This is a genomic window from Amycolatopsis sp. NPDC101161 (assembly GCF_044768185.1).
Lineage (GTDB): Bacteria > Actinomycetota > Actinomycetes > Mycobacteriales > Pseudonocardiaceae > Amycolatopsis.
In genome coordinates this window covers 113618-168371 of the sequence record NZ_JBIWPI010000004.1, presented here as the reverse complement: position 1 = coordinate 168371, position 54754 = coordinate 113618, and the positions used below count along the sequence as shown (strand labels likewise).

58 protein-coding genes (2 of these 58 cut by a window edge) are annotated in these 54754 nt (G+C 70.9%); 40 read left to right on the top strand and 18 right to left on the bottom strand.

Going from position 1 to position 54754, the window contains the following annotated elements; genetic code table 11:
• Together ACIRSS_RS28215 and ACIRSS_RS28210 are read right to left on the bottom strand one after the other, a co-directional pair.
• Nucleotides 1-22: the start of a DUF4190 domain-containing protein gene (locus ACIRSS_RS28215; RefSeq protein ID WP_400900068.1), read on the bottom strand. The gene continues 539 nt to the left of window position 1, outside the view; 22 of the gene's 561 nt are visible here — the first part of the coding sequence; its start codon is at nucleotides 20-22; its stop codon lies beyond the left edge, outside the window.
• 41 nt (nucleotides 23-63) lie between these two features.
• Nucleotides 64-459, bottom strand: a complete 396-nt coding sequence (locus tag ACIRSS_RS28210; RefSeq protein ID WP_400900066.1) for a DUF4190 domain-containing protein — start codon at nucleotides 457-459, stop codon at nucleotides 64-66.
• Nucleotides 460-592: 133 nt separating this feature from the next.
• Between ACIRSS_RS28210 and ACIRSS_RS28205 the strand changes: the two genes are divergently transcribed.
• The 6 genes from ACIRSS_RS28205 to ACIRSS_RS28180 all read left to right on the top strand — a co-directional run bounded on the left by ACIRSS_RS28205 (nucleotide 593) and on the right by ACIRSS_RS28180 (nucleotide 6987).
• Nucleotides 593-1789 (top strand): acyl-CoA dehydrogenase family protein, encoded by a 1197-nt coding sequence (locus ACIRSS_RS28205; protein WP_400900064.1) that lies wholly within the window; start codon nucleotides 593-595, stop codon nucleotides 1787-1789.
• Between the two features lie 122 nt (nucleotides 1790-1911).
• Complete coding sequence (locus ACIRSS_RS28200) at nucleotides 1912-2436, top strand: general stress protein (RefSeq protein WP_364459897.1); 525 nt, start codon at nucleotides 1912-1914, stop codon at nucleotides 2434-2436.
• 243 nt (nucleotides 2437-2679) lie between these two features.
• Complete coding sequence (locus tag ACIRSS_RS28195) at nucleotides 2680-4002, top strand: ABC transporter substrate-binding protein (protein ID WP_400900062.1); 1323 nt, start codon at nucleotides 2680-2682, stop codon at nucleotides 4000-4002.
• Nucleotides 3999-4964 (top strand): carbohydrate ABC transporter permease, encoded by a 966-nt coding sequence (locus ACIRSS_RS28190; protein ID WP_400900059.1) that lies wholly within the window; start codon nucleotides 3999-4001, stop codon nucleotides 4962-4964. Before ACIRSS_RS28195 ends, ACIRSS_RS28190 begins: the two co-directional genes overlap by 4 nt.
• Complete coding sequence (locus tag ACIRSS_RS28185; RefSeq protein ID WP_372672243.1) at nucleotides 4964-5803, top strand: carbohydrate ABC transporter permease; 840 nt, start codon at nucleotides 4964-4966, stop codon at nucleotides 5801-5803. Before ACIRSS_RS28190 ends, ACIRSS_RS28185 begins: the two co-directional genes overlap by 1 nt.
• Before the next feature lie 2 nt (nucleotides 5804-5805).
• The gene (locus tag ACIRSS_RS28180) at nucleotides 5806-6987 is read left to right on the top strand and encodes an ABC transporter ATP-binding protein (protein WP_400900057.1); all 1182 of its coding nucleotides are present in this window, start codon (nucleotides 5806-5808) and stop codon (nucleotides 6985-6987) included.
• Between the two features lie 59 nt (nucleotides 6988-7046).
• On the opposite strand, the gene ACIRSS_RS28175 is transcribed toward ACIRSS_RS28180, so the two are convergent.
• Nucleotides 7047-7616 carry a dihydrofolate reductase family protein gene (locus tag ACIRSS_RS28175; protein ID WP_400900055.1) on the bottom strand — a complete coding sequence of 190 codons (570 nt, stop codon included), beginning with the start codon at nucleotides 7614-7616 and terminating at the stop codon, nucleotides 7047-7049.
• An 83-nt stretch (nucleotides 7617-7699) separates the two neighbouring features.
• Nucleotides 7700-8563 carry a hypothetical protein gene (locus tag ACIRSS_RS28170; RefSeq protein WP_400901885.1) on the bottom strand — a complete coding sequence of 288 codons (864 nt, stop codon included), beginning with the start codon at nucleotides 8561-8563 and terminating at the stop codon, nucleotides 7700-7702.
• 285 nt (nucleotides 8564-8848) lie between these two features.
• Here ACIRSS_RS28170 and ACIRSS_RS28165 point away from each other — a divergent pair, with 285 nt between their 5' ends.
• Nucleotides 8849-9043 (top strand): PspC domain-containing protein, encoded by a 195-nt coding sequence (locus ACIRSS_RS28165; RefSeq protein ID WP_400900053.1) that lies wholly within the window; start codon nucleotides 8849-8851, stop codon nucleotides 9041-9043.
• A 40-nt stretch (nucleotides 9044-9083) separates the two neighbouring features.
• Nucleotides 9084-10895 (top strand): HEAT repeat domain-containing protein, encoded by a 1812-nt coding sequence (locus tag ACIRSS_RS28160; protein WP_400900051.1) that lies wholly within the window; start codon nucleotides 9084-9086, stop codon nucleotides 10893-10895.
• Here ACIRSS_RS28160 and ACIRSS_RS28155 read toward each other — a convergent pair.
• The 3 genes from ACIRSS_RS28155 to ACIRSS_RS28145 form a co-directional block, all read right to left on the bottom strand.
• Entirely contained in the window at nucleotides 10888-11052 is a 165-nt protein-coding gene (locus ACIRSS_RS28155; RefSeq protein ID WP_400901883.1) for a DUF397 domain-containing protein, read from the bottom strand. The genes ACIRSS_RS28160 and ACIRSS_RS28155 overlap by 8 nt on opposite strands.
• Before the next feature lie 18 nt (nucleotides 11053-11070).
• Entirely contained in the window at nucleotides 11071-11721 is a 651-nt protein-coding gene (locus ACIRSS_RS28150; RefSeq protein ID WP_400900049.1) for a Scr1 family TA system antitoxin-like transcriptional regulator, read from the bottom strand.
• Nucleotides 11722-11804: 83 nt separating this feature from the next.
• Nucleotides 11805-12470 carry a TetR/AcrR family transcriptional regulator gene (locus ACIRSS_RS28145; protein WP_400900047.1) on the bottom strand — a complete coding sequence of 222 codons (666 nt, stop codon included), beginning with the start codon at nucleotides 12468-12470 and terminating at the stop codon, nucleotides 11805-11807.
• A gap of 120 nt (nucleotides 12471-12590) precedes the next feature.
• Between ACIRSS_RS28145 and ACIRSS_RS28140 the strand changes: the two genes are divergently transcribed.
• From ACIRSS_RS28140 to ACIRSS_RS28125, 4 genes are read left to right on the top strand one after another with little or no spacing between them, the layout of a single operon-like run.
• Nucleotides 12591-14090, top strand: coding sequence for an MFS transporter (locus tag ACIRSS_RS28140; RefSeq protein ID WP_400900045.1), 1500 nt, complete (start codon nucleotides 12591-12593; stop codon nucleotides 14088-14090).
• 59 nt (nucleotides 14091-14149) lie between these two features.
• A complete protein-coding gene (locus ACIRSS_RS28135) occupies nucleotides 14150-14644 on the top strand; it encodes a SigE family RNA polymerase sigma factor (protein ID WP_400900043.1) in 495 nt (164 codons plus the stop codon).
• Nucleotides 14644-15384 (top strand): hypothetical protein, encoded by a 741-nt coding sequence (locus tag ACIRSS_RS28130; RefSeq protein WP_400900041.1) that lies wholly within the window; start codon nucleotides 14644-14646, stop codon nucleotides 15382-15384. Before ACIRSS_RS28135 ends, ACIRSS_RS28130 begins: the two co-directional genes overlap by 1 nt.
• 23 nt (nucleotides 15385-15407) lie before the next feature.
• Nucleotides 15408-16181: a hypothetical protein gene (locus ACIRSS_RS28125; RefSeq protein ID WP_400900039.1), complete on the top strand. Its 774-nt coding sequence runs from the start codon at nucleotides 15408-15410 to the stop codon at nucleotides 16179-16181.
• On the opposite strand, the gene ACIRSS_RS28120 is transcribed toward ACIRSS_RS28125, so the two are convergent.
• The 3 genes from ACIRSS_RS28120 to corA all read right to left on the bottom strand — a co-directional run bounded on the left by ACIRSS_RS28120 (nucleotide 16178) and on the right by corA (nucleotide 18918).
• A complete protein-coding gene (locus ACIRSS_RS28120) occupies nucleotides 16178-17017 on the bottom strand; it encodes a chromosome partitioning protein ParB (protein WP_400900037.1) in 840 nt (279 codons plus the stop codon). The genes ACIRSS_RS28125 and ACIRSS_RS28120 overlap by 4 nt on opposite strands.
• The gene (locus ACIRSS_RS28115; RefSeq protein ID WP_400900035.1) at nucleotides 17014-17664 is read right to left on the bottom strand and encodes a metallophosphoesterase; all 651 of its coding nucleotides are present in this window, start codon (nucleotides 17662-17664) and stop codon (nucleotides 17014-17016) included. Before ACIRSS_RS28115 ends, ACIRSS_RS28120 begins: the two co-directional genes overlap by 4 nt.
• Nucleotides 17665-17835: 171 nt before the next feature.
• The gene (gene corA, locus ACIRSS_RS28110; RefSeq protein WP_400900033.1) at nucleotides 17836-18918 is read right to left on the bottom strand and encodes a magnesium/cobalt transporter CorA; all 1083 of its coding nucleotides are present in this window, start codon (nucleotides 18916-18918) and stop codon (nucleotides 17836-17838) included.
• Nucleotides 18919-19247: 329 nt separating this feature from the next.
• On the opposite strand from corA, the gene ACIRSS_RS28105 reads away from it, so the two are divergent.
• Nucleotides 19248-19751, top strand: a complete 504-nt coding sequence (locus ACIRSS_RS28105) for a MaoC family dehydratase (RefSeq protein ID WP_372672231.1) — start codon at nucleotides 19248-19250, stop codon at nucleotides 19749-19751.
• Nucleotides 19752-19758: 7 nt separating this feature from the next.
• Entirely contained in the window at nucleotides 19759-20853 is a 1095-nt protein-coding gene (locus ACIRSS_RS28100; RefSeq protein WP_400900031.1) for a DUF2332 domain-containing protein, read from the top strand.
• 144 nt (nucleotides 20854-20997) lie between these two features.
• Here ACIRSS_RS28100 and ACIRSS_RS28095 read toward each other — a convergent pair whose 3' ends face one another.
• Nucleotides 20998-21411, bottom strand: a complete 414-nt coding sequence (locus ACIRSS_RS28095; RefSeq protein ID WP_400900029.1) for an NUDIX domain-containing protein — start codon at nucleotides 21409-21411, stop codon at nucleotides 20998-21000.
• Nucleotides 21412-21607: 196 nt separating this feature from the next.
• Between ACIRSS_RS28095 and ACIRSS_RS28090 the strand changes: the two genes are divergently transcribed.
• The 7 genes from ACIRSS_RS28090 (at nucleotide 21608) to ACIRSS_RS28060 (ending at nucleotide 28061) form a co-directional block, all read left to right on the top strand.
• Nucleotides 21608-21772: a hypothetical protein gene (locus tag ACIRSS_RS28090; RefSeq protein WP_162146229.1), complete on the top strand. Its 165-nt coding sequence runs from the start codon at nucleotides 21608-21610 to the stop codon at nucleotides 21770-21772.
• Between the two features lie 20 nt (nucleotides 21773-21792).
• Complete coding sequence (locus tag ACIRSS_RS28085) at nucleotides 21793-22353, top strand: PH domain-containing protein (RefSeq protein ID WP_285999764.1); 561 nt, start codon at nucleotides 21793-21795, stop codon at nucleotides 22351-22353.
• Nucleotides 22354-22400: 47 nt separating this feature from the next.
• Nucleotides 22401-23264, top strand: coding sequence for a PHP domain-containing protein (locus ACIRSS_RS28080; RefSeq protein ID WP_400900027.1), 864 nt, complete (start codon nucleotides 22401-22403; stop codon nucleotides 23262-23264).
• 1 nt (nucleotide 23265) lies between these two features.
• Complete coding sequence (locus ACIRSS_RS28075) at nucleotides 23266-23895, top strand: MarC family protein (protein WP_400900025.1); 630 nt, start codon at nucleotides 23266-23268, stop codon at nucleotides 23893-23895.
• A 125-nt stretch (nucleotides 23896-24020) separates the two neighbouring features.
• Nucleotides 24021-26480, top strand: a complete 2460-nt coding sequence (locus tag ACIRSS_RS28070; protein ID WP_400900023.1) for an alpha-L-rhamnosidase C-terminal domain-containing protein — start codon at nucleotides 24021-24023, stop codon at nucleotides 26478-26480.
• A gap of 82 nt (nucleotides 26481-26562) precedes the next feature.
• On the top strand, nucleotides 26563-27414 hold the full coding sequence (locus tag ACIRSS_RS28065; RefSeq protein ID WP_400901881.1) for a RecB family exonuclease: 852 nt from the start codon (nucleotides 26563-26565) through the stop codon (nucleotides 27412-27414).
• A gap of 17 nt (nucleotides 27415-27431) precedes the next feature.
• Nucleotides 27432-28061, top strand: a complete 630-nt coding sequence (locus ACIRSS_RS28060; RefSeq protein ID WP_400900021.1) for a hypothetical protein — start codon at nucleotides 27432-27434, stop codon at nucleotides 28059-28061.
• Here ACIRSS_RS28060 and ACIRSS_RS28055 read toward each other — a convergent pair.
• Entirely contained in the window at nucleotides 28054-29409 is a 1356-nt protein-coding gene (locus tag ACIRSS_RS28055; RefSeq protein WP_400900019.1) for a hypothetical protein, read from the bottom strand. The genes ACIRSS_RS28060 and ACIRSS_RS28055 overlap by 8 nt on opposite strands.
• Nucleotides 29410-29433: 24 nt before the next feature.
• Nucleotides 29434-30903 (bottom strand): DEAD/DEAH box helicase, encoded by a 1470-nt coding sequence (locus ACIRSS_RS28050; RefSeq protein WP_400900017.1) that lies wholly within the window; start codon nucleotides 30901-30903, stop codon nucleotides 29434-29436.
• 553 nt (nucleotides 30904-31456) lie between these two features.
• Here ACIRSS_RS28050 and ACIRSS_RS28045 point away from each other — a divergent pair.
• Nucleotides 31457-32110 carry a ferritin-like fold-containing protein gene (locus ACIRSS_RS28045; protein ID WP_372672222.1) on the top strand — a complete coding sequence of 218 codons (654 nt, stop codon included), beginning with the start codon at nucleotides 31457-31459 and terminating at the stop codon, nucleotides 32108-32110.
• Nucleotides 32111-32230: 120 nt separating this feature from the next.
• Nucleotides 32231-32461 carry a DUF3107 domain-containing protein gene (locus ACIRSS_RS28040; RefSeq protein ID WP_013223016.1) on the top strand — a complete coding sequence of 77 codons (231 nt, stop codon included), beginning with the start codon at nucleotides 32231-32233 and terminating at the stop codon, nucleotides 32459-32461.
• Between the two features lie 60 nt (nucleotides 32462-32521).
• Here ACIRSS_RS28040 and ACIRSS_RS28035 read toward each other — a convergent pair whose 3' ends face one another.
• Nucleotides 32522-32839 carry a DUF4873 domain-containing protein gene (locus ACIRSS_RS28035; RefSeq protein WP_400900014.1) on the bottom strand — a complete coding sequence of 106 codons (318 nt, stop codon included), beginning with the start codon at nucleotides 32837-32839 and terminating at the stop codon, nucleotides 32522-32524.
• Nucleotides 32836-33609: a TetR/AcrR family transcriptional regulator gene (locus ACIRSS_RS28030; RefSeq protein ID WP_400900012.1), complete on the bottom strand. Its 774-nt coding sequence runs from the start codon at nucleotides 33607-33609 to the stop codon at nucleotides 32836-32838. Before ACIRSS_RS28030 ends, ACIRSS_RS28035 begins: the two co-directional genes overlap by 4 nt.
• Nucleotides 33610-33664: 55 nt before the next feature.
• Between ACIRSS_RS28030 and ACIRSS_RS28025 the strand changes: the two genes are divergently transcribed.
• On the top strand, nucleotides 33665-34573 hold the full coding sequence (locus ACIRSS_RS28025; RefSeq protein ID WP_400900010.1) for a diiron oxygenase: 909 nt from the start codon (nucleotides 33665-33667) through the stop codon (nucleotides 34571-34573).
• Complete coding sequence (locus ACIRSS_RS28020) at nucleotides 34570-35478, top strand: alpha/beta fold hydrolase (protein ID WP_400900008.1); 909 nt, start codon at nucleotides 34570-34572, stop codon at nucleotides 35476-35478. The genes ACIRSS_RS28025 and ACIRSS_RS28020 overlap by 4 nt, the downstream gene beginning before the upstream one ends.
• A gap of 4 nt (nucleotides 35479-35482) precedes the next feature.
• On the opposite strand, the gene ACIRSS_RS28015 is transcribed toward ACIRSS_RS28020, so the two are convergent.
• Entirely contained in the window at nucleotides 35483-36109 is a 627-nt protein-coding gene (locus tag ACIRSS_RS28015) for a TetR/AcrR family transcriptional regulator (protein ID WP_086863845.1), read from the bottom strand.
• A 77-nt stretch (nucleotides 36110-36186) separates the two neighbouring features.
• Between ACIRSS_RS28015 and ACIRSS_RS28010 the strand changes: the two genes are divergently transcribed.
• From ACIRSS_RS28010 to ACIRSS_RS27950, 13 genes are all read left to right on the top strand, one after another.
• Nucleotides 36187-37260 carry an alpha/beta fold hydrolase gene (locus ACIRSS_RS28010; protein WP_400900006.1) on the top strand — a complete coding sequence of 358 codons (1074 nt, stop codon included), beginning with the start codon at nucleotides 36187-36189 and terminating at the stop codon, nucleotides 37258-37260.
• 80 nt (nucleotides 37261-37340) lie between these two features.
• Nucleotides 37341-38501: a DUF3152 domain-containing protein gene (locus tag ACIRSS_RS28005; protein WP_400900004.1), complete on the top strand. Its 1161-nt coding sequence runs from the start codon at nucleotides 37341-37343 to the stop codon at nucleotides 38499-38501.
• A gap of 92 nt (nucleotides 38502-38593) precedes the next feature.
• Entirely contained in the window at nucleotides 38594-39769 is a 1176-nt protein-coding gene (moeZ, locus tag ACIRSS_RS28000) for an adenylyltransferase/sulfurtransferase MoeZ (RefSeq protein WP_400900002.1), read from the top strand.
• A gap of 132 nt (nucleotides 39770-39901) precedes the next feature.
• Entirely contained in the window at nucleotides 39902-40699 is a 798-nt protein-coding gene (locus ACIRSS_RS27995; RefSeq protein ID WP_400900000.1) for a TIGR02569 family protein, read from the top strand.
• A 134-nt stretch (nucleotides 40700-40833) separates the two neighbouring features.
• Nucleotides 40834-42882, top strand: coding sequence for a molybdopterin oxidoreductase family protein (locus ACIRSS_RS27990; protein ID WP_400899998.1), 2049 nt, complete (start codon nucleotides 40834-40836; stop codon nucleotides 42880-42882).
• Nucleotides 42879-44306, top strand: a complete 1428-nt coding sequence (locus ACIRSS_RS27985; RefSeq protein WP_400899996.1) for an FAD-dependent oxidoreductase — start codon at nucleotides 42879-42881, stop codon at nucleotides 44304-44306. Before ACIRSS_RS27990 ends, ACIRSS_RS27985 begins: the two co-directional genes overlap by 4 nt.
• The gene (locus ACIRSS_RS27980; protein ID WP_400899994.1) at nucleotides 44303-45694 is read left to right on the top strand and encodes a nitrate/nitrite transporter; all 1392 of its coding nucleotides are present in this window, start codon (nucleotides 44303-44305) and stop codon (nucleotides 45692-45694) included. The genes ACIRSS_RS27985 and ACIRSS_RS27980 overlap by 4 nt, the downstream gene beginning before the upstream one ends.
• A 1-nt stretch (nucleotide 45695) precedes the next feature.
• Nucleotides 45696-48218, top strand: a complete 2523-nt coding sequence (nirB, locus tag ACIRSS_RS27975; protein WP_400899992.1) for a nitrite reductase large subunit NirB — start codon at nucleotides 45696-45698, stop codon at nucleotides 48216-48218.
• Entirely contained in the window at nucleotides 48215-48556 is a 342-nt protein-coding gene (gene nirD / locus ACIRSS_RS27970; RefSeq protein ID WP_400899990.1) for a nitrite reductase small subunit NirD, read from the top strand. Before nirB ends, nirD begins: the two co-directional genes overlap by 4 nt.
• Nucleotides 48553-49650, top strand: coding sequence for a uroporphyrinogen-III synthase (locus tag ACIRSS_RS27965; RefSeq protein ID WP_400899988.1), 1098 nt, complete (start codon nucleotides 48553-48555; stop codon nucleotides 49648-49650). Before nirD ends, ACIRSS_RS27965 begins: the two co-directional genes overlap by 4 nt.
• Before the next feature lie 109 nt (nucleotides 49651-49759).
• Entirely contained in the window at nucleotides 49760-50419 is a 660-nt protein-coding gene (locus ACIRSS_RS27960; RefSeq protein WP_400899986.1) for a TetR/AcrR family transcriptional regulator, read from the top strand.
• Nucleotides 50389-51186, top strand: coding sequence for a maleylpyruvate isomerase family mycothiol-dependent enzyme (locus tag ACIRSS_RS27955; RefSeq protein WP_400899984.1), 798 nt, complete (start codon nucleotides 50389-50391; stop codon nucleotides 51184-51186). The genes ACIRSS_RS27960 and ACIRSS_RS27955 overlap by 31 nt, the downstream gene beginning before the upstream one ends.
• Before the next feature lie 102 nt (nucleotides 51187-51288).
• Nucleotides 51289-51954, top strand: coding sequence for a DUF4097 family beta strand repeat-containing protein (locus ACIRSS_RS27950; RefSeq protein WP_400899982.1), 666 nt, complete (start codon nucleotides 51289-51291; stop codon nucleotides 51952-51954).
• A gap of 10 nt (nucleotides 51955-51964) precedes the next feature.
• Here the strand turns inward: ACIRSS_RS27950 and ACIRSS_RS27945 are convergent, their stop codons facing one another.
• On the bottom strand, nucleotides 51965-53068 hold the full coding sequence (locus ACIRSS_RS27945) for a DNA glycosylase AlkZ-like family protein (protein WP_400899980.1): 1104 nt from the start codon (nucleotides 53066-53068) through the stop codon (nucleotides 51965-51967).
• A gap of 9 nt (nucleotides 53069-53077) precedes the next feature.
• Nucleotides 53078-53473 (bottom strand): DUF3224 domain-containing protein, encoded by a 396-nt coding sequence (locus ACIRSS_RS27940; protein ID WP_400899978.1) that lies wholly within the window; start codon nucleotides 53471-53473, stop codon nucleotides 53078-53080.
• Nucleotides 53474-53536: 63 nt separating this feature from the next.
• Between ACIRSS_RS27940 and ACIRSS_RS27935 the strand changes: the two genes are divergently transcribed.
• Nucleotides 53537-54505 carry a helix-turn-helix transcriptional regulator gene (locus ACIRSS_RS27935; RefSeq protein WP_400899976.1) on the top strand — a complete coding sequence of 323 codons (969 nt, stop codon included), beginning with the start codon at nucleotides 53537-53539 and terminating at the stop codon, nucleotides 54503-54505.
• Nucleotides 54498-54754: the 5' end (the start) of a uroporphyrinogen-III synthase gene (locus tag ACIRSS_RS27930; RefSeq protein ID WP_400899974.1), read on the top strand. 577 nt of this gene lie beyond the right edge of the window; only the first 257 of its 834 coding nucleotides appear in the window; it begins with the start codon at nucleotides 54498-54500; its stop codon lies beyond the right edge, outside the window. Before ACIRSS_RS27935 ends, ACIRSS_RS27930 begins: the two co-directional genes overlap by 8 nt.

The window sequence follows — 54754 nt, the reverse complement described above, 5'->3', positions numbered from 1 at the left end:
TGTCCCCGGACGGGTCGGTCATGTCGGGTCCCCTCGATGCGTGCTGGGCCCCAACCTAGCCGGTCAGCGGAAGAGCTCGTGCGCGAAGCCGAACCCGAAGAGGAGGATCACCGCGAGGACGTTCAGCCCGATCCCGACGTACCCCACGATGACCGCCGCCAGCGCGACGCCCTGGCCTTCGGCCTCGCCGCGCTTGGCCTTGGCGAGGGCGATGTGGCCCATCACGACGCCCGCGATCGTGACGAGGACGCAGAGGAAGATGCCGAGGATCGAGCAGATCAGCCCGCCGATGGCGAGCCCCGGCCCTTCCGGCGGCGGCCCTTGCATGCCGCCCGGGTACTGCGGCGGGTACTGCGGGAAGCCGCCGCTCGGGTACTGCTGGCCGTAACCGGGCTGCTGGTAGCCGCCCGACTGCGGCTGCTGGCCGTACGGGTTGTTCGGATCCTGCGGATACGTCATGTGCCCTCCCCTGTCGCCCAGCACTGTACGACGCGAAGCGTGAGCGCCCTCATAGCAGGGTTGGGGGATTCGGGTCATACTCACCGGTAACCCAGCGCCGGGAGCCGGCGTCGCTACCGGAAAGGGAGCCGTGATGGCCCGTCTCGCCCAGACCGCCGGCCTGACCGACGTGCAGTCGGAGATCCTCGCGACCGTCCGCTCGTTCGTGGACAAGGAGGTCATCCCGCACGCGCAGGAGCTCGAACACTCCGACACCTACCCGACGGACATCGTCGAGGGCATGAAGGAGATGGGCCTGTTCGGGATCACCATCCCGGAGGAGTACGGCGGGCTCGGCGAGTCGCTGCTGACCTACGCGCTGGTCGTCGAGGAGATCGCGCGCGGCTGGATGAGCGTGTCCGGCGTGATCAACACCCACTTCATCGTGGCGCACATGATCACCCGCCACGGCACCGAGGCGCAGAAGCAGCACTTCCTGCCGCGGATGGCCACCGGCGAGGTCCGCGGCTCGTTCTCGATGTCGGAGCCGGACCTGGGTTCGGACGTCGCGGCGATCAAGACGAAGGCTCGTCGCGACGGCGACGGCTACGTCATCGACGGCTCGAAGATGTGGCTGACCAACGGCGGCTCGTCCAACCTGATCGCGCTGCTGGTGCGCACGGACGAAGGGGCCGAGAAGGCCCACCAGAACCTGACGACGTTCCTCGTGGAGAAGCCCGAGGGCTTCGGCGAGGTCGCGCCGGGCCTGACCATCCCGGGCAAGATCGACAAGATGGGCTACAAGGGCGTCGACACGACCGAAGCGGTCTTCGACGGCTACCGCATCGGGTCCGACATGGTCCTCGGCGAGGCGCCGGGCAAGGGCTTCGCGTACATGATGGACGGTGTCGAGGTCGGCCGCGTGAACGTCGCGGCGCGGGCGTGCGGCATCGCGATCCGGGCGTTCGAGCTGGCGGTGGAGTACGCCCAGCAGCGCAAGACGTTCGGCAAGGCGATCGCCGAACACCAGGCGGTGGCCTTCAAGCTGGCCGAGATGGCGACCAAGGTCGAGGCGGCGCACCTGATGATGGTGAACGCGGCCCGGTTGAAGGACTCGGGCGAGCGCAACGACGTCGAGGCGGGGATGGCGAAGCTGATCGCGTCGGAGTACTGCGCGGAGGTCACGCAGGACGCGTTCCGCATCCACGGCGGCTACGGGTACTCGAAGGAGTACGAGATCGAGCGGCTGATGCGCGAGGCGCCGTTCCTGCTGATCGGCGAGGGCACGAGCGAGATCCAGAAGACGATCATCAGCCGCGGGTTGCTGCGCGAGTACAAGTCCCGTTCCTGACCGGGCTTCCGGGGCCGATTGTCGATACGGCGACAATCGGCTCCGGCCTTTCGGGGTAAGCGGCTCGCACGGTCCGGGCGTTCTTGACAAGATGGACGCCCAGACCCACGAGTGCGCAGGTGATGATGGTGAGTAGTCCCTTCGGCGGGAGCCGGGCGCCCGGCAACCTGCCTCGGCTGCCGACCCCGCCGACCGGCTGGCCGATCGGGTCGTACGCGACCTACGGCGAGGCGCAGCAGGCCGTCGACTTCCTCGCGGACAGCGAGTTCTCCGTCAGCGACGTCACGATCGTCGGGGTGGACCTGATGCTCGTCGAACGGGTCATCGGCAAGCTGTCCTGGGGCCGCGTGCTCGGCACCGGCGCCGTCTCGGGCGCCTGGTTCGGCTTGTTCGCCGGGCTGCTGCTCGGCCTGTTCGTCAACCAGGGCTTCGCGCTGCAGCTGCTGACCGGGCTCGTGCTCGGCGTCCTGTCCGGGCTGATGTTCGCCGCCATCGGGTACAGCATGTCGCGCGGGCGGCGGGACTTCTCCTCGGCGAGCCAGCTCGTCGCCGGCCGGTACGACGTCCTGTGCCAGCCGCGCACCGCCGAACAGGGCCGGGAGCTGCTCGCCAAGCTCGCGCTCAAACCACCCCCGGCGACGACCTGAAAAAAGCCGCCATTATCAGGGGAAAATCACAGTTCGAGCTGCAGTGGGCTGAATCGTTACCGATACTGCTTGCGGGGTGTGATCGCCCGGCATAAGTTGTCCGACACCAGTCGGGCGGCCTCGCCCAACCAGCGCGGCGGCCCGAGCACTAGCACGTCGGGGTGCTGGCGCGGTTCGCCTCATCGCGTCGCGGTGCCCACCGGGCACCGCGGTATCCGGCGTGCACGCGGGTGAGGAGGCCTTATGGGGAAGAGGATCGGCGCGGGCAAACGGGGACGCTCGCCCGGCCGTACCGCGGTCCTGCTGGGGGCAGGGGCCTTGGTGACCGGCATGCTGGCCGGTTGCGGATCGGGCGGCGGACTCAAGATCAACGTCTACTACGCGCCCGAGGACAGCTTCCAGAAAGTCGTCGACAACTGCAACGCGGCGGCGAACGGGAAGTACGAAATCGTCTACAACAAGCTGCAGCGCGGCGCGGACGACCAGCGCCTGCAGATGGCGCGGCGGCTCGCCGCGGGCGACACCGCGATGGACGTCCTCGGCCTCGACGTGACCTGGGTTTCGGAGTTCGCCGAAGCCGGCTGGGTCGAGGAGTGGAAGGACCAGAACAAGGCGGCCGCCAGCGAAGGCGTCCTGCAAGGACCGCTGGAGACGGCGACCTACAACGGGAAGCTCTACGCGGCCACGAAGAACACCAACGTCCAGCTGCTCTGGTACGACGACCGGATCACGCCCACGCCGCCCAAGACGTGGGAAGAGATGATCGCCAAGTCCAAGGAGCTGAAGGCGCAGGGCAAGCCCTACAGCATCGTGTTCACCGGCGCGCAGTACGAAGGCCTCGTCGTCTTCTACAACACGCTGGTGCAGTCGATGGGCGGGCACATCCTGTCCGACGACGGCAAGAGCGTCGTCCTGGACGACGGCGCGGTGCAGGCGCTCGCGCTGCTGAAGCAGATCGCGTCGTCGGGCATCACCGACCCGTCGCTGACCAACTCGAAGGAGGACGACGTCCGCCAGACGTTCCAGCGCGGGGACGCCGCGTTCGAGCTCAACTGGCCGTTCGTCTACGCCTCCTACGCCAAGGAAAAGCCGCAGGACGTCTCGCACTTCAAGTGGGCCGTCTACCCCGAGGCCAAGGCGGGCACGCCCGCGAAGACCACGATCGGCGGGTACGACCTCGGCGTCAGCTCGCTGTCGCAGCACAAGCCGGAGGCGTTCGAAGCGGCGCTGTGCCTGCGCAACGCGGAGAACCAGAAGTTCTCGGCGATCAACGACGGCGTCCCGCCGACCATCGAATCGGTGTACCACAACGACACACCGCTCGACCCGTCCAAGCCGGCGAGCGCCGACAACCCGAACATGGCGCTGAAGTACCCGATGCGCGACTCGATCATCGACGCCATCAAGGACTCCGCGGTGCGGCCGCTGACCCCGGCGTACCAGAACATGTCGACCGTGATGTCGAAAGTCCTTTCCCCGCCGGGTGACATCGACCCGCAGGCCACCGCTTCGAAGCTGCGCGAGCAGCTCAACGACGCTCTCCAGTCGAAGGGAGTGATCCCGTGACCGTCCAGGACCCGACCACGGCGGGAGCCACCGCGGCACCGGAACCCGTGTCGCACAAGAAGAAGGGCAAACCCGCCCTCTCCGAAGGGAAGAAGGCCGAGCGCCGGCTCGGGCTGTGGCTGTGCGCGCCCGCGTTCGTCGTGATGATCGCGGTCACCGGCTACCCGATCGTCTACTCGATCTGGCTGTCGCTGCAGCGGTACGACCTGCGGTTCCCCGCGCAGCAGCAGTTCGTCGGCTTCGACAACTACGGGGCCGTGCTGTCCAATTCGTACTGGTGGACGGCGTTCGGCACGACGATGTTCCTGACCGTCGTGTCGGTGGCCATCGAGTTCGTGCTCGGCATGGCGCTGGCGCTGATCATGCACCGGACGCTCGTCGGCCGCGGCCTGGTCCGCACGGTCGCTCTGATCCCGTACGGCATCGTCACGGTCGTCGCGGCGTTCTCGTGGTACTACGCGTGGACGCCGAAGACCGGCTACCTGGCCAACTGGCTGGCCGCGGACGCGGCGCCGCTGACCGACCAGTGGCCGTCGCTGTTCATCATCATCGGCGCCGAGGTGTGGAAGACCACGCCGTTCATGGCGCTGCTGCTGATGGCCGGCCTCGCGCTGGTGCCGGACGACCTGCTCAAGGCCGCGGCGATGGACGGCGCGAGCGCGTGGCAGCGGTTCACGAAGGTGATGCTGCCGGTGATGAAGCCGGCGATCCTGGTGGCGCTGCTGTTCCGCACGCTCGACGCGTTCCGGATCTTCGACAACATCTACGTGCTCACCGGTGGCGCGCAGGACACCGGCTCGGTGTCCATGCAGACCTACGACAACCTGGTCAAGGGCCTCAACCTCGGGATCGGGTCGACGATGGCGGTGCTGATCTTCATCACCGTGGCGATCATCGCCTTCATCTTCATCAAGGTGTTCGGCACGGCCGCACCGGGTTCGGACGACGGGGGTAAGCGCTGATGGTGATGGGAACCGTCACGACGGGCCGCAAAGTCAGGTGGGGCCTGGTCGACATCCTCGTGCTGGTGTTCGCGCTGGTGCCGGTGCTCTGGGTCGTTTCGCTGTCGTTCAAGACCAAGGACACGCTGACCGACGGGTCGTTCATCCCGCAGTCGTGGACCTGGCAGAACTACGCGGACATCTTCCAGACGTCGGAGTTCCTGCTGGCGCTGGTGAACTCGATCGGCATCGCGATCATCTCGACCCTGATCGCGGTGGTGCTGGGCACGATGGCCGCGTACGCGATCGCGCGGCTGGAGTTCCCCGGCAAGCAGCTGCTCGTCGGGCTCTCGCTGCTGATCGCGATGTTCCCGCAGGTGTCGCTGGTGACGCCGCTGTTCAACATCGAGCGGAACCTGGGCCTGTTCGACACCTGGCCGGGCCTGATCCTGCCCTACATCACGTTCGCCCTGCCGCTGTCGATCTACACGCTGTCGGCCTTCTTCCGCGAAATCCCGTGGGAGCTGGAAAAGGCGGCGAAGATGGACGGCGCGACGCCGGCCCAGGCGTTCCGGCGGGTGATCGCGCCGCTGGCCGCGCCGGGCGTGTTCACCACCGCGATCCTGGTGTTCATCTTCTGCTGGAACGACTTCCTGTTCGCCATCTCGCTGACGTCGACCACGGCGTCGCGCACGGTGCCGGCGGCGCTGTCGTTCTTCACCGGGTCTTCGCAGTTCGAAGACCCGACCGGGCAGGTGAGCGCGGCCGCGGTCGTGATCACCATCCCGATCATTGTGTTCGTGTTGTTCTTCCAGCGTCGCATCGTGGCGGGGCTGACCTCCGGTGCGGTGAAGGGGTAGTCATGGCTGAAATCGTCCTCGACAAGGTGTCGAAGAAGTACCCCGACGGCGCGCTCGCGGTGTCCGAAGTGGACATCACCATCGCCGACGGCGAGTTCATCATCCTGGTCGGCCCGTCCGGCTGCGGGAAGTCGACGACGCTGAACATGGTGGCGGGCCTGGAGGACATCTCCTCCGGCGAGCTGCGCATCGACGGCAAGCGCGTCAACGAGAAGGCCCCGAAGGACCGGGACATCGCGATGGTGTTCCAGTCCTACGCGCTCTACCCGCACATGAGCGTCCGGGAGAACATGGCCTTCCCGCTGCGGCTGGCGAAGGTCGACGACAAGACCGTCCGGGCGAAGGTCGAAGAGGCGGCGCAGATCCTCGACCTGACCCAGCACCTGGACCGCAAGCCGGCCAACCTCTCCGGTGGCCAGCGGCAGCGCGTCGCGATGGGCCGGGCGATCGTCCGCAGCCCCAAGGCGTTCCTGATGGACGAGCCACTGTCCAACCTGGACGCCAAGCTGCGCGGCCAGATGCGCACGTCGGTGTCGAAGATCCAGAAGCAGCTCGGCACGACGACGCTGTACGTCACGCACGACCAGACCGAGGCCATGACCCTGGGCGACCGGGTCGTGGTGCTGCGCGGCGGGTACGTGCAGCAGATCGGCGCGCCGCAGTTCCTCTACGACAACCCGGCGAACCTGTTCGTGGCCGGGTTCATCGGCTCGCCGTCGATGAACTTCGTCCCGGCGACGCTGGAGAACAACGAGCTGCGCAGTGCCCTGGGCACGACGCCGCTGACGGACCGCGTCCGGCAGCTGGTGGAGAAGGCCGGTGCGCCGCGTGAGCTGATCGTCGGCATCCGGCCGGAGCACTTCGAGGACGCGGCGCTGGTCGAGGCCGGCCAGAAGGCGCAGGGCGCCACGTTCACCGCGCACATCGACGTGCTGGAGTCGATGGGCTCGGAGAAGTTCGCCCACTTCACGCTGGAGGGCGACGTCGCGACGTCCGAGGAGCTGGCGGAGCTGGCCGCGGACAGCGGTTCGTCCGACGTCCCGGGCGCGGAGTCCCAGATCGTGGCCCGGCTGTCGGCGGAGTCGTCCGCGGCGGAGAACGCGGACCTCGAAGTCTGGTACGACGCGGACAAGATCAAGCTGTTCGACCCCGCGAACGGCAAGAACCTCACCTACGAGGACTGACCGCTGGTTCGTGGAGGCCTCCTCACCGGTTTTGCCCGGTGAGGAGGCCTTCACGGCGTTCAGGGGTGCCGGGTGGGGCGGTAGACGAGCTCCTGGGTACGGCCGTCGAGCGTGCGGGCGTCGAGGAGCTCGAGGTCGAAGTCCTCGACGCCCGCGAAGATCGGGCCGTCGCCGGTCTTGCCGGTGAGCACCGGGAAGACCGTCACCTGGACGCGGTCGACGAGCCCGGCGGCCAGCAGCGCCCGGTTCAGCGACAGGCTGCCGTGCGAGCGCAACGGCACGTCGGACTCCTCCTTGAGCCGCGCGACGACGTCCACCGCGTCGCCGCTCACGACGGTCGCGTCGGGCCAGTCCAGCGGGCCGCGCAGCGTGCTCGAGATGACCGTGGCCGGCAGGCTCCGCATCCGACGCACCCATGGGTCGAACGCCTCGTCGTCGCCGGCGAGCATTTCCACGTTCGACCGGAAGGTGGTGGCGCCGAAGACCATCCGCGGGTCGTCGCGGTACTGCGCGAGGCGGTGCGCGAGCAGCTCGGGGCCCTGCTTGCCCCAGTAGCCGCCCCAGTCGCCGTGGTGGCTGCCGAAGCCGTCGAGGCTGGTGAAGACGTCGAAGGTGTAGGTCGCGGTCATTGGCGTTCCTTTCCCGGGTGCCGGTCTGTCACCTGGGCTACGAACCGGCCGGGCGCGATCCGACAACCGTCGCGGAAAAGTTCCTAAGCCGTCGGGAGCAGCGGCAGGATCGCGTTCGCCGCGGTGCGGGCCTGGGCGCACGTGCCGTCGCCCGCGGTGCCCGCCGTCTCCACGACGCTGAGCTCCGCCAGTTCGTGGCGGCCCGGCAGGCCCGGCGCCGGCTGCGTCGTGTCCACCAGGCAGAACGCGCCCGCCAGCCGGACGACGGCCGGCCGCCCGCCGAGCGTCTCGGGCGGTGCCGACGGTTCGTCCGTCCGCACCGTCAGCTTGAGGCTCACCTTGCCGCGGATGCAGCTGTGCCCGGACAGTCCCGTCGCCGGCCGGCTGCCCGCCCCCGCGACGGCGTCGAGGCCGGGTTTGTCGAGCAGCACGCACGGTGCCACCAGGCCCCACGACCGGTCCGGGAACTTCAGCCGCCCCACCTTGTTCGAGGTGATCGCGGTCAGCGCCGAGCCGACGGCCGCGTCCGCGACACCGCAGCGCGCGGCCTGGTCGTCGCCGGCGTCGGTGACCGACAGGTCGAGTCGGTTGCCGTCGGCGAAGGTGATCGCGCGGGTGCACGTGCTGTGGTCGTTGAACATCGACTGCTGGATCGCGACGCCGTCCGGGACCGGCCCGGGGTAGGCGTAGGGCCGGATGTTCGGGTCGGAGTCGAAGGCCAGCGGCCCCACGAGGATCGTGCGCCCGCCGGCGTCGGCCCGGCAGGTCTCGAACGTCGGGGCCGCGACGGCGCCGGGCGCGACGGCGGGCACGTCGAGCAGGCTGCAGTAGTCGACGGTCGCGTAGTCCCCGAGCGCGGCGGACGCGGTCAGCGGAGTCGGCCCGGAAGTCTGCTCCGGCGTGGCTTGGGTCTGCGCGCACCCGGCGGTGAGCAGGGCGCAGACCATCGCGACGACCAAAGTTTTCGGACGGGGGTACACGGTGAGCCAGTATCGCCGCATCGGGCGGAAAAGCCAGCCCTGACGGGGACATCTCTCAGTATCTTCCCAGCATCGGAAGCAGAACGCGCAGGTCACCGGAGTGCGGCCCGGTTTCCGGGGTTTCCCGCGGCCGTCCGAACGTTTTTCGCTTTTACCGTCCCCTAAGGGAGCGATCCTTCGCGCGAGCGATGCGGAAGCGGGTACTCCGGTGGTGAAGTGGAGATATCGGAACTTCGAGGAAAGGGAAAAACGATGAGCGCACCGGTCACGCGACGGCTGTCCCGTCCCCGCTACGGCCGCATGATCGGCGGGGTGTGCGCGGGTCTCGCCCAGCGGTGGGGCATGAAGACGAGCACCGTGCGGCTGCTGGCCGTGCTGTCGTGCCTGCTGCCCGGGCCGCAGTTCGTGGCGTACCTGATCCTGTGGGCGATCATCCCGTCCGAGTAAAGCCGTTGGTGCGCAAGGAAAAGATCGCTACGCTGCGCCGATGGCCTGGGATGACCACTGGAGCCTGATGCTCCGCGACCTCTCCGGGGACTCGTTCAGCGAGGCCTACGAGCAGCTGTCGGACACGCTCGTGCCCGCGTCCGGCTGGAACCCGGACGCGGCCGAGGCCTTGCCCGCGCTGCTGACCTACGTCGAGCACCCGGACTCGCCGGAGCGGGCCGACGTGGCCGAGATCGTCCACGACCTCGCCCACCGGGCCCGTGCGGTGGCGGACGACGGGTGGCGGGCGGCGTGGCCGGCCGCCGTGCCGCGGCTGCTCGCCCTGGTGGAAGACGACGACGTCGCCGTGCGGCGGGCCGCGGTGCTGGTCCTGGGCGAACACCCGGACCCGGCGGTGCTGGCCGCGCTGCTGGACCGCTGGCCCGGGGAGACGTCCGAGGCGGTCCGGCTGGGGCTCGTGATCGCGGTCGGGGAGCTGGGCGGCGAGGACGTGCTGCCGTGGCTGGCCGAGCGCGAAGAGACCGACGCGATCCACGCCGCGGCCCTGACCACGACCGCCCGGATCACCGGCGAGGCGCCGGTCGAGCGGCTCGCCGACCTGCTGTGCGGGGACGTGACGGCCTTCGCGGGCCTGCACGGCTACGAGCGGCCGGCCCCGGTCCGCTGGGCCGCCGGGCGCCTGGCTCCCGGACCGCGTGAGGAACTCCTGGTCGCCCTGGCCGCGCGTCCGAACCGGCGTTCGGCGGCGATGGGCGTCGTGCTGGGCGAGATCGCGGACCGGCGGTCGGCCGTCGAGGGGCTGCTCCCGCTGGTCGGAGCGTTGCTGGACACGCCGGAGCGGAGCGCGGCGGCCGCGGTGCTCGGGGGCGTGGCGCCGGCGTCGGCGGAGTACGCCGACCAGCTGTTCGCGCTCGCGGACGACCCGCAGGCCCGCGACTACGCGCTGTGGGCGTTGCTGCGGCTGAAGGACGCCCGGTGCGTCGAGCCGCTGCTCGCGCGGTTCCGCACGCGCGAGCACGTGTTGATGACGGGTGGCGTCGGCGGCCGCGGACGGGGGAACTGGAGCTTGTTCAGGGCGCCGGGGGCGCACCAGATGCTGATGGACGCCCCGGAGTTCGCGCCCGCGTTCCTGCCGTGGGTGGGCGAGGTGCTGGACCCCAGCGCCCATCGGCACACGGTGTGGCCGTTGACCAGGTTGTTGCGGGAGTGGGGCCCGGCGGGCGCGCAGGCCGCCCCGCATCTGAAGCGGCTGCTCCGCGCCGACGACCCGCACACGGTGGAGTGGTGCGCGGACGCGCTCGCGGACGTCGGTGGCGAATCGGCGGTCCGGGAGCTGAAGAAGATCGCGAAGGGCCGCAGAAGGCCGTGGCGCACGCGCGCGGCGGCGGCGACGGCCTGCGCCCGCCTCGGCGGCGACCCGGGGTTGGCGGTGGAGCTGCTGGAGAGCGCGCTCGAGGCGGGCGAAATGTCGGCGGTCGTGTGGGCGGCGGCCCTGGGGGAGATGGGGGCGCCCCTGGCGGACGTGCTGCGCGCGTGCCACGCGGACGACCGGGGGACGGAGGTGGCCATCGCGGCGGCGCTGGGCCGCGTCACGGGTGTGGTGGAGGAAGCGCTGCCGGTGCTCCTGCGGGCGCTGGAGGGTGTGGAGCCGGACCTGATCGAGTCGCACACGACCGAGGCGGCGCGCTCGCTGGCGAAGCTGGGACCGTTGCCGGCATCGGCTGCCCCGGTGCTACGGGACTTGCTGGCGACCGACGGGCGGTTTTCCCGCTCGGACGGCTGCGACCTGTTCCGCGAGGACGACGCGTTCCGCCGGGACGTCGCCCGGGCGTTGGAGAACTGCGCTAGCTGATGGAGCGGAGGAAGCCGCGCCAGGAAGAGGGGTTGACGGTGAGGTGCGGGCCGGAGGGGTCTTTGGAGTCCCGCACCGCGATGGTCGGTGTGGCGAAGGCGACCTCGACGCAAGCTTGGTTTTCATCGCCGCTGAAGCTGCTCTTGCGCCACACCATCGGGTCCACCGCGCGCTCCTACTCGCTCAGCGCGAGTTTACCGATGTCCCTGAACCGTCGGGAAAGCTCGGCGAGCTGGACCGGCTTCACCAACTGCAGGCTTCCCGCCGGGCGATGAGCACATGCGGTTCCGCGATCGGCCTCACCCGCGATCGGCCTCACCAGCGCGGTTTCGTCGACGATCGCGTGCAGGCGCAGCGGATGATCGCCCTTCAGCCGCTCGCAGCGGCGCATCCGTACGTGCAACTTGTGGTTGCGTTCGCGGGTGCCGTGGTGGGCGTATAGGGCGCGGGCGAAGCTTTCGGTCTGCAGGAGCCCGGGCACGTACGCCAGCTCGAAGTTCCGGACCGAAACCGCCTCCGCCTCGAGCGCCGGGTAGCTGTTGACCGACACCCCCTCGATCCGGTTCTGGTTGGGCCGCTTCGCCTCCCGCGCGATGTCGACCACCCGTACCAGGTCGTCCTCGGGCAGCCGGTACAGCTCCGCCATCGCCCGGGCGTGCAGCGGGTGGATCGCGCCCTGGCCCTTCTCCATCCGCGAGAGCGTGCTCTTGGAGATGTCCAAGTCGCCGCCGGCCTGTTCCAGCGTCAGTCCGGCCTTTTCCCGCCAGGCCTTCAGCTCGCGTCCGAGCTGCAACCGCCTGATCGCCGGAACGCTGTAGTACGCCACCCGCACCTCCCCGTCGCCATGATCGCGCGGGGTGCAGTGTCCGGGCGGGAGGGCGGCGCCGGGATCCCGCGCCGATCACCCCATCAGGGGCGCCAGCAGGACATCGCGCGGTCGATCTCCTGCTCGTCGAGCGGCGGGCGGGTCAGCTGCGAGGGCTTGCCGGGCTCGGCGCGGAGCCCGTCGAGCAGCATGCCGAGGCTGCGGCGCCACAGGTCCGGGTCGACCGCGCACGTGAACTCGACCACCGAGCCGACCATCATGTGCACGAGCGCCATGTCCGACGGAGCGAAGTCCGCCCGGAGCCCACCGGCGTCCTGCGCCCGCTCGACGAGCTGTGTGATCAACGGCACCATGCGGGCTTTTTCTTCGGCGACGTGCTCGTGACCGAACTTGTTGGACAGCATGATTTCGCGCAGTCCGCGGTCGGCGGAGTGCATCTCGGCCGCTTTCCAGGTGAAGTCGACGAACGCCTGCCAGGGGTCGTCCGCCTTCAGCGCTTCCGACGCGAGATCGCCGATCTCTTCCATCCGCTCCGCGAACATGGCCTCGACCAGGTGTTCCTTGCTGGGGAACCGGCGGTAGACCGTGCCGACGCCGAGTCCGGCGTGGTGGGCGATGTCGTCCAGCGTGGCCTCGAGCCCACGTTGGCCGAACACTTCGCGGGCCGACGCGAGGATGCGACGGCGGTTGAGTTCAGCGTCACGCCGCAGCGGCCGCGCCGGTGCGGCGGGACCAGCGTCCCGTGCCATGCCGTCCAGTCTAGCCCCTGAAGTAGAGGCGCCATCTCCGGTTCTTGTGTACCTTGGGTCGCGTAAGGGGAGATACCTACTCCACATAGCTTCCTGATCACTCCCAGTGAGGGGACACCCATGTCCGAATCCACTCTCGCCGTCGCGCCGCCGGGGGACGCGCGCGCCGCCGAGAACCCCCACCACAGCCGCAGATGGCTGATCCTGGTGATGATCGGCATCGCCCAGCTGATGGTCGTGCTGGACGCGACCGTCGTGAACATCGCGCTCCCGTCCGCGCAGGTCGACCTCGGCTTCTCGAACGACGCGCGCCAGTGGGTCGTCACGGCGTACGCGCTCGCGTTCGGCAGCCTGCTGCTGCTCGGCGGCCGCCTGGCCGACCTCTTCGGCCGCAAGAACACGCTGCTCGTCGGCCTGGCCGGCTTCGCCGCGGTGTCCGCTCTCGGCGGCTTCGCGACCAACATCGAGATGCTGCTGATCGCCCGCGCGGCCCAGGGTGTCTTCGGCGCGTTGCTCGCGCCCGCCACGCTTTCGCTGCTCACCACGACGTTCACCGACCCGAAGGAACGCGGTCGCGCGTTCGGCGTGTTCGGCGCCATCGGCGGTGGCGGCGCGGCGGTCGGCCTGCTGCTCGGCGGCGTGCTCACCGAGTACCTCGACTGGCGCTGGTGCATGTTCGTGAACATCATCTTCGCGGTCGTCGCGTTCGTCGGCAGCTCGGTCCTGCTGCGCAACCAGCGGGACGCCGGCCCGCGCCCGAAGCTCGACCTGCCGGGCACGATCACCGCGTCCGCCGGTCTGTTCGCGCTGGTCTACGGCTTCGCGAACGCTGAGTCGGACTCGTGGTCGTCGGTGTCGGTGTGGGGCTTCCTAGCCGGTGGAGTGGCGCTGCTGGGCGTCTTCGTGTGGCTGCAGCAGCGCGTCTCGCACCCGCTGCTCCCGCTGCGCGTCCTGCTCGACCGCAACCGCGGTGGCTCCTACCTGGCGATGTTCCTGCTGGCCATCGGCATGTTCGCGATCTTCCTGTTCCTGACGTTCTACGTGCAGCAGAACCTGCGGTTCACGCCGATCCAGAGCGGCCTCGGGTTCCTCCCGATGGTGGCGACGCTGATGCTGGCCGCGACGACGGCGACGGCCGTCCTGTTGCCGCGTTTCGGCCCGCGTCCGCTGGTCCCGACCGGCATGGCGATCGCCGCGGTGGGCCTGTTCTGGCTGAGCGGCATCGGCCTCGACAGCACGTACGCGTCCGGCGTGCTCGGCCCGCTGCTGGTGATGGGCTTCGGCATCGGCCTGGCGATGGCGCCGGCGATGAGCGTCGCGACGTTCGGCGTCGAGGCGCACGACGCGGGCGTCGCGTCGGCCGCGGTCAACACGATGCAGCAGGTCGGCGGCTCGATCGGCACGGCGCTACTGTCGACGCTGGCGGGCAACGCGGCGACGTCGTACCTCGCGGGCAAGGTCCCGACCCCGCAACTGGCGGCCGAGGCGGCGATCGAGAGCTACACAACGGCGTTCACCTGGGCGGCCGTGATCTTCGCGGCCGGCGCGCTGCTCAGCGGCCTGCTGCTGCGCCCGGGCGTCCCGAAGGGTGAAGCCGCTCCCGGCGCCGTGCACATTTGATTGAACCTTCCCGGCCCTCCGCGCACTAGTAAGACTGGGATCGTGCGAAGGAGGGCCGGGTGGGGGCGTCGAGAGACCTCGATTTCAGCGAGTACTTCGCGGCGCGGGTGCAGCGGTTCCGCCGGGTGGCGTTCGCGTTCTGCGGCGACTGGCACGAGGCCGAGGACCTGGTCCAGGCCATGTTCGTGCAGCTGTACCGGCGCTGGCGCCGCGTCCGCCCGGACACGGCGGACGCGTACGCGCGCCGCATCCTGCTGAACCTCTTCCTCGCCGGGCGGCGCAAGTCCGGCCGCGAGTACGTGACGGCTGTGGTCCCGGAGACGGAGTCGCCGCCGGGCCGGGACACGCCGCTGCGCCTCGACGTGGAGCGCGCGCTGTCCGGGTTGACGCCCCGCCGGCGCGCGATGGTCGTGCTCCGGTTCCTCGAGGATCTCCCGGTGACGGAGGTCGCGTCACTGCTCGGCATCGCCGAAGGCACGGTCAAGTCCCAGACGGCCCGCGGGGTGGAAGCCCTGCGCGCGGCCTTGCCCTTCCCGACGAGCGAGGAGCGGTGATGGAAGACGTCCGGACCGCGCTGACGGCGTACGTGACCGAGGGCGAGCCGCCCCTGGGTCTCACCGGCGAAGCTGTCCTGTCGGCGGCCCGCCTGTCCCGCCGCCGGCACCTGCTGACGGGGGCGGCGGCGCTGGCCGTGGTGGTGCTGGCGTTGGGGCTGGCGGTGCTGGTGCTGCCGGGCCGCAACCCGGTGGCGGCGCGGCCGTGCCCGTCCGCGACCGACACGCGGTCGGCGCTGGTCGACCGGCTGAGCTGCCTGGTCGGGAATGCGGTGCGGTCGCTGTTGCCTTCGGACGTGCGGATCTCGCGGTTGACGATCCCGGGGGAGACCCCGCCGGCGGATCCGTTCCACCTGGTCGCCGACCCGATCGGAGCCGCCCCGGGGGAGGCGATCTTCCACATGGGGGTGCGGGTGACGGACGCGTCGGGGTCCGGGGCGGTGTACGTGTTGATCCTGCCCGGCCGTTCGGGCGGCCCGGCGTGCGGCGAGCCGGGGGAGATCACGTGCCGCACGGAACCGACACCCCGGGGAGTCACGTGGCTGTCGACGCTGCGCACCGGTGACGCGGTGAAGTACCGGGTGGCGCTCGCCGGGCCGGACTCGCTGGTGGAGTTCTGGTCCACCGACAGCGGGGTTTTGGAGCAGTCGGGCGTGCGGTTGCCGAAGCAGCGTCCGGAGCCGACGTTGAGTTTGGACCAGGTGCGCGAATTGGCGTTGACTCCGGGGTTGGATTTCTGAAGGTGCTCGAACGTTGGGGAACCGTGCCAGACGGCGCAGTAGCGTCCACTGTGGACGCTTTCGGCCGGGTCATCGCGCTGTCGGCCGACGGTGAGCTGCGGGTGGACGGGACGTCGTGCGGTCGGGTGGCCGAGCCGGGCCGGTTCCCGAAGATCGACGCGGCCGGCGATGGGTTCGTCCTGGTGAACAGCCGGTGCCGGATCCGGGCCGGCTTCGAGCCGCCGCGCAACGGGCGGATCCTCGACGGCGCCGGGCAGGTCGTGACCGCGTTCCACGCCGGAGACGGGATCGAGGAACTGGTCACCGGGCCCACCGGCGAGATCTGGGTCAGCTACTTCGACGAGGCCTCGATCGGCGACCGCCACCACCCCGGCCTGATCCGCTGGACCGCCGCGGCCGAACCGGCGTGGTGGGCGATCGACGACCCGGTCCGCTTGTCCTGGATGGACTGCTACGCGCTCAACGTCGGCGAACGGCGGACGTGGGCGGTCCCGTACACCGAAGTCCCGCTGGTGGAGGTCGGCGGCGACGGCATCCGGTCGGTGCGGCGGTGCCCGGTCCCACGAGTGCGAGGGGTCGCCGTCTCCGGCGCGGAGGCGATCTTCCTGGCCTTGGCGGGCCCACACGGCGGCTACTACCACCACCTCGTGCCCGCCGAGCTGACCGCTGACGTGGTCGTGCCGGAGCCGCCGGTCCCGCTCGACGTCCCGGACGGCAGCACCCTGCAGCGCTGGGTGTGCTGCGGCGACCGGATGTGGCTCCAGTTCGGCACCACCTGGTACGTCCTCGGGCTCTAACGCCCCCGAGACCGCAGCGTCTCGATGACCTCGTCGTCCCACCGATGGGTCCGGATCAACCGGTACCGCTCCGCGGCCACCCACATGTAAGCCTCGGCATCCGTCCGGTCCCCGATCAGCTCCGCCTGCCGCAGCATCCCCACCACCGGCACGAACTCCTCGTCGAACCACCGCTGCGCGACGCTCGCGCGGTCGCAGAACTTGCCCTCGTCCTGCATCAGCCGGAAGCCCCACGCCTCCACGTGCTCGCCCAGTTTCGCGTAGTCCCACGGGTCCGACACGATCACCGACGCCCGCGCGTGCCCCGTCAACGGCACCCGCTCCAGGAACAACCGCCGGTAGTCCTTGACGATCAGGTCGCCTCGGTGGCGGATGCCGCTCGGGTCGAGCTTGGTCCGGACCACCGTCACGAATGCCTCTATTGTGGACAGTCCCTGCGCGATCGCGACCGAAACGCGGTGGTGGCCGTCGATGATGAAGTGCAGCTCGCCGACCCGGTACACCTCGATCGGCGGGATCTCCTCGCCGCGGCGGGCCGCCAGCGCCAGGCGCTCCCAGCGCTCGCGCACCCGGGCCGACGTCGGGCGGAAGTGGCGGTCGAAGTCGCGGCTGCGGTCGACCGTGCCGACGATCGAGTCCAGTTTGATCACCCGCAACCCGATGCGGTGCTCGCCCGCGTACCCGAGCGCCTCCACCACCTCGTGGAACGGCAGCATGATGTTGACGTCGTCGGGCTCGCGACGCAGCCACGTCGACAGCCGCGAGAGCACTTGGCTCCGGCGCGCGCGGAGGAAGTCGTTCTCCGCGTCCGCGCGGGGAAACCCCGTCTCTTTCATGAGAACTCCATGATCCGGTGGCCCACCACGTTGCGGATCCGGGTTTCGCCGACGACCCGGTCCGGCACCGGCTCGCCGTGGGGGTGGATGTGCCCGTGCAGCAGCCACTTCGGCCGCAGCACGTCGATCGTCCGGTGCAGGCACGCGAACCCGCGGTGCGGCGGGTCCGCCCGGTCGCCGAGGTCCAGCGGCGGCGAGTGCGTCAGCAGGATGTCGACGTCACGGCCGTCGCGACGACGCCGCCACTTGGCGCGCCGGACCAGGCCGCGGGCCCGGCGCGCCTGCTGGCGCTGGGTCCACTGGTTCGGGCCGTCGTTGTAGCGGATCGAGCCGCCGAGTCCGGCGAACCGCAGGCCGGCGACGTCGACGACGCGGCCGTCGGCGTTGATGCCGCCCGCCGGGCCCGGCCACGCCGTCGGGAAACCGTCCTTCATGGACAGCCCGCCGTAGCGCGTGTAGCCGCTCAGGTCCGGGTCGTGGTTGCCGGGGACGAACACGCACGGCACGTCGAGCGCGCCGGCCAGGAACGCGAGGTAGTCGTACGGGAGGTCGCCCGCGCCGATGACGAGGTCGACGGAGACGGTGCGGACCGCGTCGGTCCACAACCGCTCGTCGACCTCGTCGGAGACCACCAGCGCTTTGGGCACGCACCCAGGGTACGACGCCGCGGTACTACTTCATGCCGTGCGCGAACCCGGGGTCGGCGACGATGACGAAAGTGATGACGAAGATCCACACGAGGCTGAGCGCGAGCGCCCAGAACTTGAGGTTGGACAGCATCCGGGACATGGCGAACACTCCGATGGGGGAAGAGGGGACTAGAGCCAGCCGTTCTTCCGGAATATTCGGTACAGCAACAGGCAGATCGCCAGGATCACGGTGATCACCAGCGGGTACCCGAACTTCCAGTGCAGCTCGGGCATGTAGTCGAAGTTCATCCCGTAGATGCCCGCGATCATCGTCGGGATGGTGATGATCGCCGCCCACGACGTGATCTTGCGCATGTCGGTGTTCTGCTGCAAGGAGATCTTCGCGACCGTCGCGTCGACCAGGGTGGACAGCAGCTCGTCGAACGCCGCCACCCGCTCGGACACGGTCGTGAGGTGGTCGGCGACGTCGCGGAAGTACGAGCGGACCTCGTCCGGCACCAGCCGCGTGTAGCCCTCGGCCAGCCGCTGGATCGGCGTAGCGAGCGGCATCACCGCCCGGCGCAGCTCCAGGACCTCCCGCTTCATCAGGTAGATCTGCTCGGCGCTGACCAGCGACCGGGGCGCGAAGACCTGCGCCTCCATGACGTCGATGTCGTTCTCGATCCGGCCCGTGACGTCGAGGTAGTGGTCGACGACGTGGTCGGCGATCGCGTGCACGACCGCGGACGGGCCGAGCTGCAGCCGCTCCGGGTCCTCGTCGAGCTCGCGGCGCAGGCGCGCCAGGCCCGAGTGGTTCCCGTGCCGGACGGTGATCACGAAGTCCCGGCCGAGGAACACCATGAGCTCGCCGGTCTCGACGATCTCGTTCGCCGTGGTGGGTGATTCGTGTTCGACGTACCGGACGGTCTTCACCACGAGGAACAGCGTGTCGTCGTAGCGCTCCAGCTTCGGCCGCTGGTGCGCCTCGAGGGCGTCCTCGACGGCCAGCTCGTGCAGCCCGAACGTCTCCGCGATGCCCTGGATCTGCTCGGAGTCCGGTTCGTGCAGCCCGATCCAGACGAACCCCTCGTGGCGCTTGCGGACCTCTTTGATCGCCTCGATGTGCGTCCAGCGGCCGGGCAGGCGCTCGCCCGCGACGTACACCGCGCAGTCCACGACGTACGCGGACAGCGGCACCGGGACCGGGCGGACGGGAACGGTGCCCTTGTTGCCGCGGCCGCGCAGGCCGCCGAGCGAGGGAATGGCGGGCATGGGATCTCCTGGGCGTCGTGCGTTGGTCGTGCGAGACGACTGACCAGGGGCGGAACGCGTCCGCCCGGCGACACCAGCGTTCCCGGGAAGAGAAGAAAGGCCTACCTGGAGACGACCCGTGAGGTGGGAACGCTGGGACTACTAGGGAGCGGACTATCGCCACTACTCATCGGGGTTCCTCACCTCCTTCGGGCCGGGTGCACCGCAGCTGAGAGTGCAGAGTGGTGGGGCTCGCGTTGACGCGCGAGAACCAATGGTTGAGGGTACTCCTCACTACGGATGCGTGTCGTACCAGCCTCACGCGGTGTTACGCGGACAGGAGAAGACGAGTGCAGTTCGGTCGGTACTACGAGGAGTTCGAGGTCGGTGCGGTCTACAAGCACTGGCCGGGCAAAACGGTCACCGAATACGACGACCACATGTTCTGCCTGCTCACCATGAACCACCACCCGCTGCACCTGGACGCGCACTACGCCGAGGAGACCACCGACTTCGGCAAGAACGTCGTGGTCGGGAACTACATCTACTCGCTGCTGCTCGGGATGTCCGTGCCCGACGTCTCCGGCAAGGCCATCGCGAACCTCGAGGTCGAGTCCCTCAAGCACGTCAAGCCGACGTTCCACGGCGACACGATCTACGGCGAGACCGAGGTGCTGGACAAGACGCCGTCGAAGTCCAAGGACGACCGCGGTGTCGTGTACGTCGAGACGCGCGGTTACAAGCAGGACGGCCTGATCGTGTGCACCTTCCGCCGGAAGGTGATGGTGCCCAAGCGCTCGTACGGCGAGACCCGGGGCGGGGAGCAGCCGGGCCGGCCGGTTCCGCACGAATGAGGCTCTGATGGACTTGGACGGGATCAAAGGCGTACTGCGCACGTTCGCGGAAGTCGAAGCGCGCGGGGTGTCGCCGCTGTACGAGCACCTGGCGCTGCAGGCGGCGTCCGACGACGACGTGGCGGGCCTGCTGACGTCGGCGCGGGACGGCGAGGTGCGGGCGACGCTGCTGATGGCGACCGCGCACCGGCTGGTCCAGGCCGACCCGATCCACCCGCTGTCGCGGTACTACCCGTCCCTGGGCGGGTTCGACGGCGTCGACTCGGAGACCTGGCCGCTGTTCCGGTCGTTCCTGCTGGAGCGGGCCGAGAAGGCGCGCGCGCTGATTTCGTCGCGGTACACGCAGACGAACGAGGTCCGCCGAGCCGCGCTGCTGTACCCGGGCGTGGCGCGAGCGGCTCGCGAAGCGGGCGGGAAGGTGTCGTTGCTGGAGGTCGGCTGCAGCGCCGGGCTCCTGCTGGGGCTGGACCGCTTCGGCTACCGCTACCAGTGCGACGGCGGCGAGCAGCTGACGGCCGGCCCGGCGAAGGCCGCGGTCGGGCTGCACTGCGCGCTGGACCTCGCGCCGGGCGCGGTGGCGCCGAAGCTGCCGAAGAAGCTGGCGATCCTCGACCGGGCGGGGCTGGACCGCGCGCCGGTGGACCTGTCGGACGAGGACGAGCTGGCGTGGCTGGAGGCGTGCGTCTGGGCCGACCAGCCGGACCGCATCCGGCTCCTGCGCACGGCGGCGGCCGAGCAGGCGAAGCACCGGCCCCGGCTCATCGAGGGCGACGGGGTTTCCGATTTGGCCTCCGCGGCCGCGACGCTGGAGGGGCCGCTGGTGGTGGTGACGAGCCACGCGCTGGCGTACTTCCCGGCCCCTCGGCGCGCTTCGTTCATCGAGGGGCTGGCTTCGCTGGCGGCTTCGCGGCCGGTGTGGTGGGTGTCGGAGGAGTTCTACGGCGCCGGGCTCGAGACGGTGCTGCCTGGTCGGTCGGACCTCTCCGGGGCCGACGGGCTCGCGACGCTGGGCGTCGTGCGGTGGGAAAACGGCAAGGCGGAGGCGCACGCCCTGGCCCGGACGGCCCCGCACGGGCAGCGGATGACCTGGTTGCCGCTGTAGTCAGGCGGGCTCGCGGCCGCTGGGTTCGGCCGGCGATCCTCGGCGACGACGGGGTGGCAGCGGGCTCGGGGCCGCTGGGTTCGGCTGCCCAGAAGGGCGGGGGTCTGGGCGGCGGCCGCGGTGCACCCGGCCCTTCACGGCCGTTCAGGCGCGGGGGAGCGCTTTCCAGTCGCGGAGCGTCACGTACAGGAGATCCACCAGCTCCCCGGCGGCCTCGAGCGCTTTCAGGTCTGCCGCATCGGACCAACGCGCGTCCGATGCGTCGTCACCCGCCGTGAGCACGCCGCCGGTCACGTCGCACCCGTAGTCGAAGATCTCGTAGGGCCCCCTGGTCACCGACCCCACCAGTGTGCCCGGAATCACGTCGAGCCCGGTTTCTTCGCGCACCTCCCGAACCACGGCCTCTTTGTCCGTTTCACCCGGTTCGACTCGGCCACCCGGCAGCGACCACTGCCCCGAACCGGGGTCGTTCCGGCGGCGGATGAGCAGCAAACGGCCGCGTGCGTCGTACGCGAGGCCGCCTACGCAGCGGATTGTGGTGCGGGTGGGGCCGTCCATGTCCCGAAGGGTAGACGTGACCGAACTGAAAACCGATGTCCTGTACACGGAGAGTAGCCGTACGGTACACTTCGGACCGCGTGCTGACCCAAGCGCGGGACTTACCTCCCGTGTGCCTGTTCAGTGCGGTACAACGTAAAAAGTCAGGATTTTTGCTGTTGTCCGGTGTCACCGTAAGAGACGGGATTTGATCGCGGTGAACGTGAAGAAGATTGCGGGCCTCGCCGGTATCGCGTTGGTGCTGTTCTTCGTCATTGCCCAGCCCGGTCAGGCCGCGGGCCTTGTCGGCAACATCATCGACTTCCTGCGCAGCTCGGCCGAATCGGTGATCACCTTCGTCAGCAACGTGTTCAAGGGCTGATCGGGGGCTACCCTCGAACCATGTTCGCGCCACGCGACCCCGACGAGTACCTCCTCGACACCGAGCGGCGGGTCATCCGGATCCGCCGCCACTGGGCGGTGCTGCTGTGGGACACCTTCGAGGCGGCCGCGCTGCTGGCCGTCTGCGTCCTGGTGTCCTACCTGCTGCCACCGGCGCTGTACATCGGCCAGAACATCCTCTGGTACGTCGCGCTGCTCGTCGTGCTGCGGTTCGCCTACGTGGTGATGGAGTGGTGGGTCGAGCGGCTGGTGGTCACGGACAAGCGGTTCGTCATGACCACCGGGGTGTTCACGACCAAGGTGCTGATGATGCCGATCAGCAAGGTCACCGACCTCAGCTACGTGCGCACCGCCACCGGCCGCATGATGGGCTACGGCACGATGGTCGTCGAGTCGGCCGGTCAGATCCAGGCGCTGAACCGGATCGACTACCTGCCGCGGCCCGAAGAGTTCTACGACACGATCTCGGAGCTGGTCTTCGGCGACAAGCAGAAGCAGGCCGAACGCTTCTCCATGATCAAGGCCCAGCGGGCGGCCCGCGGAAAGAAGCCGGTCGGCTGACAGTCCCGCCGAGCGTGTGACGTAGCGCATCGTCGACAATGGACGAGATGCGCATCGACCTGCACGCCCACTCCACCGCTTCCGACGGCACCGACACGCCGGCCGGTCTCGTCGCCGCGGCGGCGAGAGCCGGGCTCGACGTCGTCGCCATCACCGACCACGACACCACCGCGGGCTGGTCGCCCGCCACCGAGGCCATCCCTCCCGGGCTGACCCTCGTGCCCGGCGCCGAGCTCTCCACGGTGTCGATCGACCCCGAAACCGGCCGCCAGATCAGCGTCCACCTGCTCGCCTACCTCTTCGACCCGACGTCGGAGCCGGTCGTCACCGAGCAGACCCGGCTGCGCGTCGAGCGCCGCACGCGGCTGCGCCGGATGGCCGAGCGGATGGCCGCCGACGGCCTGCCGATCGACGCCGACGAGATCTTCGGCCTGCTGCCCGAGGACTCCCCGCCGGGACGCCCGCACCTGGCGCAGGCGCTGGTCCGCGCCGGGCTGGTCAAGTCCGTCGACGAGGCGTTCGCCGACTACCTCAGCCCGCGTCGCGGCTACTACGTCGCCCGCCGCGACACCCCGGTCGAGGAAGCCATCGACATGATCAGCGCGGCCGGCGGCGTAACGGTCATCGCGCACCCCTTCGCTTTCAGCCGCGGCGCCACGATCAGCGAGGACACCCTCGCCGGTCTGGCCGCGCACGGGCTCACCGGCGTCGAAGCCGACCACCCGAACCACGACGCGCCGACGCGGGCCCGCACCCGCGCGCTGGCCGGCGAGCTCGGCCTGCTCGTCACCGGGTCGAGCGATTACCACGGCACGAACAAGACGATCGCGCTCGGCGAGTGCACCACCGACCCCGGGCAGCTCGAAGAACTCGTTTCGCGGGCGACGGGGTTCCAGGTCGTGAAGGGCTGACATGGCCATCGCCGACTTCTTCGACGCGAAGCTCTTCATGAGCGCGACGATCACCCTCGTCGTCATCATGGACCCGCCCGGCACCGTGCCGGTGTTCCTCAGCCTGGTCGGCCGCAAGCCGGTGGCGACGCGGGCGCGCGCCGCACGGCAGGCCGTCCTGGTGTCGCTGCTGGTCATCAGCCTGTTCGCGGTCGCCGGCCAGGCGATCCTCGCCTACCTCGGCATCGGCATCCCGGCGCTGCAGGGCGCCGGCGGCCTGCTGCTCCTGCTCATCGCGTTGCAGCTGCTCACCGGCAGCGGCCACGAGCCCGAGGCGGCCGCGGAGGACGTCAACGTCGCGCTCGTCCCGCTCGGCACGCCGCTGCTGGCCGGGCCCGGCGCGATCGCCGCGACCATCGTGTTCGTCCGCCAGGCCGACGGCCACGTCGGCGCGTACATCGCGCTGGCGCTGGCGATCGTCATGACGCACTTCGTGATCTACATCTGCATGCGCTACTCCGGCGTCGTCATCCGGCTGATCAAGGAAAGCGGCATCACGCTGCTGGCCAAGGTGGCCGGCCTGCTGCTCGCGGCCATCGCCGTCGAGCTCGTCGCGAACTCCGTGCGCGGCTTCATCGCCGGCGGCAACTGACCCCGCCTTTCGGGTTGTCCTGCCGGACAGGAACCGGCGGGTTCGTTGACATCGTTGGCACCCCTCGCGCAGCCTGAACCTCAGCTCAGCGGTTGAAACGATTCAAACGCCTTGCGGAGGCCTCGATGAAGTGGCTCAGAGCAGTCCTGCCGGTCACGGTCCTGGTGGCGAGCGGCGTGGTGGCCGCGCCCGCCGGCGCCGCGCCGAGCTGGCAGAAGTACGTCGTCGCGCCGTCGACCCGGGACGTCCGGCCGGTGCGGGTGCTGTCCACGACCGGTGACGTCACGAACCCGGACGGCCTGCTCGGGAAGGGCGTCGCGACGTTCAAGCGGCAGGCACCGCCGCCGAAGCCGGCCTGGCCCGCGGGGACCACCGCGGCCGCATCGTCGTTCCACGCGCCGAACAACGGCGGGAACGGCCAGCCGCGGACCTACGACCCCGGCAACGCCGTCGACGGCAACACCGAGACGTTCTGGAACGACGACACGATCGGCGCCTACCCCGACGTCCTGACCATCACCTCGGCCGCGCCGGTCACGCTGCCCGGCGTCACGCTGCTGTCCAGTGTGGACGGTGTGCCGCAGGACTACACCGTCGAGGTGCTGGACGCGGGCGCGTGGCGCGTCGCGGCTTCGGTCAGCGGCAACACGGCCGTGCAGCGCGCGGTCGCGTTCGACCGGCCGGTCACGACCACGCAGGTCCGGATCACCGTCACGAAGGACCAGAGCACGCCGTCCGGCGAGTTCAGCCGCGTCACCGAGGTCTGGCCCGGCCTGGTCGCCGACCCGCCGGTGCCGGTCGCGGTGGTGGACTTCGGCAAGGTCGTCGCCGGCTACCCGAAGATCTCCTTCGCGGGCGCGTCGGCGAACCACCCCGGCGTCCGGTTGTCGTTCTCGGAAACCCAGCAGTACCTGGGCGAACGCTCCGACTTCACCCGCTCGGACTTCTCCGGCGGGCCGGGCAGCGACCAGTACGCCGTGCCGGCGACGCCGACGGTCTGGCGGGACGCGAAAGGGTGTCAGAGCGGGACGCAGGTGTGCGCGGACGGCCTGCACGGCTTCCGCTACCTGCGGATCAGCCTCGACGCGCTGGCGTCGGACGCGCCGCTCGCCCAGCCCTCCGGCGAGGTGCGGATCAACGGCGTCTCGCTCGACTTCACGCCGTTCCTCGGCACGCCGGACACCTACCGCGGCTGGTTCGAGTCTTCGGACGCCGACCTGAACCGCTACTGGTACGCGGCCTCGTACACCAACGAGCTGGGCATGGACACGTTCCGCGAGTCCGATGTGGACCCACGCGGCGCGTTCTCGCCGTCGCTGGCCGGGAAACTGGTGCTGCACGACGGCGCGAAGCGCGACCGGGACCCGTACGTCGGCGACGTCGCCGTGTCCGGGCTGACCGAGTACCTGACGCACCAGGACGGCACGGCGGCGAAGAACGTCCTCGCCGACCTCGCCGACCACCAGCGGGCCGACGGCTGGATCCCGCCCGCGTCGATCAACAACTACACGTTGCCGCTGTTCGACTATCCGCTCTGGTGGGTGACGTCGAGCTGGGACTACGTGCTCTACACGGGCGACACCGCGTACGCGGCTTCGTACTACTCGAACCTCGTGAAGACGCTCGACTCGTGGTACCCGTCGGTCACCGATTCGCGCGGGTTGCTCGCGAAGGGCCTTAACGGCACCGGCGGCTACGGCGACTACGCGTTCCTGCCGCGTACGGGCGAAGTGACGTACTACAACGCGTTGTACGTCCGGGCGCTTCAGGGCGCAGCGGGTCTCGCGCGGGCGACCGGGCATTCCGCGGACGCCGATCGGTGGCTCGCGCGTGCGTCCGGCGTGGCGTCGGCGGTGAACACCTACCTGTGGGATCCCGTGGCGGGGGCGTACCTCGACTCCGGGACGGGCGCGGTGCGCCACGGCCAGGACGGCAACAGCCAGGCCATTTTGGCTGGTATCGCGTCGCCTTCGCAGGCCACTGCGGCGCTGGCGCGGCTCGCGGCGGGCGCGTTGCCGTACGGGAACCCGTTCATGGACAACGACACTTTGGTTTCCGACGGCACGAAGCGCGTGTACGCGTTCACGTCGTTCCCCGAGCTGCAGGCGCGGTTCCGGAGCGGGCAGCCGGACTCGGCGATCGACCAGATCAAGCGGATGTACGGCTGGATGGCTTCGCACGACCCCGGGATCACGGCGTGGGAAGGCATCGGCGAGGGCGGTTCGCACTACGAGCAGGGGTACACGTCGGCGGCGCACGGCTGGTCGACGGGTGTGGTGCCGGCGTTGACCAACGAGCTTCTGGGCGTCTCGCCGGCTTCGCCGGGCTTCGCGACGTGGACCGTTGCGCCGCACCCGGGTTCGGTGGCTTGGGCACGCGGAGCGGTTCCGACGCCGAAGGGCGCGTTGTCGGCTTCGTGGTCTCAGCAGGGTTCGGTGTTCTCGCTGACGGTTTCCGCGCCGCGCGGGACGTCGGGGTCGCTGGTGGTGCCGTCGGGCCGGGTGGTGCTGCTGGACGGCAAGCCGGTGCGAAGCGGCTCGCTGGCGGTTTCCGGCGGGACGCACACGGTGCTGGTGGTGCGGTAGCCGCACTTTCCACGCGGGGTGGCCTCGCCCCGCGCGGAAAGTGTCGGTGGTGGTGCGTAGCGTGGCACCCGTGAAGGAGCAGATGGGGTTCGACTTCGGCGTCGCGCAACCGGTGCGGCTCACGAAGGTGTCGCCGGCGCGGCTGGCCACCTTCGACGACTGCCCGCGCCGGTACCGGCTCGCGTACCTCGAACGGCCTACCCCGCAGCGCACCGGGCCGTGGGCGCACAGCACGCTGGGCGCGGTGGTGCACAACGCGTTGCGGGCGCTGTTCGACCTGCCGGTGCTCAAGCGGGTGCCGCAGCGGGCGGTGGCGCTGGTGGCGGAGTTCTGGAAGGACGCGGGCTTCGAGAGCGAGGAGCAGGCGGCGCGCTACCGGGCGCGCGCGAAGGGGTGGGTGGCGGAGTACGTCGAGGACAACGACGTCACGCACGACCCGGTCGGGCTCGAGCGGTGGGTGTCGGCGCCGGTGAGCCCGTCGCCGGGGGAGAAGCCGTCGATGATCATCGAGGGCCGCGCGGACCGCATCGACGCGCGGGACGGGTCTTTGGTGATCGTCGACTACAAGACGGGCAAGCGGCCGCCGGACGAGTACGAAGCCCGGGCGTCCCAGGCACTGGCGCTGTACGCGGTGGCGGCGGCGCGGACGCTGCGGATGCCGTGCACGACGGTGGAGCTGCACCACCTCCCGACGGGCACGATCGCGGCGGCCGAGCACACGCCGGAGAGCCTGCAGCGGCACCTGCAACGCGCGGGTGAGACCGCCGCGGACCTGAGGCTGGCCACGGATACCCTGGACGCGGGCGGCGACGCGGACGTGCTGTTCCCGGCCCGCCCGGACCGCCGTTGCGCCTGGTGCGACTTCAGGCCGAGCTGCGCGGTGGGGCAGGAGGCCGCCCCGCAGGCGCAGCCCTGGGAGCTGCTCGCGCCTTGACAGGGGAGAGGAAGAGGTTGGCTTCACCGGACACCGACGAGTTGCAAACCGGAGCGGCTGGCAGGCCGGCCCGGGGGCAAAGTGCGGCTGGGGGGCAGCAGACCGAGCCGCTGGTAGCCGGGGGCGAGCCCGGCGCCGCCGGGCTCGAAGCGGCTGCGCCGCAGCAGACCGAGCCGCTGGCTACCGGCACCGAAGCGCCGGGGCGAGCGAAGTCGGCTGCTGCTGGTGGTGCTGAGGTCCAGCAGACCGAGCCGCTCGCCGCCGAGCCCGTCGCTGCCGAGGCTCAGACCATCCCTCAAGAACGCGTCGAACCCGAGCGGATCGAGCCCGCCGAGCCCGCCGATGCCGGCGAAGAGCCCTCCCGGCCCGCCAAGGAGTCCGGTCGCTGGTGGCGGGGGTTCACCGGCTCACTCGCCGCCGGTCTCACCGTTCTCGCCGTCGGTGTCCTCGTCGTCGCCGGTATCGATCTCTACACCGGTGCTCCCGGGCCCGGGGCTGTTCTCCTGATCGGGCACCCCGTGGCCGCCGCGCTTGCCCTGGTGGCCCAGCGCGTCGCCGATCGGCGCAATGGCGCTACCGCCGCCGGGGCCGGGCTGGCCGTTGTCCTCTTCGTCGTCTCGGCCCTGACCCTGTTCTGGCTTACTTGAGCGCCGAGAGGGTTCCGCCGCGCTCTTCCAGCAGCACCGGCCCCGCCGCGGCCAAGCGCACCACACCGGCGTAACCGCGGCGGTCCACCCCGACCGTCCGGATCGTCGACGCGTCGTTCTCGTTCAGCACCGCCAGCCCGCCCTTGATGGGCACCACCAGCTGCGAAGCGAACAGGATCCCCGGCCCCGAAGCGCTGCTCAACGTCCACCGCGGCGACAAGTCGTCACGCGACAGCGCCACCACCTTCGACCCGCTGAACCAATACACGTTCTGCGTCGTCTGGGTCGTCGCCTCGACACCCGCCGGCGGGTCCTGCGCCAGGTCCGAAGCCGGCACGTCCAGCGGGTACGCCGCGCGCTGGGAACCGTCGCCGTTGTAGACCACCATGAGCTTCTGGTCCGGCAACACCACCGCCGTCAGGTCGCCCGACATCGCGATCACCCGCGCGCGCTTGCCCGCCAGGACCGAACTGAACGCCACCTGGGGCTCGTCGTCCTTCTCCGGCGCCGCCTTGTAGACCGTCAGGCGGTCGGCCGGGTCGCCCGGGCAGCGCTCGATCACGCCCACCTTGCCCGACGCCGCCGCGACCGTGCCGTACGTGCAGCCCGTGCGCGGCTGCTTGCCCGCGTTGACCAGCGCCGGGACCTGGCCGTACTCGGCGCTCTGCACCAGGTCGTCGCGCCACGTCGTCAGGAGCTTCTTGCCCGTCGCCGTCACGTGCGAGCCGTCGCCGACCAGCTGCGTGCCCAGCTCCGCGTTGCCGTTGCGCTGTGCCGTGATCCGGCCCGTGCCCGGGTCCAGCTGCGTGACTTCGCTGCACCCCTCGGACTTCGAGAAGACGGCGTTCAGCCGTCCCCACGTCTCGTTCAGCGTGCACAGCGGCAGGTCACGCGTGTAGTGCCAGCGGATCTGGCCGGTCAGCGGGTCGCGCGCGGCGACCTCGCCGCCGTCCGCCGTCGCCACGGTGTCGGCGGCCACCACCGGGACCGGCGTCGCGCCGCTGCGGGCGCTCCAGATCTCGGTCAGCGAGCCGGGGACCTTGTCCGGCGCCGCCGGCAACGGCGGGGGCGGCGTCGCCTCGGTCCGGTCGGTGGCCGCGCTGTCGCTCGTCACGCCGATGACCAGCGCGACGGCGACCACGGCGACCGCGATCAACGCCGCGAGCACCCGGTCCCGCCCGCGGTTCCACGGCGATCGCCGCGCCTTGACCCGCGGAGCAGGCGGGGCGGGAGGAGGGGTCGGAGCGACGTCCTCCAGGACGTCCTCGGAGCCGTACTCGGGGGCCGGTTCCTCCGCGGGCGTGACTTCTTCAGGCGCGCTTTCGGGCGCCTTCTCGTCTTCGCTCACTTACCCGACCCCCGTGCGTAGGCCTCAGTCTGCCGACGCAGGTGTATCAGACGTCGCGGCGGGACGGCGACGGCGGCGCCGCCGAGCGGGCCGCTCGGCGTTCTCGCCGGCTTCCTTCTCGACCGCGGGACCGGTCGTCTCCGGCGCGGTGCCGCGGGTGCGGCGACGCGACCGGGTGCGTCCCTCCGAAGCGGGCGCGTCCTCCGAAGAAGGCGCGGCGGCGGCGTTGTCCGCGGCCTCGATCGCCTCGGCCGACCGCGAACCACCGCGGGTCCGCTTGCGCGGGGTGCGGTTGCGCTTGCGCGGCGCGTCTTCCGACGCCGTGTCCTCGGTCTTGCCCCGGCCACGCGGGCCGCGGCGCTTGCCGCCCAGGTCCTCTTCCACCTCGGCGCCCAGGCCGGCGCGGGTGCGCTTGCCCAGCGGCAGCCGGCCGGTCGTGCCCTCGGGGATGCCCAGGTCGGCGTACAGGTGCGGGGACGACGAGTACGTCTCCACCGGCTCCGGCTTGTCGAGGCCCAGGGTGTCCGAGATCAGCTTCCAGCGCGGCTCTTCGTCCCAGTCGACGAGGGTGACGGCGACGCCGGTCCGGCCCGCGCGGCCGGTGCGGCCGATGCGGTGGACGTAGGTCTTCTCGTCGTCCGGGCACTGGTAGTTGATGACGTGCGTGACGTCGTCGATGTCGATGCCGCGGGCGGCGACGTCGGTCGCGACCAGCACGTCGACCTTGCCGGAGCGGAACGCGCGCAGCGCCTGCTCGCGGGCGCCCTGGCCCAGGTCACCGTGCACGGCGGCGGCCGCGAAGCCGCGCTCGACCAGGTCGTCGGCCACCTTCTGCGCGGTGCGCTTGGTGCGGCTGAAGATCATCGTCAGGCCGCGGTCCTTCGCCTGCAGGACGCGGGCGATCACCTCGGGCTTGTCCATCGAGTGCGCCCGGTAGACGAACTGGGTGGTGCGCTCGTGGATCGCGCTCGCGTCGTTCTCTTCGGCGCGGATGTGCGTCGGCTGGCGCAGGAACGTGCGGGCCAGCGTGATGATCGGGCCGGGCATGGTCGCCGAGAACAGCATGGTCTGCCGCTCGTCCGGCACCATCCGCAGGATGCGCTCGATGTCGGGCAGGAAGCCCAGGTCGAGCATCTCGTCGGCCTCGTCCAGCACGAGGCCGCGGACCTTGCCCAGCACGAGGTGCTGCTGCTCGGCCAGGTCGAGCAGGCGGCCCGGGGTGCCGATCACGACGTCGATGCCCTTGCGCAGGGCTTCGATCTGCGGCTCGTACGGGCGGCCGCCGTAGATGGCCAGGGTGCGGATGCCGAGGTGCTTGCCGGCGCCCTTGAGGTCGTTCGCGACCTGGATGCACAGCTCGCGGGTCGGGACCACGACGAGCACCTGCGGGGTGCCGTCGCCGGGGACCTGCACGCGGTGCAGCAGCGGGACGCCGAAGCCCAGGGTCTTGCCCATGCCGGTGCGGGCCTGGCCGATGAGGTCGTCGCCGGCCATCGCGAGCGGCAGCGTGAGCGCCTGGATCGCGAAGGTCCGTTCGATGCCGGCCTCGCCGAGGGCCTTGACGATCTCCGGCTTGACGCCGAAGGACGCGAAGGTCGGGGCCTCGGGCTCGACCTCGACGCCCGCCTGCAGCGGGTGCGAGGTGTCGAGCGCGGCCGGGCCGGTCTCGCTGTGTTCCAGCGCGACGGCGGGGGTCTGTTCGGTTGTGGGAATTTCTGCGGTCAGGGTGATCGCCTCTCTCGTGACCAGCGCGCACAGCCGTGGGTCCGCTCGACACTCGACCGGGAGTAAACCCTGGTCCCTGGCGCTGAACTGGAGCGCGGAACCGGTCCGTCCCGGGAATGCCGGAAGAGGCGTGCACGCACATTGCAGTACGTCGGCAAGCCGCGTGACCTGCCTGTTCCCGACGCCGGTATGGCGTACGGAAGCTTCTATACCATTCGCAGTGTACCTGGTCAGCAGTTTTTCGACACTACCCGGCGCGCCGGAACCAGTGGGATCGGTCTCGTCGCGGCACGCCCGGGTGCTTCGGCGATACCCTGCCCCCGTGACCGAGCCGAAAGAGATCTCAGAGGGCGTAGTCGACCTTCTGGGTGTGATCGCCTACCTCGAACTGTCCGCGTTCGACCGGATGGCCGAAGACGCGCGCAGCGCCCCGACCCTGGCCGGGCGGGCGGCGCTGGCGCGGATGGCGGCCGCGGAGATCGGTCACTACGGCCTGCTGGCCGACCACCTGGCCGCGCACGACGTCAAGATCGAAGACGCGATGACGCCGTTCGTGGCCCAGGTCGACGCCTGGCACGCGTCGACGCCGCCGAAGTCGTGGCTCGAGTCGCTGGTCAAGGCCTACGTCGGCGACGGGCTGGCCGCCGACCTCTACCGCGAGATCGCCAGCTGGCTCGACCCCGAGACGAAGGACCTCGTGCTCACCGTGCTCGCCGACACCGGCCACTCCGCGTTCGCCGAACGCGAAGTCGCCGCCGGCATCGAAGCCGACCCCAAGACCCGTGACAAGCTCGCGCTGTGGGGGCGCCGCCTGCTCGGCGAGGCGCTCACCCAGGCCCAGTACGTCGTCGCCGAGCGCGACGGGCTGGCCGAGCTGATCATCGGCGGTTCGGGTGACCTCTCCGGAATTGCGGCACTGTTCCGGCGGTTGCAACAGGGGCACACGAAGCGCATGCAGGCGCTCGGCCTGGGCTGATCGGCGATGGAGTACCCGGAAGTGACGACGCGGTCAGGCGCGGACATGCGCCACCGGAACGAGCCGGTTCGGTTAGCCTTGGCCGGCACATCCCTTACGAATTTCCAGCGGAGGTCCCACGTGGAGGTCAAGATCGGCATCAAGGACACGCCGCGCGAGCTGGTGGTGTCCAGTGGCCAGTCTCCCGAAGAGGTGGAGAAGCTGGTCGCCGAGGCCCTGACGGCCGGTGACGGGCTCTTCCGCATCAACGACGAGAAGGGGCGCAAGTACATCGTCCCGTCCGACCGCATCGCGTACGTCGAGATCGCTCCGTCCGACGTCCGCAAGGTCGGCTTCGGCGTCGGCGACTGACCCACAGCCAAAAGCCGTGAAGGCCGCCCCGGGACGTCCCGGGGCGGCCTTCACGGACTTTCAGGCGTTGAGTTCTTCCAGCGTCGTCGGCACGTGGAACGGCGGGGTGCTCGTGCCCATGATCCGGTAGCGGCCCCACGGGTCCGGGTCGGACAGTTCCCCGGTGGCCGAATGCGCGCCCGCCTGGATCGTGACCGGCTTCTTCTTGCCGCCGGCCAGCTCGGTCAGCTCCTCGTTCACCGCCACCCGGCCGTACCAGCGGTAGAACCCGTCGATCGGCTGGAAGTAGCCGCGCAGCTCGACCGTCACCGGCAGCGAAACGCCGTCGACCACCAGTGTCGCCTCGCCGCTGTAGCCGTCTTCGTCGTGCTCGCTCATGACGTCTCCTTCGCCGAATCCGGCTCCGAGCGGCCCAGCTGGACCACCTTGTTGGCTTCCAGGGGCAGGTTCGGGTCGATGACCACGCCGTTCTGGCGGGTCAGCCCGTCGATCGCCGCCCAGATGATCTGCGTCAGGTACTCGACCACCGCGTCGCGGCCCATCGAACGGCGGTCCAGCCACCACTCGCCGGTGTTCTGGACCATGCCGACGATGCCGTGCGCCCAGGGCTCGGCCGCGCCGGAGTCCATGTTGAACATCCGCATGTAGTCGCCGAGCAGCGCCGTCAGCGCCGTCGCGATCAGTTCCTTGTCCTCGGCCACGACGTCCGACGACACCGGCTTCTCCGGCCGCCCGTGCGCCAGCAGCCGGTACAGGTTCGGGTGCTCCTCGATCACCGTGAAGAACGCGTCGAGCGCCATCCGGATCCGGGGGACCGGTGCGAGTTCGGCGTTGATCGCCGGGATCAGCCGCTCGAACAGGATTTCCGTGCCGCGCTGGCCGAGGGCCACATACAGGTCGGCCTTGTCGTCGAAGTGCCGGTACAGCACCGGTTTCGTGACGCCGGCCTCCGCGGCGACGTCCTCCATGCCGAGGTCCGGGCCGTGCGCGTCGAGCGCCCGCAGCGCGGCCTCGACGAACTCCTTGCGCCGCGCGATCCGGTGCTTGCGCCAGCGGTCGCGGCGGGCGTCGCCGGTCGCCTCCTCGTCACGCGACGAAGACCTGGGCTGCTTTCCGGAGCGCTTGACACGTTCGATCACGGGGCTCATGCTACGCACAGGTAACTGTTACCTCAAGTTACACATTGCGGAAGGGGTGTCGGCAATGACGCGGACGCTGAAGGAACCGGATCGCGAAAAGACCGCGGACCGCCTGCTGAAGTCGTCGGCGAACAAGTTCTACGACCCCGACGTCGACATCGACTGGACGGCGCCGCTGGTCGAGGGCAAGCGCTTCATCCTGGACGAGCGCTCCTCGCTGTACGGCACCGAGCTCTGGGAGAAGCTGACCCCCGAGCAGCGCATCGAGCTGGGCAAGCACGAGGTCGCGAGCGTCGCGACGACCGGGCTGTGGTTCGAGATCCTCCTGATGCAGATGCTGCTCAAGGAGGTCTACGAAGAGGACCCGACGTCCGCGCACGCCCAGTTCGCGCTCACCGAGATCGCCGACGAGTGCCGGCACTCGACGATGTTCGCGCGGATGGCGTCGCGGATCGGCTGCCCGGCCTACGGCCCGGTGCCGTGGCTGCGCAAGCTGGCGAAGCTGATGCCGTCGATCTCCTACGGCCCGGCGCGCTACGGCGCGATCCTGGTCGCCGAGGAGGTCCTCGACCGGCTGCAGCGCGAGCAGATGAACGACGAAGGCGTCCAGCCGCTGGTGCGGATGGTCAACCGGATCCACGTCCTCGAAGAGGCCCGGCACGTCACCTTCGCCCGCGAAGAGGTCACGCGCGGGATGGCGAAGCTGTCGAAGGCCGAGATCGCCTACCAGCAGTTCATCATCGCGCTCATCTCGTACTTCGTGACGCGGGCGTTCATCAACCCGAACGTCTACAAGGCGGTCGGCATCCGGCCGCGCGACGGCGTCGAAGCCGCCCTGAACAACCCGCACTGGCAGGGGACGATCGCGTGGGCCGGGGAGAAGATCATGCCGTTCCTCGAGGAGTCCGGCCTGGTCGGGCTGCCCGGGAAGTACTTCTGGCGCAAGTCGTTCCTGCTCCCGGCGGGCCGATGACCACCGCGTCGCGGCTGCGCGACCCCTCGATCGAGCACCGGTTCGTCACCAGCGACGGCGCTGCGCTGCACGTCTCGCAGTCCGGGCCGGCCGACTCGGCCGTGACGCTGGTCCTGGTGCACGGCTGGACGCAGGACCACCGCACGTGGGACTTCGTGCTGCCGCACCTCGACCCCGGCGTGCGCGTGCTCCGCTACGACCTGCGCGGCCACGGCGGCTCGGCGCACGCCCGGCCCGGCGGCGCCACGATCGCCCGCCTGGCCGACGACCTCGCCGAGCTGATCGCTTCGCGGGTGCCGGCCGGGCCGGTGGTGCTGGCCGGGCACTCGATGGGCGGCATGACGCTGATGGTGCTCGCCGAACGGCACCCGCGGCTGGTCGAGGAGCGGCTGGCCGGGGCGGCGTTCGTCGCGACGTCGTCGGGGGACATGGACAAGCTGACGCTCGGCTTCCCGGGCCTGGTCGGCCGGGGCGTGACGCGCTTCGAGCCGCGGGTGGCGAAGCTGCTGGCCGGGCTGAAGTCGGACACGCTGCGGCTGCGGCCGGGGATGGTCCGCTCGGGCGCGCGACGGCTGGTGTTCGGGCTCCGCCCCGGGCGCGAGCAGGTGGACAGCGTCGTCGAGCAGCTGCTGGCGGCGCACCCGGCGAGCGCGGGCATGTTCCTGGACGCGATCGCGTCCCACCGCGGCGTGGGCGGGCTCGGCGCGCTGTGCGACGTCCCGTCGGTGGTGCTGGCGGGGGAGAAGGACCGGCTGTGCCCGCTGGCCCACGCGAAGGTGATCGCGGACGAGCTGCCGCACGCGGAGTTCGTCCGGTTCCCGGGCGCGGGTCACATGCTCCCGCAGGAACGCCCGTACGAAGTGGCCCGCCGGATCTCCGCGCTGGTCCGGACCGCGGCCCGCTGACCGGTCAGGCGTCCTTGAGCGGGAAGCCACCGCCGATGCCGCGCCAGGCCAGGTTGGCCGTCAGCGCCACCGCTTCCTCCTGGCTCATCGACTGGTGGTGCTGGAGCCAGAACCGGGCGCTGACCTGGCTCATGCCGACCAGCCCCACGGCCAGCAGCCGTGCCTTGTCCTCGTCGAGGCCCGCGTCCGCCGTGATCGTCTCGGTGATCGCGTCCACGCTCGCCGACGTCGCCCGGTCGACCGCTTCCTGGACCGCCGGCTCGCCGCGCAGGTCGGACTCGAACACCATCCGGAACGCGCCCGCGTCCTCGCTGACGAAGTCGAAGAACGCGCCGACCGTCGCCGGGACGCGCTGGCGGTTCTCCGTCGTCGAGTCCAGCGCCGTCTGCACGCGCTTCACCAGCTCGTCGACGTGGCTCTCCAGCAGCGCGATGTACAGGTCGAGCTTGCCGGGGAAGTGCTGGTAGAGCACCGGCTTGCTGACACCGGCCACTTCGGCGATCTCGTCCATCGCGGCGGCGTGGTAGCCGTTCTCGGCGAAGACCCGCTGCGCCGCGGCGAGGAGCTGGGCCCGCCGTTCCGTCCGGGGCAGGCGCACCCCACGTTGCTGCAGCCGCGTCATCTCCGTCATGCCCGTCCTCCCGTCATCGCTTCTTCGACGGGCGGGGTCGCCACCGCGTGAAGTCGACCTGAAGATTACTCGCCGGTATGTATGCCTTGCCACGGGTCGGGCATCCTGAATCCGTGAACACCGCCGCGACCACGCGGGCGCCGCTGACGCACGTGCCCCTTTCGACCAGGGAATTGCCGTCCCTCGAGCCGTTGAAACCGCCGTGGCCCGGGACCTTCGAAGAGGTCGGGACCGCCCGGCTCCACGTCCGCCGCACGCCGGGCCCGGACGGCGTGCCCGCCGTCTACGTGCACGGCCTCGGCGGCTCGTCGACGAACTGGACCGACCTGGCCGCGCTGCTCGCGCCGGTCGCCGGCGGCACCGCGCCCGACCTGCCCGGCTTCGGCTACTCCGAGCCCGAAAAGGGCTTCGACTTCAGTCTCCAGGCCCACGCCGAGGTCGTGGCGCGGCACATCGAAACCGGGTTTTCGGGGGTCCGGGTGGCGGAGCCCCCGGCTCGGGGCGGAGCCCCGGCTGTCGCTGCCGGCGCGCCGGTCCACCTGCTCGGCAACTCGATGGGCGGCGCCATCGCGCTGCTCATCGCCGAGCGCCGTCCCGAGCTGGTCAAGACGCTGACGCTCATCTCGCCCGCCATGCCGGACCGCCGCCCCGACCCGCGGCGGCTGTCCGACCCGCGGATGGCGCTCGCGTACCTGCCGCTGGTCGGCGCGCGGGTGCGGGCCCAGCTGGCCGCCCTCGGCCCGCGGGAACGCGCCGCGCAGGTGATCAAGCTGTGCTTCGCCGACCCGTCCCGGTTCCCGGCCGAACGGCTCGACGAACTGGCCGAGGAGCACGGCGCCCGCGCCGGGCTCACCTGGGCCGCCCCGGCGATGGCGCGCAGCACCTTCGCGATCTTCCGGGCGTGGTCGACGCTCGGGAAGGCGTCGCTGTGGTCGGCCGCCCCGCGCGTCCAGGCGCCGACGCTGGTGGTCTGGGGACGCGAGGACCGGGTGATCTCCGTGCGGCGCGCCCTGCGCACGGCCCGCGTGATCCCGAAGGCCCGGCTGCTCGTCCTCCCGCGGACCGGGCACGTGGCCCAGATGGAGCGCCCGGTCGTCGTGGCGAAGGCCGTCCTCGGCATGTGGGAGCACGTCGAAGCCGGGACTTGGTAGTCCGATCGGGTGACAACAAATCACCGGGTGGACCGCCAGTCGCCGATAACGGTTCGGTGGCGCTGTGGCACCCTGGTGCGGTGGATCGGGTGAAGCAGGACGCGCGAGGCGACGATCGGCGGGCTCCCCACCGCGCGTCGACCCGCCGCGCGACCGGCAGCCCGGAGCCCGGGGACGCCCCGCGGACCGGGCAGTACCGCCCGGCCAAGCCGGCCGCCCAGCGCGTCGGCGAGGACCGCTACCGCCCCGGCGGACGCCGGACGAGCGCCGAGCCGCTGAGCGCGTCGTGGAAGCCACGCGTCGAGGCCTCGCGCGAGAAGGCCGCGCCGCCGCAGAAGACGGGGATCGCGAAACTCACCGGGACCTACGGCTGGCGCGTCTACGCGCTGCCGATCCTCGTCGTGCTGACCGTGCTCGTCGTGGTCAACACGGCGAACAGCCCGGCCCAGCCGATCGCCGAACAGGGCGCCACGCCCGGCGTCGAGTCGGCGGGCGGCGACGCGGCGGGCGGCGCCATCGACGGCAACGGCGAGCAGGCGATCCCGGAGAACCCGGCCACCCCGGTCAAGCTCGACGTCCCGACCGCCGAGCTGCCCAACGGCAGCCCGTTCACGCAGGCGGGCACCGGCCAGTGGCACGTCGTGCCGGGCACCGGCCCGAAGATCGGCACCGGCAAGCTCTACACCTACACCGTCGAGGTCGAGAACGGGATCGACCCGGCGAGCTACGCGGGCGACGACGCGTTCGCGGCCGCGGTCCAGGGCACGCTGTCGGATCCCAAGAGCTGGACGTGGGACGGCAAGATCGCGCTGCAGCGCGTCGACGGCAGCTTCCCGAACCCGTCGTTCAAGGTGAGCCTCACCACGCCCGAGACCACGCACCGCGCCGACGCCTGCGGGTTCCAGATCACCTTCGAGGCGTCCTGCTACCGCAAGAGCCTCGGGCGCGTGCTGATCAACCTGGCCCGCTGGGTGCGCGGCGCGAAGGCGTTCGGCGCCGACATGACCGGGTACCGGCAGTACGCCATCAACCACGAGGTCGGGCACGCCCTCGGCAACCAGCACGTCGGCTGCGGCGGCAACGGCCAGCCCGCGCCGGTGATGATGCAGCAGTCGTTCGGCGTCTCCGACGACTACGTGTCGATGCTCAACGACATCCCCGGCGGCGACAAGGGCAAGGTGGCCAAGGACGGCCGCGTCTGCGTCCCCAACGCCTGGCCGAACCCCACGCCGAAGCAGTAGCGCGTCCCACCATCCGGACGCGGGAAGGCATATTTGCCCCCGCGCGTTGTGCATAGTGGGATGGACGCGATCCGCGCGAGATGGAGGACCCGATGTCAGCACTGCCGCCGCTCGTCGAGCCGGCTGCCGAGCTCACCAAGGAAGAGGTGGCCCGGTACAGCCGTCACCTGATCATCCCCGACGTCGGGGTGACTGGGCAGAAGCGGCTGAAGAACGCGAAGGTCCTGGTCATCGGCGCCGGCGGCCTCGGCAGCCCCGCGCTGCTGTACCTGGCCGCGGCCGGCGTCGGCACGCTCGGCATCGTCGACTTCGACGTCGTGGACGAGTCGAACCTGCAGCGCCAGGTCATCCACGGCCAGTCCGACGTCGGCAAGCTCAAGGCCGCGTCCGCGCAGGAGTCGATCGCCGAGATCAACCCGCTGGTCAAGGTGCACCTGCACACCGACCGGCTGGACTCGTCGAACGCGCTCGAGATCTTCGAGCAGTACGACCTGATCGTCGACGGCACCGACAACTTCGCGACGCGCTACCTGGTCAACGACGCCGCGGTGCTGCTGGGCAAGCCGTACGTCTGGGGCTCGATCTTCCGGTTCGAGGGCCAGGTCAGCGTCTTCTGGGAAGACGCGCCGAACGGCAAGGGCCTCAACTACCGCGACCTCTACCCGGAGCCGCCGCCCCCGGGCATGGTCCCCTCCTGCGCCGAGGGTGGCGTGCTGGGCGTGCTCTGCGCGTCCATCGGCTCGATCATGGTGACCGAGGCGATCAAGCTCATCACCGGCATCGGCGAGCCGCTGCTCGGCCGCCTGATCAGCTACGACGCGCTGGAGATGAAGTACCGCGAGGTCAAGATCCGCAAGGACCCCGAGACCCCGAAGATCACCGAGCTGATCGACTACGAGGCGTTCTGCGGCGTGGTTTCCGATGAGGCCGCCTCGGCCGCGTCGGGCAGCACCATCACGCCCGCCGAGCTCAAGGCCAAGTTCGACAGCGGCGAGAACTTCGCCCTGATCGACGTCCGCGAGCCGCACGAGTACGAGATCGTCAACATCAAGGGCGCGACGCTGATCCCGAAGGACCGCATCCTCTCGGGCGAGGCGCTGGCGGAGCTGCCGCAGGACAAGCCGATCGTCCTGCACTGCAAGTCCGGCGCGCGGTCGGCGGAGGCCCTCGCGGCCCTGCACGCGGCCGGCTTCAAGGACGCGACGCACCTCGGTGGCGGCGTGCTGGCCTGGGCCAAGCAGATCGACCCGAGCCTGCCGACCTACTGACAGTGGTTCCCCGTGAAGGCCGCCTCCGGAGTCGGAGGCGGCCTTCACGGCGTTTCGGCCGAGTCGTAAAACACTCCGTGACCAGCGCGTCTTCTCGTTCGTGGACCGCGTGGCCGGGTACCGTCGGCAGTTGTGCGGACAACCCTCGAACGTCCTCCCGCGCACGTCTGCGCGGCCTTCGGCGGCCTCGCCGACGGCAGCGAGCCGATGCCGGGCTCGACGGCGTGGCGCTGCGGCGACCTCGTGTTCAAGCCGGTCACCGACAAGGCCAAGACGCTGTGGACGGCCCGCGCGCTCGACTACATCCACGAGCCGGGCCTGCGGGTCGCGAAGCCGGTCCGCTCCAGCGACGGCCGCTGGATCGTCGGCGGCTGGACGGCGTCCCGGTTCGTGACGGGCGCGCCCGAGCACCAGGGTGACGCGTCGGTGCTGGCGGCGGTGAAGCTGCACCGCGCCACCCTCGGCCTGCCCCGGCCGGACTTCATCGCGGGCCGTCGCGACATCGACGCGATCGCGGACCGGGTGGCGTGGGAGGAGCTCGAGGTCCCGCTGGAGGAGACGAAGGGCGGCCGCTGGTTCGAGGTCCTCGCCGGTGCCCGCCGCCCGATCAAGCTGCCGCTGCAGGTGGCCCACGGCGAGCTGCTGGCGGGGTTGCTGTTCGACGGCGACGCGGCCCCGGGGGTCGTGGACTTCGTCCCGTACTACCGGCCGGGCGAGTACGGCGCGGCGATCGTGGCGGTGGACGCGCTGGCGTGGGGCGGAGCTTCGCGGGAGCTGCTCGAGCGGTGGTCACACCTGCCGGAGTGGCCGCAGCTGCTGCTGCGGGCGGTGTTGTTCCGGTTGGCGTCGAACGCGCTGAACCCGAGGTCGACGCAGGCGTCGCTGGACGGGCTGCGAGTCGCGGCCCGGGAAGTCAGCGGGGTTCTGTAACGCCGGTCACGCACCTCACCGCCGTGGCCCCGTGAGTCCCGCCGCAATGTCAACTGCCTGAAACATTCGGTCGAATCCGGTTAACACGGCCTCCTTAGCGTCAGGGCAATCCCCGAACCGCCGAGGAGGTGCCCGTGCCGCAGGTCGACACCCACTGCCCGTACTGCGCTCTGCAGTGCGGCATGACTCTCGACGGCTCCCGCGTCACGCCGCGGGACTTCCCCGTCAACGCCGGCGGCCTCTGCCAGAAGGGCTGGACCTCCGGCAGTCTGCTCACGAGCCCGAGGCGCCTGACCACCCCGATGATCCGCGTCGACGGCGCCCTCGAGCCCGTCAGCTGGGACTTCGCCCTCGACTTCGTCGCCCGCAAGCTGCGGGAAACGCAAGAGAAGCACGGCCCCGACGGCGTCGCGATCTTCGGCGGCGGGGGCCTCACCAACGAAAAGGCCTACCTGCTCGGCAAGTTCGCCCGCGTCGCGCTCGGCACCTCGCAGATCGACTACAACGGCCGCTTCTGCATGTCCTCGGCCGCCGCGGCCGGGACCAAGGCCTTCGGCGCCGACCGCGGGATGCCGTTCCCCGTCACCGACCTGAAGAACGCCGACGTCGTGCTGCTCGCCGGGGCGAACCCGGCCGAGACCATGCCGCCGTTCATCCAGCACCTGCGCGGGGCCGACCTGATCGTCGTCGACCCGCGGCGCACCCCCACCGCCGAGCTGGCGAGCCTGCACCTCGCGCCCGCGCCCGGCACGGACCTCGCGCTGGCACTGGGCATCCTGCACGCCGTCGTCGAAGGCGGCCACCTCAACCGGTCCTATGTGGACGCTCGGACGACCGGGTTCGAGGACGCGTGGCGGATCGTCGCGAGCTGGTGGCCCGAACGCGCCGAGCGCGTCACCGGGGTCTCGGCCGCGGACATGCGCCTCGCCGCCGCGAAGCTCGCCAACGCCCGCAACGGCTACATCCTGACCGCCCGCGGCACCGAGCAGCACGCCACCGGCACCGCGACCGTCGGCGGCTGGATCAACCTCGCCCTCTCGCTGGGCCTGCCCGGCCGCGAGGGCTCCGGCTACGGCTGCCTCACCGGCCAGGGCAACGGCCAGGGCGGCCGCGAGCACGGCCAGAAGGCCGACCAGCTGCCCGGCTACCGCAAGCTCGACGACCCCGCCGCGCGCGAGTACGTCGCCGGCGTCTGGGGCGTCGACCCGGACAGCCTGCCCGGCCCCGGCCGCTCGGCCAGCGAGCTGCTCGAAGCGCTCGGCCAGGAAGACGGCCCGAAGGCGCTGATGGTGTTCGGCAGCAACGTCGTCGTCTCGGCGCCGCGGTCGCAGCGCGTCCAGGATCGACTGTCCGAACTGGACTTCCTCGTCGTCGCCGACTTCGTGCTGTCGGAGACCGCGGCGCTGGCCGACGTCGTCCTCCCGGTCACCCAGTGGGCCGAGGAAGACGGCACGCTCACCAACCTCGAAGGCCGGGTCCTGCTGCGGCGCAGGGCGATCGACGCACCCCCGGGTGTCCGGTCCGACTTGGACGTCCTCAACGGACTCGCGCACCGGTTGGGGCAACCGGAAGACCGGTTCCCGACCGACGCCGAGACGGTGTTCGAGGAGCTGCGGATCGCGTCCAAGGGCGGGATCGCCGACTACTCCGGCGTCAGGTACGACCGGCTGCGTGCGGGCGAGGCCCTGCACTGGCCGGTGCCCGAGGACGACCACCCCGGTACTCCGCGCATGTTCCTCGAGTCGTTCGCGCATCCGGACGGCCGTGCGCGGTTCGTGCCGGTCGAGCACACCGGCCCGGCCGAGCTGCCCGACGACGAGTTCCCGTTGCAGGCCACCACCGGCCGCGTGCTGCAGCACTACCAGTCCGGCGCGCAGACGCGGTTGATCGGTGAACTCAACGACGTCGTCCCGGAGGTCTTCGTCGAGGTCCACCCGGACACCGCCAAGCGCGCCGGGCTCGAAGAAGGCGACCCCGCGCGGATCCGGTCCCGGCGCGGCGAAACGCTCGCGCGCGTCCGGTTCGTCCAGTCGCTTCGGCCCGACCTCGTCTTCCTGCCGTTCCACTTCCCGGGTGAGCAGCGCGCCAACCTGTTCACCAACCCGGCGCTCGACCCCGTGAGCCGGATGCCGGAGTTCAAGGTGTGTGCCGTGTCCCTGTCTACTGTGGATGGTGCCGCATGACCCCCCGTGAAGTCGTCGTCGTCGGTTACGGCATGGCCGGCGCCCGGCTCGCCGACGAGATCCGCCGCCGTGACCCGATCGCCGAACGCGTCCGCCTGACCGTCCTAGGCGCCGAGAAGCACGCCGCCTACAACCGCGTCCTCCTCTCGGCCGTCGTCGCCGGCGGGATGAGCGCCGAAAGCGTTCGCCTGCACGACGACGAGTGGGCCGCGCGCCACAACATCGACCTGCGGCTCGGGGTCGACGTCACCCGCATCGACCGAGAGAAGCGCTGCGTCGAACTCGGCGACGGAGCATGCGTGGACTACGACGCCCTTGTCCTCGCGACCGGCGCCAACCCGTGGATCCCGCCGGTCGAGGGCCTCGAAGCCGGGCCGGGCGTGGTCGCCTTCCGCAGCCTCGACGACTGCGCCAAGATCCTCGACGCCGCTCGCTTCGGAGCCCCGGTCGCCGTCCTCGGCGGCGGCCTGCTCGGCCTCGAAGCCGCCCGCGGGCTGGCCGGGCGCGGCAACCAGGTGACCGTCGTCCACCCGCTCGGGCACGTCATGGAACGCCAGCTCGACCCGGCCGCCGGGCACGTGCTGGCCCGGCAGCTCACCGACATGGGCGTGACGTTCAAGTTCGGCGCCACCGCCGCCCGCTACCTGCCCGGCGACGGCCTCAAGCTCGACGACGGCACCCTCGTCCCGGCCGACCTCGTCGTGGTCGCCGCCGGCGTCCGCGCCGAGACGGCCCTGGCCGTCGACGCCGGGCTCGACGTCGACATGGGGATCCTCGTCGACGACGTCCTCCGCACCAGCGACGGCCGCATCCACGCCCTCGGCGACTGCGCCCGCCACCCCGGGGCGCCGGCCGGGCTGATCCAGCCGGCGTGGGAGCAGGCCGCGGTCCTCGCCGACGTCCTGACCGGCACCAACGCGGCCGCCCGTTACCGCGGCACCACAGCCGTCACCCGGCTGAAGGCCCGCGGCATCGACCTCGCCGCACTCGGCGAGACGCAGCTCGACGCCGGCACCCCGGACGTCGAGGTGCTCACCTTCAACGACCCCACCGGTGGCCGGTACGGCAAGCTCGTCGTCCGCGAAAACCGCGTCACCGGGGCGATCCTGCTCGGCCTGCCCGACGCGGCCGCGTCGATCACCCAGTTCCACGACCGCGGCACGCAGCTGCCCGACGACCGCCTGGCGGTCCTGCTGGGCCGCGCGCTGCCCGGCGGCAGCGCCCCGGCGGCCAGCCCGGCCGACTTGCCCGCGGCCGCGGTGATCTGCCGCTGCAACAACGTCACCAAGGGCCGGCTGGTCGAGGCCTGGAAGGCCGGGGCCACCGACACCCCCGCACTGGCGCGGGCCACGCGAGCCACGACGGGCTGTGGCGGGTGCGCCGACGCCGTCGGCGGCATCGCCACCTGGCTCGCGGCGCAATGACCGACCCGACCCGCACTGAGGAGAACACCGTGGCACACCAAGGAAAGCACTGGATCGAGCACTGGGAGCCGGAGAACGAGGAGTTCTGGGAGGCGACCGGCAAGAAGATCGCGCGCCGGAACCTCTGGTTCTCCGTGCTGGCCGAGCACATCGGCTTCTCCGTCTGGACACTGTGGTCGGTCATCGTCCTGTTCATGGGCAAGGACTACGGCTTCTCCGCCGCCGACAAGTTCCTGCTCGTCTCGACGCCGACCTTGATCGGTGGCCTGATGCGGCTGCCCTACACCTTCGCCGTGGCGAAGTTCGGCGGTCGCAACTGGACGGTCGTGTCGGCCGTCCTGCTGCTGATCCCGACGGTCCTGGCCGCGGTCGTGCTGCACCCCGGCACGTCGCTCGGCACGTTCCTGCTGGTCGCGGCCCTCGGCGGCGTCGGCGGCGGCAACTTCGCGTCGTCGATGACGAACATCAACACCTTCTACCCCGAGAAGCACAAGGGCTGGGCGCTCGGCCTCAACGCCGGCGGCGGCAACCTCGGCGTCGCGGCCATCCAGCTGGTCGGGCTGCTGGTGATCGGCACCGCGGGCGCGACCGCGCCGCGGATCGTGCTCTACGTCTACATCCCGCTGATCGTCGTCGCCGCGGTTTGCGCGTACTTCTGCATGGACAACCTCGCCACCGTGAAGGGCGACACCAAGGCGATGCGCGAGGTCGTCAAGGACCCGCACACCTGGGTGATGTCGTTCCTCTACGTCGGCACGTTCGGCTCGTTCATCGGCTACAGCTTCGCGTTCGGCCTGGTGCTGCAGAACCAGTTCGGCCGCACCCCGCTGCAGGCGGCCGCGGTGACGTTCCTCGGCCCGCTGCTCGGCTCGCTCTCGAGGCCGGCGGGTGGCTGGCTGGCCGACCGGATCGGCGGCGGCAAGATCACCTTCTTCACCTTCGTCGGGATGGCGCTGGCCACGGTGGTGCTGATCCTCGCGTCGACGTCGAAGTCCCTCGCGCTGTTCACGATCGCCTTCATCGTGCTGTTCGTGCTCACCGGCGTCGGCAACGGCTCGACGTACAAGATGATCCCGGCGATCTTCCGCGCCAAGGCGAAGGTGGCGATCTCGAACGGCGCCGAGGAGGCGGCCGAGCTGCTCAAGGCGCGGCGGCTGTCCGGCGCGCTGATCGGCCTGGCCGGCGCGATCGGCGCCGAGGGTGGCCTGTTCATCAACCTCGCGTTCCGGCAGTCGTTCGCCGACACCAAGAGCGGGGTGCCCGCCTTCATCGGGTTCCTGGTCTTCTACGGGCTGTGCTTCGCCGTCACCTGGGCGGTCTACCTGCGCAAGCCCGCCGAACAGCCCACCACCGAGCGCGGTCTGGCGCTCGCGGGAGCGGAGGTCTGAGATGCCCACCCTGGTCGTCGCCGGACACGGCATGGTCGCCCACCGGCTCGTGGAGGCGGTGCGCGCGGAAGACCCTTCCGGGAACTGGCACATCGTCGTCCTGTCCGAGGAGCCGCGTCCGGCGTACGACCGGGTGGCGCTCACGTCCTACGTGGACACCTGGGACCCGGCTTCGCTGGCCCTGCCCGGTTCGGACTACGCGGGCGATTCCTTTGTGGATCTCCGGCTGGGAGAGCTGGCGGTTTCGGTCGACCGGCACGCGAAGACGGTCACCACGGCGTCCGGCGCCGTCGTTTCCTACGACGCGCTGGTGCTGGCCACCGGCTCGCGGCCGTTCGTGCCGCCGGTGCCGGGCCACGACCTGCCCGGCTGCTTCGTCTACCGGACCATCGAGGACCTCGACGCGATCCGCGCGGCGGCCGTCGTGAAGCCAGGCCGCGGCCGACGCTCGGCCGTCGTCATCGGCGGTGGCCTGCTCGGCCTGGAGGCCGCTAAGGCGTTGCGGGACATGGGACTTTCCCCGCACGTCGTCGAGATGGCGCCGCGGCTGATGCCGCTGCAGGTCGACGAGGGCGGCGGGTCGCTGCTGCGTCGGCTCATCACCAACCTGGACGTCACCGTCCACACGGGAACGTCGACCGACGCCATCGAGGCCGACGGCTCGCGGCTGCTGGCCAAGCTCGGCAACGGTACCGAGCTGGACGTCGACCTCGTCGTGTTCTCCGCCGGCGTCCGGCCGCGTGACGACCTCGCTCGTCAGTCCGGTTTGGACGTCGGCCCGCGTGGCGGTGTCCTCACGGACTCCTCCTGCCGCACCAGCGACCCGGCGGTGTACGCGATCGGCGAGTGCGCGGCGGTCGACGGCCGCGTCTACGGCATCGTGGCGCCGGGGTACGCGATGGCCGAGATCGTCGCGGCGCAGCTGACCGGCGGGTCCGGTGAGTTCCCGGAGCCGGACACGTCCACGAAGCTGAAGCTGATGGGCGTCGACGTGGCGTCCTTCGGGGACGCGCACGCGCGGTCGGAAGGCGCGCTGGAGGTCGCCGTCAACGACGCGGTCGCCGGGACGTACAAGAAGCTCGTCGTCACCGACGACGGCAAGACGCTGCTCGGCGGGGTGCTCGTCGGCGACGCGACCGAGTACAACACGTTGCGCGCGCTGGTCGGCCGTCCGCTGCCGGCCGAGCCGGGCGCGATCCTCGCCCCGGCGGGCGGGGGCGCCGCGGTCGGCGTCGACGCGCTGCCCGACGCGGCGCAGATCTGTTCGTGCAACGCGGTTTCCAAGGGCACGATCACCCGCGCGATCCACGAGGACGGCTGCGACTCCGTCCCCAAGCTCAAGGCGTGCACCCGCGCCGGCACCGCGTGCGGCTCGTGCGTCCCGCTGCTCGGCAAGCTGCTGAGCGCGGCCGGCGTCGAGCAGTCGAAGGCCGTGTGCGAGCACTTCCCGCAGTCGCGCGCGGAGCTGTTCGAGATCGTGCAGGCCACCCGGATCACGACGTTCAGCGAGCTGATCGGCCGCTACGGCTCGGGTAGCGGCTGCGCGATCTGCAAGCCCGCGGTGGCGTCCATCCTGGCCACCCTGGGCAACGGGCACGTCCTCGGCGGCGAGCAGATGACGTTGCAGGACACCAATGACCGGTACCTGGCCAACCTGCAGCGCAACGGCACGTACTCCGTCGTGCCGCGGATCCCGGGCGGCGAGATCACGCCGGACAAGCTGATCGTCATCGGCGAGGTGGCGCGCGACTTCGGGCTGTACACCAAGATCACCGGCGGCCAGCGCATCGACCTGTTCGGGGCCACTGTGGACCAGCTGCCGCTGATCTGGCGCCGGCTGGTGGACGCCGGGTTCGAGTCCGGGCACGCCTACGGCAAGGCGCTGCGGACGGTCAAGTCGTGCGTCGGGTCGACCTGGTGCCGCTACGGCGTTCAGGACAGCGTCGGGCTGGCGATCGAACTGGAGCTGCGCTACCGCGGCTTGCGGTCGCCGCACAAGCTCAAGTCGGCGGTCTCCGGCTGCGCGCGGGAGTGCGCGGAGGCGCGGAGCAAGGACTTCGGCATCATCGCGACGGAGAACGGCTGGAACCTCTACGTCGGCGGCAACGGCGGGACGACCCCGCGGCACGCCGAACTGCTCGTGTCCGATGTGGACACCGAGACGCTGATCCGGACCATCGACCGGTTCCTGATGTTCTACGTGCGCACCGCCGACCGGCTGCAGCGGACGGCGCCGTGGATCGAGGAGCTGGAGGGCGGTCTCGACCACCTGCGCGCGGTGATCGTCGACGACTCGCTCGGCATCTGCGAGGACCTCGACGCGGCGATGGCCAAGCACGTCGACAACTACGCCGACGAGTGGAAGGGCGTCCTGGAGGACCCGGAGAAGCTGGCCCGGTTCACCTCCTTCGTCAACGCACCGGGCACGCCCGACCCGGCGATCTCGTTCCGCTCGGAGCGGGACCAGAAAGTGCCCGTGATGCTGGGAGTCCCGCGCTTTTCGAACAGGGAGGTGCGCCGATGACTACGTCGATCGAACGGACCTGGACGGCGGTCTGCGCCGCCGAAGCCGTGCCCGAGTACGCCGGGGTCGCCGCGTTGCTCGACGGCGTGCAGGTGGCGATCTTCCACCTGCCGGGGGACCGCTGGCACGCACTGTCCAACTGGGACCCGTGCAGCGGCGCGGCGGTGCTGTCCCGCGGCATCGTCGGCGACGCGGGCGGCGTCCCGGTGGTCGCCTCGCCGGTCTACAAGGAACGGTTCGCACTCCACAGTGGACAGTGCCTGGACGCCGACGGCGTTTCGGTCCCGGTTTACGAGGTGCGCGTGCGAGAGGGCGTCGTCGAAGTGGAGAGCCCGTGATCCTGCCGCTGACCGGGTTCGTGGTCGGCATCACCGCGGCGCGCCGGGCGGACGAGCTCGGCGCGCTGCTGGTGCGCAAAGGGGCGAGTGTCCGCTATGGGCCGGCGATCCGGATCGTGCCGCTGACGGACGACACCGAGCTGCACAAGGCGACGTCGAGGCTGCTGGAGTCGCAAGTGGACGCGGTGGTGGCGACGACCGGCATCGGCTTCCGCGGCTGGCTCGAGGCGGCCGAGGGCTGGGGGCTGGGCGACGCGCTGCTGGAGCACCTGTCGTCGGCTTCGCTGCTCGCGCGCGGGCCGAAGGTGACCGGGGCGATCCGCGCGGCGGGGCTTTCGGAGGCGTACTCGCCGGCGTCGGAGAGCAACGCGGAGTTATTGCAGCACCTGCTTTCTTCGGACGTGGCGGGCAAGCGGATCGCGGTGCAGCTGCACGGCGAGCCGCTGCCGTACTTCGTGGACGCCCTGCGCGCGGCCGGGGCGGAGGTCGTCGAGGTGTCGGTGTACCGCTGGGTCGGCCCGGTGGACCCGGGCCCGGTGGACCGGCTGCTCGACGGGGTCCTGGACGGGACGATCCACGCGTTGCCGTTCACGAGCGCCCCGGCGGTGGCTTCGCTGGTGGCGCTGGCCCGCCGCACGGGTCGCCTGCCGGGGTTGATCTCGGCGCTGTCGGGCCCGTGTGTAGCGGCGTGCGTCGGCCCGATCACGGCGGGCCCGCTGGCGGCGCTGGGCGTACCGACGGTCCAGCCGCACCGCGCGCGGATCGGAGCGCTGGCCCGCACGGTGTCGGAGACGCTGCTGGCGCGTTCCCCCCGGTTTTGCGCGGGTGGGCTGTCGATCGAGCTGCGCGGCCAGGCCGCGGTGGTGGACGGCGAGTGGCGCGAGGTGGCCCCGGCACCGATGGCACTGCTGCGCGCACTGGCGGCATCCCCGGGGCGGGTGGTGTCGCGGCGCGAGTTGATTTCGGCGTTGCCTGGGGGCGGCGAGGAGCACGCGGTGGAGACGGCGATCGGGCGGCTGCGGACTTCGCTGGGAGGCGGGAAGGTCGTGCAGACGGTGGTCAAGCGGGGGTACCGGCTGGCCGTGGACGCCTGAGCGGATGCGGTTCGGCCGGACGGGCGATCCCGGTCGCCGATGCTTGTCGGCGAAGCGCGGTGGGGATAGCTTATAGCCCAAGCTAGAGACTATAGCTTGGAGCGAGCTGATGGATGAGACCCGTGGGCCGCAGCGGCGACGACGGGCGGACACCCGGCGCGAGATCCTCGACACGGCGATCGAAGTGATGGCCGAACGCGGGGTGGCCGGGCTCAGCCTGTCCGAGGTCGCGCGCCGGGTCGGAATCCGGCAGCCCTCTCTGTACAAGCACTTCGCGTCGCTGAATGCGGTCTACGACGAGCTGTTCCGGGAGGGAGCGGAGCAGCAACGCGAGGCGGTGGCCCGGGCGTTGCAGGGGAGGGCGCCCGGGCTGCCGGCCCTCGCCGCGGCCGTCGAAGCGCTCGGCCGGGTCGCGATGGCCCACCCCATCCACGCCCAGCTCGTCGCCTGGCGGCCGGTGCCGGAGTTCGCGCCGTCGGCCGAGGCGTTCCGGCCGAGCGTCGAACTGGTCGAGCACGTGCGCGGAGCTCTGCACCACGCGGTGGTGGCCGGCGAGCTGGGTCCTGAGGCCGAGTCCGACGCCGGCGTCGCCTTGCTGTCCATCGTCGTCACCGGAACTCTCTCGCAGCAACTCGCGAACGAGCCCGGTGCGGGTTATGAAGGCGGGCGGTTCACTTCGCTGCTGCCGCAAGCCTTCGCCATGTTCGTCCGGCACTTCACCCCCGGAGGGGAGCAGCCATGCCCCGGATCCGAACCACCCACGCCCTGACGATCGCGCGCCCCGACCGCGAAGAGGTTGCCCGCGTCGGCTTCGCCGAGCTCTCCGCTTTGGAGGCGTTGCTCGGATCGCTCGGCGAGGAAGACTGGCGGCGGCCGACGGCCAGCGGCTGGACCGTGCACGAGATGGTCGCCCACCTCGTCGGCCAGCACGTGGAGACGGCACGGCCGTGGACGATCGCCTCCCGCGTCCGCGCCGCGCGGAAGCGGTTCCCGTCGATGTCCGCGCTGGACGCGCACAATGCGCTGCAGGTGGCGACCTTCGGTTCGCTGTCCGGAGACGAGCTTCGCGCGTGGCTCGCGCAGGTCGGCCCGCGGGCGGTCCGCATGCGGCGGCGCGCCCCGTCGTTCGTCCGGCGGCAGCGGACCGATCGGACCTTCCCCGGCGAATCGCTGGTCGAGCCGGAGCTGGCGTACGTGATGGACGTGCTGTCCAACCGCGACACCTGGCTGCACCGGCTGGAGATAGCTCGCGCGACGGGCCGGGAGTTCGCGGTCGGGGCCGACGACGGGCTGGTCGTCGCCCAGGTGGTGCGCGATCTGGCCCTGCGGTGGTCAGGCCCGGCGCTGGTTATGGACCTCTCCGGCCCGGCCGGTGGTTCGTGGCAGCTGGGCGAGGGCGAGCCGGTGGCGTGGGCCCGGGCCGGGGCGCTGGACCACCTGTGGCACCTCTCGGGGCGACCCGGCAGCCCGGATCCGGAGGTGACGGGTGACCCGGCGGCGGCCGAGGCGTTGCGAGCGGCGCGCGTGGTGTTCTGACGGCGGGCGGTGTCAGCCGGCGTGTCAGGGCGGTGGCCTTCCGGTGTCAGCCGGACCCGTGATGGTGGCTTCAACAACCGAACCAGCCACCAGGAGAACACGATGCAGCACTTCACCACCACCGCCCCGATCACCGCCGTCCTCGACATCCCCGCGGGCCGTGTCCGGCTCGTTGCCGCCGAGGTCGCCGAGACCTCCGTCGAGGTTCTGCCCGCCGATCCCGCCAAGAGCCGGGACGTCAAAGCCGCCGAGCAGGTCAAGGTGGAGTTCCAGGGCGGTGTCCTGCGGATCGAAGGCGCGGTCAAGAACCAGTACTTCGGCCCGTCCGGCTCGCTCGACGTGACCGTCCAGCTGCCCGCCGGCTCGGACGTCCGGGCCAAGTCCGCCAGCGTCGAGCTGCGGGGCGTCGGCCGGCTCGGGGACGTCACCGTCGAAGGCGCGCACGGCGAGGCCGTCTTCGACGAGGCCGCGAGCCTGCACCTCAGCGCCCACGCCGGCGACGTCTCGGTCGGGCGCCTCACCGGCCCGGCGGAGATCAGCACCGGCAAGGGTGACATCCGGATCGCCGAGGCCGTGCGCGGCGCGCTCGTGCTGAGCACCCAGGCCGGGGACATCACCGTCGGCGCGGCGGCCGGCGTCTCCGCGTCGCTCGACGCCGGCACCACCTACGGCCGGATCCGCAACTCCTTGAAGAACACCGAGGGCGCGGCGGACCTGACCATCCACGCGACCACCGCGTACGGCGACATCGACGCCGGCAGCCGGTGAGCGGGACCCTTCAGCCCACCCAGGAGACGGCGTGCTTTTCGAACCCCCGCGCCGCCGCCACCCGCTCCGCCTCGGCTTCCGCTTCCTCGCGGACCGCCGGGCGGAGCGGGTCGAACGCCGTCACCGTGAACGTCAGCTTGGCGCCGCTGCCCTTCGTGCGCCACGTGCCCGCGATGTCGCCGTCCGCGATCAGCACTCCCGGGTTGCCCAGCATCTTCCAGACCTCCTTGCGGCGTGCCGGGTCCGGGACCAGCAGCGCCTTGTCGCGGGCCTGGATGAACGGGTCCAGCGGCGGCAGCAGCCGCACCAGCTCCGGCTCCGGCGGGTTCTCCAGCGCCGCCAGGCGATCCTCCGGCAGGTAGCGCGTCTTGCCTTCGACCTTCACCTCGGCCAGCTGAGACGGCCACGTCTTGTCGACCACCGCGCGAGCCGTCCCGGCGAACTCGGCGGCTTCGCCCGGCGACGCGGGACCGTTCAGGCGCAAGTACGACTCGACCACCGCCGTCGCCGCGGCGACGTCGGGTGTCTTGCGCATCCGGCCCCGGCCCTCCAGCGGGGCCAGCGTCGCCGGCGCCGCGCCGGCCACCAGCCGGACGCCGGCGTGCGGGGTCGCGATGCGCATCAGCTGCTCGTGGATGTGCGTCGCGTTGCAACCCCGGCACCAGCGGGCGAACCCGGGCGGCAGCTTCTTGGTCACCGCCGTCGACACCTCGCCCTTGGTCATCGGCTCCTTGACCACCGTGCGGAGGGCCGCCGCCGCCGTGAAGACCACTTCGGACGCCGAGAGGCCGGTCGCCGCCAGTTCCTTGCGCTGCCACAGCATCCGGGCCAGCGCGTCCGCGTCGTCCAGCGGGACCAGCGCCCGGACCACCTCGGGCAGGTCCGTGCGGAGGTGGTAGTGCGGCGCGCCGCGCAACGTCCACGCGAGCACCAGCCGCTCGTCGTCCACAAGGGACACGTCGCCGTCCAGCCGGGCGGCCAGGGCCAGCAGCGCGGTGTCGCGCATGCTGTCCTGGAGCCCGGCCCGGACGACCGCGAGGTCGGCGACGTCCCGCGCGGTGCGGTGCAGTCCGTGCTCGGCGATGCGGTAGGCGAGTACCTGACGACGGTCCACTTGCGACTCCTAGAACGCGTACTCGAACGTGTAGCCCAGCTGGTCCTCGCCCATCGCGCCGCCGGACGTGCCGCCGCCGGTCAGCCCGGTCAGCTCGCCGGTGCCCGAGCCGGGCACGACGGTGAACGTCGAGGCGATGCCCTTGGCGTCGAACGTGTACTCGTGGCGCACGATGAACGTCCCTTCGCGACCGTCGACCTTGCCCTCGAAGCGCTCGAAGCTCGGCGACGTCGTCTCACCGCTGTTGTAGCCCTCGCCCGCGTAGTACAGCAGAAGGTCGCAGGTCGACTCACCTTCGATGACCCCCTGGTACGCCATCGTGGCGCGGGCGTGGGCCACCCGGGGGCCGCCCTCGACGCCGCTGACGATCTTTTCTTCCCAGTTCTTCGTCGTGAATCCGTTCATGGGGACCACCCTGCCGGGTATACCTGTCAGCTCGTGTCAGGTTTTTCTGTCAAACTCGGATCCATGCGCGCCAGCCGGCTCCTGTCCGTCCTCCTGCTGCTGCAGAACCGCGGCCGGATGACGGCCGAAGAGCTGGCCGAGGAGCTCGAGGTCTCGGTGCGCACGGTCTACCGGGACATCGACGCGCTGTCGGCGTCCGGTGTCCCGGTGTACGCCGACCGCGGCCGGACCGGCGGGTACCGCCTGGTCGACGGCTACCGCACCCGGCTCACCGGGATGACCGAAGAGGAGGCGCAGTCGCTGTCGCTGGCGGGACTGCCCGTCGCGGCGGCCGAGCTGGGGCTCGGCACCGTGCTGGCCGCGGCCCAGCTCAAGCTCTACGCCGCGCTGCCGCAGGAGCTGCGCGACCGCGCCGGGCGCGTCGCCGAGCGGTTCTACCTGGACGTCCCCGGCTGGCACCGGGGCATCGAAAGCCTGCCGGCGCTGTCCGCGATCGCCGACGCCGTCTGGTCGTCGCACCGGATCCGGATCCGCTACGAGCGGTGGGGTCAGCGCGTGGTCGAGCGGGACGTCGAGCCGCTGGGCCTGATCCTCAAGGCGGGCAACTGGTACCTCGCGGGCCGCTGCGAAGGCTCCGACCGGACCTACCGGATCTCGCGGGTGCTGGAGCTGACCGACCTGGGCGAGGAGTTCGAGCGGCCCGCCGGGTTCGACCTCGCGCGGTACTGGCAGGAGTGGTCCGAGCAGTTCGAACGCCGGATGTTCCCGCGGGTGGCCGTGGTGCGGTTGTCGCCGCGGGCGCAGGCTCTCGTACCGTTCTACGCGGGCTCGGTCGGCGCCCGCGCGCTGCGTGCGGCGACCGGGGAACCCGACGCGGACGGCTGGCTCACCGTGGAGCTGCCGGTGGAGCCGGGCGAACCGGCGATCGGCGAGCTGCTCCGGTTCGGTCCGCACCTGGAGGTCCTCGAACCGGCGGACCTGCGTGCGGAGCTGGCGCAAGCGATCGAAGAGATGGGCGCGTTCTATGGGTGAGCTGAGCGGGATCGCGATCGGGGTCACGGCCGAACGCCGGGCGGAGGACTTCATCACGGCCCTCGAACGCCACGGCGCCGACGTCCGCCACGCGCCGACGATCACGATCGTGCCGCTGGACCGCGACCCGGAACTGCGCGCGGCGACGTCGACGCTCCTCGCGTCGCCGATCGACTTCACGGTGGTGACGACGGGAGCGGGCTTCCGCGGCTGGCTCGCCGCGGCTTCGGACTGGGGGCTCGCGGATTC

What these genes read in the sequence shown, in the direction of transcription:
- ACIRSS_RS28035 (WP_400900014.1), bottom strand. Translation starts at nt 32,839, where the DNA reads ATGAGCGAGCACGACGAAGACGGCTACAGCGGCGAGGCGACACTGGTG.
- ACIRSS_RS28205 (WP_400900064.1), top strand. Translation starts at nt 593, where the DNA reads ATGGCCCGTCTCGCCCAGACCGCCGGCCTGACCGACGTGCAGTCGGAG.
- ACIRSS_RS28015 (WP_086863845.1), bottom strand. Translation starts at nt 36,109, where the DNA reads ATGACGGAGATGACGCGGCTGCAGCAACGTGGGGTGCGCCTGCCCCGG.
- corA (WP_400900033.1), bottom strand. Translation starts at nt 18,918, where the DNA reads ATGCCCGCCATTCCCTCGCTCGGCGGCCTGCGCGGCCGCGGCAACAAG.
- ACIRSS_RS28080 (WP_400900027.1), top strand. Translation starts at nt 22,401, where the DNA reads ATGCGCATCGACCTGCACGCCCACTCCACCGCTTCCGACGGCACCGAC.
- ACIRSS_RS28200 (WP_364459897.1), top strand. Translation starts at nt 1,912, where the DNA reads ATGATGGTGAGTAGTCCCTTCGGCGGGAGCCGGGCGCCCGGCAACCTG.
- ACIRSS_RS28030 (WP_400900012.1), bottom strand. Translation starts at nt 33,609, where the DNA reads ATGAGCCCCGTGATCGAACGTGTCAAGCGCTCCGGAAAGCAGCCCAGG.
- ACIRSS_RS28140 (WP_400900045.1), top strand. Translation starts at nt 12,591, where the DNA reads ATGTCCGAATCCACTCTCGCCGTCGCGCCGCCGGGGGACGCGCGCGCC.
- ACIRSS_RS28070 (WP_400900023.1), top strand. Translation starts at nt 24,021, where the DNA reads ATGAAGTGGCTCAGAGCAGTCCTGCCGGTCACGGTCCTGGTGGCGAGC.
- ACIRSS_RS28180 (WP_400900057.1), top strand. Translation starts at nt 5,806, where the DNA reads ATGGCTGAAATCGTCCTCGACAAGGTGTCGAAGAAGTACCCCGACGGC.
- nirB (WP_400899992.1), top strand. Translation starts at nt 45,696, where the DNA reads ATGCCCACCCTGGTCGTCGCCGGACACGGCATGGTCGCCCACCGGCTC.
- ACIRSS_RS27950 (WP_400899982.1), top strand. Translation starts at nt 51,289, where the DNA reads ATGCAGCACTTCACCACCACCGCCCCGATCACCGCCGTCCTCGACATC.
- ACIRSS_RS28130 (WP_400900041.1), top strand. Translation starts at nt 14,644, where the DNA reads ATGGAAGACGTCCGGACCGCGCTGACGGCGTACGTGACCGAGGGCGAG.
- ACIRSS_RS28170 (WP_400901885.1), bottom strand. Translation starts at nt 8,563, where the DNA reads ATGGTCTGCGCCCTGCTCACCGCCGGGTGCGCGCAGACCCAAGCCACG.
- moeZ (WP_400900002.1), top strand. Translation starts at nt 38,594, where the DNA reads ATGTCAGCACTGCCGCCGCTCGTCGAGCCGGCTGCCGAGCTCACCAAG.
- ACIRSS_RS28020 (WP_400900008.1), top strand. Translation starts at nt 34,570, where the DNA reads ATGACCACCGCGTCGCGGCTGCGCGACCCCTCGATCGAGCACCGGTTC.
- ACIRSS_RS28155 (WP_400901883.1), bottom strand. Translation starts at nt 11,052, where the DNA reads ATGGTGTGGCGCAAGAGCAGCTTCAGCGGCGATGAAAACCAAGCTTGC.
- ACIRSS_RS28185 (WP_372672243.1), top strand. Translation starts at nt 4,964, where the DNA reads ATGGTGATGGGAACCGTCACGACGGGCCGCAAAGTCAGGTGGGGCCTG.
- ACIRSS_RS28120 (WP_400900037.1), bottom strand. Translation starts at nt 17,017, where the DNA reads ATGAAAGAGACGGGGTTTCCCCGCGCGGACGCGGAGAACGACTTCCTC.
- ACIRSS_RS28065 (WP_400901881.1), top strand. Translation starts at nt 26,563, where the DNA reads ATGGGGTTCGACTTCGGCGTCGCGCAACCGGTGCGGCTCACGAAGGTG.
- ACIRSS_RS28010 (WP_400900006.1), top strand. Translation starts at nt 36,187, where the DNA reads ATGTATGCCTTGCCACGGGTCGGGCATCCTGAATCCGTGAACACCGCC.
- ACIRSS_RS28160 (WP_400900051.1), top strand. Translation starts at nt 9,084, where the DNA reads ATGGCCTGGGATGACCACTGGAGCCTGATGCTCCGCGACCTCTCCGGG.
- ACIRSS_RS28195 (WP_400900062.1), top strand. Translation starts at nt 2,680, where the DNA reads ATGGGGAAGAGGATCGGCGCGGGCAAACGGGGACGCTCGCCCGGCCGT.
- ACIRSS_RS27980 (WP_400899994.1), top strand. Translation starts at nt 44,303, where the DNA reads ATGACCGACCCGACCCGCACTGAGGAGAACACCGTGGCACACCAAGGA.
- nirD (WP_400899990.1), top strand. Translation starts at nt 48,215, where the DNA reads ATGACTACGTCGATCGAACGGACCTGGACGGCGGTCTGCGCCGCCGAA.
- ACIRSS_RS28145 (WP_400900047.1), bottom strand. Translation starts at nt 12,470, where the DNA reads ATGGCACGGGACGCTGGTCCCGCCGCACCGGCGCGGCCGCTGCGGCGT.
- ACIRSS_RS27960 (WP_400899986.1), top strand. Translation starts at nt 49,760, where the DNA reads ATGGATGAGACCCGTGGGCCGCAGCGGCGACGACGGGCGGACACCCGG.
- ACIRSS_RS28100 (WP_400900031.1), top strand. Translation starts at nt 19,759, where the DNA reads ATGGACTTGGACGGGATCAAAGGCGTACTGCGCACGTTCGCGGAAGTC.
- ACIRSS_RS28025 (WP_400900010.1), top strand. Translation starts at nt 33,665, where the DNA reads ATGACGCGGACGCTGAAGGAACCGGATCGCGAAAAGACCGCGGACCGC.
- ACIRSS_RS28095 (WP_400900029.1), bottom strand. Translation starts at nt 21,411, where the DNA reads ATGGACGGCCCCACCCGCACCACAATCCGCTGCGTAGGCGGCCTCGCG.
- ACIRSS_RS28050 (WP_400900017.1), bottom strand. Translation starts at nt 30,903, where the DNA reads ATGGCCGGCGACGACCTCATCGGCCAGGCCCGCACCGGCATGGGCAAG.
- ACIRSS_RS28075 (WP_400900025.1), top strand. Translation starts at nt 23,266, where the DNA reads ATGGCCATCGCCGACTTCTTCGACGCGAAGCTCTTCATGAGCGCGACG.
- ACIRSS_RS27985 (WP_400899996.1), top strand. Translation starts at nt 42,879, where the DNA reads ATGACCCCCCGTGAAGTCGTCGTCGTCGGTTACGGCATGGCCGGCGCC.
- ACIRSS_RS28165 (WP_400900053.1), top strand. Translation starts at nt 8,849, where the DNA reads ATGAGCGCACCGGTCACGCGACGGCTGTCCCGTCCCCGCTACGGCCGC.
- ACIRSS_RS27935 (WP_400899976.1), top strand. Translation starts at nt 53,537, where the DNA reads ATGCGCGCCAGCCGGCTCCTGTCCGTCCTCCTGCTGCTGCAGAACCGC.
- ACIRSS_RS28210 (WP_400900066.1), bottom strand. Translation starts at nt 459, where the DNA reads ATGACGTATCCGCAGGATCCGAACAACCCGTACGGCCAGCAGCCGCAG.
- ACIRSS_RS27955 (WP_400899984.1), top strand. Translation starts at nt 50,389, where the DNA reads ATGCCCCGGATCCGAACCACCCACGCCCTGACGATCGCGCGCCCCGAC.
- ACIRSS_RS28085 (WP_285999764.1), top strand. Translation starts at nt 21,793, where the DNA reads ATGTTCGCGCCACGCGACCCCGACGAGTACCTCCTCGACACCGAGCGG.
- ACIRSS_RS28175 (WP_400900055.1), bottom strand. Translation starts at nt 7,616, where the DNA reads ATGACCGCGACCTACACCTTCGACGTCTTCACCAGCCTCGACGGCTTC.
- ACIRSS_RS27940 (WP_400899978.1), bottom strand. Translation starts at nt 53,473, where the DNA reads ATGAACGGATTCACGACGAAGAACTGGGAAGAAAAGATCGTCAGCGGC.